Below are 57,671 nucleotides of genomic sequence, written 5' to 3'. Positions count from 1 at the left end.
ACCCTAACCAATCAAGGGTATAGAGTTTTAGCCGTATGTGAAAGCGATTTTAAAGGTGACGCCTTTCCGAAAACACAACAAGAAATCAGGTTTGTATTTAAAGGAATAGTTGCATTTTATGATCCTCCAAAGAAAAACATAAATAAAGTATTAGAGCATTTTTACCAAGCAGGAATTTCAGTAAAAATAATCACAGGCGACAATGTCGAAACAACCACTGCTATTGCTAAAGAAGTTGGTTTCAAGAATTTTGAAAAAAGTATTGCAGGTGATGACTTAATGAAGTTATCAGATAGTCAACTGCAAGAATCTGTAATGAATACAACTATTTTTTACAGAATGTTTCCCGAAGCAAAGCTAAAAATAATCAATGCTTTAAAATCAAAAAATCAAATTGTGGCGATGACTGGCGATGGCGTTAATGATGGTCCTGCATTGAAAGCAGCACACATAGGTATTGCCATGGGAAAAAAGGGAACAGAAATAGCCAAACAAGCGGCTTCTCTCATTCTGTTGGAAGACGATTTATCAAAAATGGTGGATGCCGTAGCCATGGGAAGAAAAATTTACACCAATCTTAAAAAAGCCATTCAATATATTATTTCTATTCACATACCTATTATCCTAACAGTTTTTATTCCGTTAGTATTAGGCTGGATTTATCCAAATATATTTTCTCCTGTTCATATTATTTTTTTAGAATTAATTATGGGTCCGACCTGCTCTATTATTTTTGAAAACGAGCCTATAGAGAAAAATACCATGTCTAAAAAACCAAGACCTTTTACTACTACTTTTTTTAACAGAAAAGAGTTGATAACAAGTGTTTTTCAAGGAATAGGAATTACAGCAGGAACGCTGTTTGTATATCAATATTCTGTTTACCACGGATTTGACGAAGCTCATACTAGAGCCATGGTATTCACGGTTTTAATAGTTGCCAATATTTGCTTAACCCTTGTTAATAGGTCATTTTACTATTCTGTATTTACTACACTGTTATATAAAAACAACATGATTTTACTTATCATTGCTGTTACAATTATTATTACAGGTTTACTACTTTTCATCCCAACTTTGACAAAATTCTTTGAATTCAAGACACTTAATACACCAGAGTTAATGACTTGTCTCATTATAGGTTTATTATCAGTAATCTGGTATGAGTTTGTGAAATTAAGAGCACGTTTAAAAAAATTATAAGCTAAGCCTCAAGCCACATTTTAAAATCCTTAACACGTTCTCTTGCAACAACAACCTCATCATCATTAAAAGTATTTAATTTTATTTGCAAACGTGAGTTTGTATAACTTACCATGTCTTTTATAGCAACAATATTTACAAAAAACTTACGATTTATTCTGAAAAAAGTTTTTGGTTCTAATTCATTTTCTAAAAGCTCCAAAGTGGTATCAAGCAAATAATTTCTTCCCTCTCTTGTATATAAATAGGTACCCTTATTTTCGCTATAAAAACATTCAATATCTTCTATATTAATAAGTTTTAAGTGTTGTCCAACTTTTACAGAAAAGCGTTTTTTATACTCACGGTCAATTGGATTTACCAAAAGTTTTTTAATTTCATTAAAATCTAAGGTTACTGATTGCTTTTCAGGTAATCGGTTTTGATATTTCTTTACGGCTTTAGCTAAATCTTCTTCATCAATAGGCTTCAATAAATAATCTATACTGTTAAGTTTAAAAGCTTGAAGTGCATACTCATCATAAGCTGTAGTGAAAATAACTGCACTTTCAATATCAATAGCTTCAAAAATTTCAAATGATAACCCATCACTTAATTGAATATCTAAAAAAATTAAATCTGGATGTTCATTGTTCTGAAACCAATTAATGCTTTCTTCAACAGAATGCAACATGATATTTGCTTCAATATTTTGGTTACTTAACATGCGTTGTAACCTACGCGCCGATGGTTTTTCGTCTTCTATAATGATTACTTTCATTCCCAACGTTTTTTATCTTTATCCATGAACTCTTTAATTTTACGCTGTTCCCAGTTTTTTCCAAAAAGAAAATCTGGACCAAAAACACCTAGAAAGTGAAAAAACAGACCAATACCCCAAAAAATAGCGGTGGAGAATGTTCCAAAACTCCAAAAATTGCCGTCTGCTCTTCCAATCATTAAAATCAGAAATAAATTTATAATGACATAAGATGCTAAATGCCAATAGAAACCTAGAATTTTCTTTACCTTTTTCTGAGCTCTTATATACGCCTCTTGGCGATAAATATCATTTCGAGCCGTATTTTCTTCTTTATTATCAATGCTATATTTTGTCATGATTCTATCATTTTAAATGTTATTCCCAACGTTTTTCTTCTTCCTCACGCATTAGCTCTTCAATTTTACGCTGCTCCCAGTTTTTTCCTAAAATACCATTGTTTACAAATACATGATAAGCGTGGAATGCTAAACCCATTCCCCATCCTAATATTGGAAACCAAAACCAATGAAAATCCCAATAAGTTCTGTAGTTTATAAAAATTAAAAAAGGTATTACTAAACAATAAGATATAAGATTGTAATAAAATCCTTTTAATTCTTCAACCTTTTTTCGGGCTTTAATGTATTTATCTTCCATGTTGTTATTTGATTGTGTTCTCATGTTTTTAAAAATTTATTTCCATCGAGTGTCTTCTTCTTCAGCCATATACTGTTTTAATTTACGTTCTTCCCAATTACGACCAAAAATACCATCACTAACAAATAATTTAAAAGCAGATATAGTAATACCTATGCCCATACCTATCATTGGGAACCAAAACCATTGAAAACCCCAATAAGTTTTATAATTAATAAAAATTAAGAATGGAATTACTAAAAAATAAGAGATGATACTATAATAGAATTCTTTAAGGGAATCTATATGCTTACGTGCCCTTAAATAACTATCGTCTACTTTTGAAATTACTGTTGTTTCCATATTAGATATTAGTTTGGTAAGCATTGGTATTGACACGGCAAAACTGTTTACTTGTTGATTTATGTATACTCTTTTGTTTGACAATAAATTGTATCGTTGTTTAATATTTTCTAAACCAACACCACTACTCTTCTTTACTATCTGTTTAGGTTGCAGATTATTTTCAACAACCAGATTACCTTCACTTTCATAAATTTTAATATGCAATGGTTTACTGGTAGTTACCATATTATGTTTTACTGCATTTTCCAATAACAACTGTAATGATAGAGGCACTACTTTGCTTTCTGGATTTGATGCTTTTTCTGGTATTTCAAAAATAATACTGTCTTCAAATCGCATTTTAAGTAAAGACATGTACGTTTTGGCAAATTCTAACTCTTCATCAACTGTAACCAATTCTTTGTTTTTTTGTTCCAAAACATATCTATACACTTTTGACAAAGAAGTTGTGAATTTTTGTGCGTTCTCTGGGTTTTCTTCAATTAAACTTGTTAATACATTCAAGCTATTAAAAAGGAAATGCGGATCTAATTGATTTTTTAAAGCATCAAATTTTGCGCTTGCTGTTCCTGCAATGACTTTTTGTTCTTTAATTTTATTTTGCTGATACTTGTTATAAAAATAAATAACATGAAAAATGATAATAATGGTTAAAGTAATCCATAACCCAAAACGATAATATTCAAATTTTTCATGAGTTACAAAATAAATTATTGATTTTCCGTTAAGTAATGTTTCAACAAATCCTCTAAGAAAAAATAATGCTATTAAAGTAATTAAAGTAGAGCCTCCAATTCCTATAATAATTCTTTTTATTCTTTCTTCCTTTTTCCAATTTCTATTTTCTAAATATTCAAAAAAATACATATTTGAATATCCAATAACAAAAGAGTATAACTGGTATAAAACAAAATCAATTAAAAATTCATTGAGATTTTTAAAATCGAAGCCACTTGAAAATAAGTTACCTACTGTAAAAACTAGGCATCCAATAATAAAGGTTATAATAATATTTTTATATGATTTTGTCATGATATACTTCTAAACTGAAAATTACTACTCTTTGCAAGATTCTAACAACATTTTTACTCTGTCTTCACCCCAATTTGGATGAAAAGGAGTTTCTGGTTTAAAGTTAATAAAAAGTTCTAAAGCTCTTTTCAGATCCTCACAAAATGGCTTAGTGTCTTGTCCAAAATATTTTGCTCCTCCAATACCCCACTCTGCTTTACAATATACAACACGTGGATTTTCTGGTGCTATTTGTTCTGCTTGTGCATAAATTGCAACAACTTTAGGAGACATTGTCATCCCATAAGCAGCACCATCATAAGCTACCCAAGCTGTATATAACAAGGCTTGGAGAACTAAAATTTCAGGATTATTTTTAGAAATTGCAGTGGCATCATTAATTAAATCTTGTGCTTTCTTTAATTGGGCCATTAACTTATCTTCGTCTCTTACCCCAAAGCTGTTCACAATATTTACTTGAGCGGCATAATATGGAGGCAACCAATTATCTGGTTCTGCATTAGCAATACGTTCAAACATATTGGATGCTTCTAGCGGATTATTACTTCCCCAAAGTTCAAAGGCCTTTTGCATACCTTTTTCATAATTTGACTGTGCGTTTAGCAAACTGGTAACGAATATTACTGAAATGATAACTAATTTTTGCATATCTGTTTGTTTTTAAATTATTGAACAAATATCAAATAGAACTTCAATAAGTTAAAAAGAGAATAACCGAATTGTCATATTTACACGATGAGATGTTATATTAAAAAAAACCACTTCAAAATCAAATTAAGATTTTAAAGTGGTTTATATAAACGACTAAATCTATAAATATTTAATGTCTCTGTTAATTCTTTTTTAATTTAACTTGCCATGTATTTAAATACAATAGGCACACTATAAGGTACTTTTACAGGTCTCCCTCTTTGCTTACCAGGAATCATTTTAGGGAGTAATTTTATGATACGCTCAGCTTCAGCCTCTAAAACTTTATCTGGACCTCTTGAACGGATACTAGACACATATCCTTTCGCATCAATCACAAAAATCACAAATACTTTTCCTTGAATTCCAAGATCTAAAGCTTGTTCTGGATATCTGAAGTTTTTAGCAACATGTTCTTCCATTTTGAGTTGAAAACAAGCTCTTTTTTCAGCTTTGGTTCCTTTTTCACAACCTGGAAAAACCGGCACATCTTCAATAACTGAAAAAGGGACTTCAACATCCTCTTCTACTTCTTCAACAGCAACATCGGAAACTGAAACTATTGGATCGGCTATCTTTTCGCTTTGGTTTGTTTCTGTGCTTTCAATAATTGTTTCTTCTATTTCTGTAACGTCTTCAACAATTTGAATAGATTCTTGTACAGCTATAGGTGGTGGAGGGGGTGGAGGTGTATTTACATTTACTATTGGAATTTCTTCTTCAAAAACCTCATCCATACTTACAATATCTATATCGATAACAGATTTATCATAGGTTTTATATTCCAACAACTGCCAAGAAATAAACAGCATGATTGCGAGTCCGATAGCAAAATACAAACTACTATTCCGACCTATTTCCATGTCTGGGTTTTTCTTAATTTCCATGACTATCAGATTTAAATTTGTAGTATAAATTTACTCGAAAAACCAACAAAAAAATATGATATTTGTCATATCCAAACATCATATTTATGAATTTAATAATTTGATGATAAAAATGATTATATAATTTATATTTTTATCAAAAAGTGAAGTTTTTTTTAAATAGTTTACAAATTATCCAATTGATTACTTTTTTTATCTTCACTAATTGTCCAGAAAAAACCAACAAAAAAGAATTGATCTGCCGATGGCAATAATGCCTGTCTTTCAAAAATTCCATTGGCACTTGGCGTATTTGCATATTGATAACCATTTATATTTTTAAAGCCTAGCACATTGTTCACAGAGGCATACAATATTTTTTGAGGGCTAATTAAATATGCCCAATTAAGGCTTAAATTATTATATGGTTTTGTTTTTTCATTTAGAAATCCTGTAGTATTTGGGTTGGTATAGGTTCTTCCTGTAGCAAATGCATAACTAAAACCAACCTGACTTCTCCAGTCATTAATCCAGTATTTTCCAACCAAAGAAAGGTTATGCGTATTAGCAAAATTTGGTTGCCTTTTACTTGGATAATTTCTGTAATCGCGTTTTGTGTCTAAAAAAGAATAACTCACCCAATAGTCCATGTTTTTAATGGTTTTACTATCTCTCCAAAACAAATCAATTCCTTTTGCATAACCATAGCCCTTGTTATTATAATTGCTATTGAATTCGGCAAATTCTGTATCATATTTAACCAAATTACTGTAATCTTTTATGTAAGCTTCTGCTCTAAATATCTTGCGTTCTGCATTAAATTGATAGTTAAGAATATAATGAACAGTTTTTTGAGCATTCAAATCTTGATTAAACTTCAAAATATTGCTGGATGGGTTTTGATAAAAATCGCCATAAGCTAGTGATAACTGACTTCTTTTTGAAGTTTTATAGGCCAATGAAAGTCTTGGTGACATAGTAAATTGATTAAACAATTCGCTATATTCCAACCTTAATCCTGACTTGAATGCTAAGTTTTTTGATAAGAAAATATCACCTTCGGCAAAAGCTGCAGCAATATTATTATTATAATCATATAGTATATTATTTGTATTAGTATCTGAATAATCTTCATTAAAATTTGAAACAAAATATTCTGTTCCAAAATTGAGTTTGAACCGATTGCTAAAACGCTTTTTAAATGTCACTTTTGCATGCATAGCATTTTCTGTATCATTTACAAGCATATCAGTTAACTTTAAGTCATTATTTCCATGTGTATAGCTCAATCCTCCAGATATCGTCCAAGTATCGCTTAAAACTCCATTATATGATCCGTTAAAATATAAGTTATCATTTTTCAATTTAAAATGAACACCATCAGGTTCATTAATATCCTCTTGTGTTAATTCGAAGTTGGTAGCATCAAACGCAGCATAAAGCTTTAATAAACCAGAATTGCATTTTTTTCTATAGACGGCTTCACCTGAAGCGGTTTCATATGGTTTTATCCATTCATTTCTACTAGGAAAAATCGCATTATAAGGAGCTAAATTAATGTAAGATGCATTTACACTTAATGAACTTGTTTTCCATTTTTGAGTATTTCCTAAAGTTGCACCTAAACTCATAATCCCTATATCAGTCTTTTCTTGATCGGGTTCATCAATGGTGTTTAATAATAAAACACTTGATAAAGCTTGCCCAAATTCTGCTGAGTATCCACCTGTTGAAAACGTTATGCCATCAAATAAAAATGGTGAATATCTACCTCTTGTTGGCGAATTATTTGTTGTTGGCGTGTAAGGAGTAAATACCCGGATTCCATCAATAAAAATTTGCGTTTCTTCTGCTTCGCCTCCGCGAACAAATAATCTGCCATCTTCGGCTACTGTCGCCGTTCCAGGTAGCGTTTGCAATGCTCCAATAAAATCACCCAAAGCACTCGCAGTAGTAACGACATCTAAAGGTTTTAATACACTTACTTTGCTATTATCTCCAGCTTGAAAGGTTCCTGCAGAAAGCACAACAGCATCTAAAGTGTTAATATCTTCACGAAGCTTAACAGTTAAATCTTTCATGTATGAAACATCACCAATCATTGAAAATGTTTCAAAAGAGATATATGAGACTTTTAAGGTTTGGGTTCCAGTTTCGGTTGTCTTAAAAGAAAATTTTCCATTTTCATCTGTGGTGCTTCCATCATAAGTTCCTTCTAAAAAAACATTTGCGCCAGCTAATGGAACATCATTATTATTCAAAACAATACCATTAATTGTTTGTTGAGCACTTAATTTAAACCCCATTAAAACTATAAAAATAATGATGCCTTTTTTCATGATTGATTTTGTGTTTGGTTTTGATGAGCCAAAATTGAGAAAGAAAATTTCTATTAAAAATTGTAATTAACCGAACTGTAAAATTTAGTGACTGAATTGAAATCTTAGAAAAGAAGAAGAACTCAAATGTTTTGATAACACAAAAAAAATCTTGTTAAGCAATTCATCTATTTGATTAAAAATCAATGTTTTTTTCACAAATTTTTTCTAATTATTTTTTTATATATTAGCCATATCAAGCTATAATAATATTGGATTTTATGCTGCAAAAAAGAACTATAGATTTTGCTTATAGCTTATATTTAAAAAACTAATAATCAGTGTTTAATAAAATATATTTAAACTTTTACTTTAATAATATAAATTTAATTGAAGAAACATCAAAATACTTATTTATATAAAAATTATTTCACTTTATAGGACACATAAAATTGTTTTTAAAAATTAAAATTTATACACCTTTGTAACGTTTTAAATTTTTAAGCTACTTACCTATTAACTAACACATCAAATTGGATAAAGAACTAGAACATAGTTTTGTTGAATTGCTTGAAAAGCATCAAAATATTATACATAAAGTATGTAGATTATATACAAATAATTACGATGCTCATAATGATTTATTCCAAGAAATCACTATTCAACTATGGAAAGCATATCCAAAATTTAGAGGCGATTCGAAATTCAGCACATGGATGTATCGGGTTGGATTAAACACCGCTATCACCTTGTTCAGAAAGTCAAAACGTACAATAAGTACTCAAGACTTTAATGGCGTTGAATTTAAAATGAAAGCTGAGGATTATGATGACACTGAAGAGCAACAACTAAAGACTTTGTACCTAGCAGTACATGAATTAAATGACATTGAAAAAGCTTTGGTGTTTTTATATTTAGAAGACAAAGATTATAGAGAAATAAGTGAAACAATGGGTATTAGTGAAGTTAATGCACGTGTGAAAATGAATAGAATAAAAACCAAACTTAAAACCATACTTAATCCGTAACATTATGGATGAATTAGAATTATTAAAAAAAGACTGGGGAAAACAAGATGGTCCATATAAAAAACTATCAGCTAACGACATTTACCCTATGTTACAAAAAAAGTCGTCTTCAATAGTTAAGACTCTTTTTTACATAAGTATTGGCGAACTGGTATTTTGGATTTTAATAAATACTATCCCCTATTTTTCATCTGATAGCTACAGAGAAAAATTGGATGCTGTTTACGGTAATGATTTTATATTGGCTGTGTTAACCGTAATTAGTTATGGTGTTATTTTACTGTTTATATATTTATTGTTCAAATCCCATAAAGCTATTTCTGTTACAGACAATGCCAAAAAATTAATGGAAAGTATTTTAAAAACCCGTAGAGTTATTAAATACTATGTGATTTACAATTTAGTAATGGCTTTTATTTCTATGGTTGTAGGATTATATTTTGCCATAATTCACAACCCAGAATACTCAGAAACTATTTCTCATTTAGACAAAAAACAAATTCTGCTAGCTTATGCTATGATGATAGGTTGCGTTGCTGTTTTTGTGTTTATAATATGGCTTTTTTACAAGCTTTTATATGGATTGTTATTAAAACGACTTAACAGAAATTATAGAGAATTAAAAAAATTAGAGGTTTAACTCTGTTTCAACAACATCTCCTATATTCATATTGCCAAGTTGAATTGTTCCTACACGAATTCTAACTAATCGTAATGTAGAAAAACCAACGGCTGAAGTCATTTTACGAACTTGACGAAATTTACCTTCATTAATTGTTATTGAAATCCAAGAAGTTGGTCCGTGCCTGTCATCTCTAATTTTTTTTGACCGTATTGGTAAATCGGGGATCTCATTCAATTTAAAAACCTCACAAGGCTTGGTGATGTATTTTTTGCCACTAAAACCAATTTCAATGCCAGACTTTAATTTCTCAATGGCTTCAATAGAAATATCACCATTTACTTGAGCATAATACTCTTTATCTACTTTTTGACTGTTTACAAAATCACTCATTTTACCATCAGTGGTGATAAGCAATAAGCCTTCAGATTTTTCATCAAGTCTACCAATAGACATACTTCCTTCAGGAAAATCAAACAAGCTTCCTAAAAACTTTTTAGACTGTTCTTTTTTAGCATTACTTTGAAATTGACTCAATACACCATAAGGTTTATAAATAATATAATGCTTATGTTTATTACTAGAAAGATTCATTAAGAATATTATATACGAGTTCTTTGGTTGGCTGTCTACCTTTAATTTTCAATCTTACCTCATCAAAAGATACCCTGAAATCGCAACCATTTTTATAATTTGAGCAACCATAAGCTGATTTTCCTTTAATAATAGTTCCTGTTTTACACTTAGGACAACTTAATGTATCTGAAATGTCTTTTTTTGATTTCTTTTTAGGCTCTAATACAAGCTTAAAAACATCATCAAACCTAAGCAAACCTTCTATGCTGCCTGAACCTGATTTAAAACCTTTTAAATTAACTGTAGAACCTTTTTGAAGCAATCTTAGATATTGGTTTTCTGATATCTTTTTACCTTTAAATTCAAAAGGCAAAACAAAATCGCATCCTGTTTTATATAAACTACATCCGTAAGCAGATTTTCCCTTTATAAGATGTCCTTGTTTACATTTTGGACAAGTTTCAGCTTTAATACCATTTTCCTTTTTTATCGATTCTTTAGCTTCTTTCTGTTTGGAAACTTCAGTATATGAAATATTGGCTCGATTCGTTTCACTTCTCACTTCATACACCAAATTTTCAACCATTTTTTTCATGTTAACAATGAATGTATTAACACTAAAGATGCCTTTTTCAATATCTTTTAATTGCTTTTCCCACAAACCGGTTAACTCTGCAGATTTTAATAACTCATTCTGAATGGTATCAATCAACTGAATACCTGCTTGTGTTGGCAATACTTGCTTTTTATTTCGAATGATATATTTTCGCTTAAAAAGGGTTTCAATAATGTTTGCTCTGGTTGAGGGACGACCAATACCATTTTCTTTCATGAGTTCTCGCAAATCATCGTCTTCAACCTGTTTCCCGGCTGTTTCCATAGCCCTTAACAATGAAGCTTCCGTAAACTGATTAGGTGGTTTTGTTTCCTTTTCTAAAAAAGATGGTTCGTGTGGTCCTCTTTCTCCTTTAACAAAAGTTGGCAATATATCAGGTTCCTTTTCTTTGGTTTTTTCAGTTTCAAAAACTTCACGCCACCCTTTTTTTAATATTTCTTTTCCTGTAGTTTTAAATACCACACTATCAGCTTTTCCTATAACTGTAGTGTTTGAAACCAAACAATCATCATAAAAAACAGCCATAAATCGCCTTACAATACTATCATACACCAGCTGCTGATTGTACTGCAGGTTAATTTGAATCCCTGTTGGAATAATAGCATGATGATCAGTCACTTTTTTATCATTAAAGACTTTTGGCGATTTTTTTATTTTCTTCCCTAAAAGGGATTGTGTTAATTCTTTATAATTGGTTAATTTTTGAAGAATCCCAGATACTTTTGGATAAATATCACTAGGTAAAAACGTTGTATCTACTCTTGGATAGGTAACCACTTTTTGTTCGTATAAAACCTGAGCTATTTTTAGTGTGTCTTCTGCAGAAAACCCAAATTTGGTATTGCAATACACTTGCAAACCTGTTAAATCAAATAATTTTGGAGCATATTCATTTCCTTTTTTCTTTTCAATGGAAACAATTTCAAAATCACTTTCTTTTACTTTATTTGCTAATACTTCACCATCTTCTTTCTTTAAAAAACGTCCTTCCTCATAACTAAACAAAGTATCGCGATATAAAGTTTGCAATTCCCAATAAGGTTGCGGCTTAAAATTTTCAATCTCCTTAAATCGGTTTACAACCATCGCCAATGTTGGAGTTTGTACGCGACCTATTGAAAGCACCTGTTTATAACCACCATGCTTAACAGTATACAGTCTGGTTGCATTCATACCTAAAAGCCAGTCTCCAATAGCTCTTGAAAAACCAGCATGATATAAATTGTCGTAATTTTTTGAGGGTTTTAAATTTTCAAAACCTTCTTTAATGGCTTCTGTGGTTAAGGAAGAAATCCACAAACGTTTTACTTCACCTTTATAATCAGCTTGATTCATTACCCAACGCTGAATAAGCTCTCCTTCCTGACCAGCATCACCACAGTTTATAACAACTTCAGCCTTATCAAATAGACTTTTTACAATTTTGAATTGTTTTTGAATACCAGAATTTGCAACTACTTTGGTTTGAAACTTATCTGGCAACATGGGCAAATTATTTAAATCCCAACTTTTCCAATAAGGTTTATAATCAATGGGTTCAAAAAGTGTGCACAAATGTCCGAACGTATAGGTAACCGCATAACCATTGCCTTCAAAATAACCATCGTGCTTTGTGTTAGCGCCCAAAACAGAAGCTATTTCACGGGCAACACTAGGCTTTTCTGCAATACAAACTTTCATTAATTTCTTTTGATTTATAACGTTGCAAAATAAGGATTTTGATAATTTTTTTGAAGTGGAGTTATTAGGAGTTATTAACGAGTTTAAGTTAATTGACAAGAATTGGGTTATCAATTAAGTTATGGAAATCATGTAACTCCTTGAAGATATCATATAACTCTATGGCAAATGAAGAACCTACCTTTGTAATGTGATATATTTCACACATAAATAATATAAATATATATGAGAATTAGAAAATTTTTAACGATAACAGCAGTTGTTTCAGCTATTTTATTTATTGGTTGTGACAAAAATGATGACAACAATACTCCCATTTCTACTGTTAATGAAACCTTTCCAGCAAATAACACAGCGGGAGTTTCTCGTAATGCAGTCATAACAGCTACTTTTAGCGACCCTATGGATGCTTCAACAATTACAACTTCCAGCTTTATGGTAAAACAGGGAACAAATGAAGTTTCTGGTTCAGTTAATTATTCTGGAGATAAGGCAACCTTTACACCAACAGATAATTTATCTGCAGGTAAAATTTATACAGCTACTATCACTAGAGATGTAAAAGATTTAACTGGTCAATCTATTGCATCTGATCTGGTTTGGAATTTCACAACTGGAGGTACATTAACTATTCTTAGTGCAGTAAATCTTGGCGCTTCTGCTAATTATGTGATTTTAGCGAAAACAGCAATTAACAATTCTTCAACTTCAATTATTACTGGTGATTTAGGATTAAGTCCTGCTGCAACTTCGTATATTACTGGATTAGCATTGACCAATGCCACAGGATATGCAACATCAGCACAGGTTACAGGAAAAGCATATGCAGCTGACATGGCAGATCCAACTCCAATTAATTTGACTACAGCAGTTGAAAATATGATTACTGCATATAATGATGCAGCTGATCGCCCTTCTCCTGATTTTGTTGAATTAGCAGCAGGAAACATTGGTGGAAAAACACTTACACCTGGTCTTTATAAATGGACCAATTCAGTTACTATACCATCATCAATCACCATTTCGGGTACAGCAGATGATATTTGGATATTCCAAATTGCAGGTAACCTTAACATGAGTACAGGAATTAATATGACTTTAGAAGGAGGCGCTCAAGCTAAAAATGTTTTCTGGCAGGTAGCAGGTGAAGCAACTTTTGGAACAACTTCACATTTTGAAGGTATTTTACTTTCAATGACAGGAATTACATTTCAAACTGGTGCAACCATGAATGGAAGGGCTCTTGCTCAAACTGCCGTTATTCTTGATGCAAGTTCAGTCACAGAACCACAATAAACTATAAAAAATATAATAGTTAAAGAGGTGAACCGAAAGGGTCATCTCTTTTTTTATTTAACGTATTATGAGTTTTAAGTCAAAAACAAAAATTAAGATCTGATTTTTGAATTGACTTTTTATTTATCTATTTTTAAAACGAGAAGATTACTGAAAATAGGTTACCAAAAACTAAAACAAACTTTGTCCAAAAGTAAGTAAATTATTATCTGGGTCTAGAATTGAGAACTCTTTTTGTCCCCATGGTTTATTTTCCAATGGCCCATTTGGATGTATCTCAGTTTTGTTTCTTAATAATTCCTTATAAAATTCGTCAATAGCATCCGTTCTAATATAGACTTGTCCATAATTTTCTAATGGATTCAGTTCTTTAAACTCGAAAAAATGAATCTGGATATTGTCTTTTTGCACCATTAGATAACCATCATAATCTGCGTTCCCAAATGCTTCAAACCCTAATTTATCGATATAAAATTTTCTTGTAATTAATTTATTACGCATAGGAAGTTTAGGATGTATTTGAGTAAGCATATCCCTTATTTTAATGTACTACCATTCACGTAATTTATTCAACTCTTCTAAAGCAGCTAATTCTTTTTCAGAAACAACTTTTAAAAACGAAGGATGCTGCTCAATGGCAAATTCTATTTTTTCAACAATTTGCTCTGTTGTATCGTTTTCATAATCAATTTCTAAAGGCGCCTTGATTTCCATAGACTGAAGAATATTTTTCTTCTTAATTCTCAAGCCTTTTTTATCAAATGAGCGTCTAAATCCATCAATCACAATTGGAATTACAATAGGTTTGTAACGCTTAATAATATGGGCTGTTCCTTTTCTAATAGGCTTAAAAGGCGTAGTAGTTCCTTGAGGAAATGTAATTACCCAGCCATCATCTAAAGCTTTACCAATATTAGATATATCGCTCATTTTAACCTGTCTATTCACATCTTTTCCTTCAGCTCTCCAAGTACGCTCAATACTTATTGAACCCACATATGCTAATATTTTTGGCAGCAAACCTGCTTTCATGGTTTCTTTTGCCGCCACATAATAAATGTTAAGCTTAGGATTCCATAAATAGCCAACGTTTTTTATTGAATCTACCCTACCGCTTAAACTGGCATTAAATACATGGAACATAGCAACAACATCGGCAAAATATGTTTGGTGATTTGATATGAATAACACATTAGTATCGGGTAAAGTTTTAAAAACTTCTGACCCTTCAATTTGCAGTTCATTAAAACCTCTAAAGCGACTGTGAGTAATCGCTCCTAAAATTCTAATCAACCATTTTTTTATTATGAGAATATGCCCAAAAGGATTTCGTTTAAACAACGCCATACATCACTCTTCTATTAGTTTAATTTTACAAATGTAATAAAACTATAAATTACATCAATTGTTTTAGCAGGTCTTTAATCTCGCTTAAAATCATGGCTGTTGCTCCCCAAACAATATGTTCATTTAATTTAAACGCAGGCACTTCAATCTCAACCTTATATGATGTTGGTACCATTTTTGAAACAACCACAGCATCATCAATAAAATGTTTTAAAGGTACTTCAATAATAGCTTCAACCTCAGTTTCATCTTTAACAAACATTGGAATCTCACTTGTAATCCCCAAAAAGGGCTGTACATAAAAATTACTTGGCGGAATATAAACTTGGGTTAATTGACTTAAAACTTCAATATGATTAATTGGCACACCTATCTCTTCAAAAGTTTCCCTTAATGCAGCTTCTTCAAGTGATTTATCACTCGCTTCAAGTTTTCCACCAGGAAATCCAACTTGAGCAGAATGCACGCCATTATATGTTTTTCTAAGAATTAAAACCAAGTTTGTTTGCTGACTCACATCTGGATAAAAAAGTGCCAAAACACCAGCTTTCTTAGCATATTGCATCTGTTCTTTATGCTTTTTTAAAAGCTCCACACGAAATGGTGGTGCCATTTTAAACTGAGAACTTTCGGCTGGTAGCGGTATATTTTTTATTTTTGAAATTCTTAATAAAAATTTATCAAAATCCATTTCATGAGAATTGTATATCTATTATGTCTTTTCCTTTTGCTTTTAAATTGTGAAGATAAGCATTCTAAAAAAAATGTAAAGCAAGAAACTATAGAAAACAAAGTAGAAAAAAAAGATACTATTGCAGTAGTTGAAGATGATTATGACAAAAAAGATTTTCCTGTATTAGATGGACTTATGAATGCTATGGAATTCTTTTTGGAATATGAAAAACACCATAAAGAAAACAAAGTAAGACTAACAACAGATTTTGGAACCATTGATATCTTATTATTTGAAGAAACTAAATTCCATAGAGTCAACTTTATTTATCTAACTAAAAGAGGATACTTTGATAACACCCAATTTTATAGGGTAATTAATAATTTTATGATTCAGGGTGGAAACAGCGACGATAAAAAAACTGCTAGAAAAAGAGCCGAAATTGGCAGATACTTATTGCCAACCGATACCAAAAGAGGTTTTACTCATGAACGTGGTGTTATTTCCATGCCCAGTGGAGAGATTGACAACCCTTACAAATTAGCGTCTCCTTTTGAGTTTTTTATTGTACAGCAACAAGGTGGCTCTCATTTTTTAGATGGTGATTACACCATTTTTGGAAAAGTCATTGACGGCATGGATGTGGTTGATAAAATAGCAGCCGTTAAAACTGATGATGCTGACTGGCCTCTTGTTAACATTTATATTAGAAAAGCTGAGATTATCAATTAATCTCTATAAATGGTTGGCAAACCTATTTTGAATTTTACTGCCAATAAACGGACCACGATTACAACAATTCCAGATATCGCAAAAATTAAATTACCATCTATCGGAAGCTTTCTCAACAAAAAATAAGAAATTCCTCCCAATATACATGCAGTGGCATAAATTTCCTTTCTGAAAATGACTGGAATTTCATTACATAAAATATCTCGGATCACACCTCCAAAAGAAGCCGTAATGGTTCCCAAAGCAATACAAATTATAGGATGAAGCCCAACACTCAATCCTTTTTCAATACCTACAAGAGTATACAAACCAATTCCTATGGTATCAAATAAAAACAAAGATGTTCTTAAATAGTTTATTTTGCTTCTAAATACAATTGCAAAAATTGATGAAGCCAATATAACATATGTATAAGTTATATCTTGCATCCAGCTCACGGGAGTTTGCCCTATAAGTAAGTCTCGTAACGTTCCGCCTCCAACGGCTGTAACAAAGGCTATTATTAGGATGCCAAATACATCCATTTTTTTATTAATGGCAATAAGAACCCCTGAAATAGCAAAAGCTATGGTCCCTAGTATATCTATGATATAAAACATAATGCCAAAAATAATCAAATTATAAAATATACCACTTATACTAATGAAAGTGATTCATCTTATAATTTGATTAATACTTCAGATTACTTTAAATCCTAAGAAAATAAATGATGCTTATTATTTAAATGGTTTCATTCAACCAAGCTTTCATCATCCAAACGGTTTTTTCTTGTTCTGTTATAAAATCACTCATCATAGAATTGGTTCCCTCATCATTGGCCTCTCCAGATTTATTTAGGATTGCTCGTTCAATTTTTAATAATTCAGATAAAGAATCCACTACTAAATTTACTGCTTTTTCGTCTTGAGATATATTTTTACCAATTGGAACCTGAGCATTTTCAATATAATCTTTAAATGTATGAAGCGGTGTTGCTCCTAATGTTAATACTCTTTCTGCAATTAAATCAACCTTCATATTAGCATCCGTATATAATTCTTCAAACTTAACATGCAAATCAAAAAAACGTTTGCCTTTAATATTCCAGTGAATGCCTCTTAAATTTTGATAATATGTTTGAAAATTAGCTAATAATATATTTAAATCTTTAGCTAAATCTTGAGTTTTTTCTTGGTCTAATCCTAAACTATTTAGTGTCATTTTGTACTATTTTTTTATTTACTACAAATTTAATTTATAATTAACACTCTTTACGATAAGTTTTATTGATAGTTTTTATAATTTTATAGCCTAAATTGATACCGATGACAATCACACAATTATATTATGTTTTAGCAGTTGCTGAGCATCAAAATTTCACAAAAGCCGCAGAGAAGTGTTTTGTAACCCAACCTACACTTAGCATGCAAATTCAAAAATTAGAGGACCAATTGGATATCTTAATTTTTGACCGAAGCAAAAAACCAATTGAACTTACCGATGTTGGAAAAAAAATAGTAAATCAGGCAAGAAATATTGTAAACGAATCTTACAGAATACAGGATATTGTAGATCAACAAAAAGGGTTTATAGGTGGTGCATTTAAACTAGGTATAATCCCTACAATAATGCCAACATTGCTCCCTATGTTTTTAAAAACATTTATAAAAAAACATCCTAAAGTAAAGCTTAAAATTGAAGAACTTACAACTGATGAAATCATTACCAGAATTAATGATGGACATTTAGATGCAGCTATAGTAGCAACACCTTTAGAGCTCGATACTATAAAAGAACGAGTGCTATATTATGAACCATTTGTAAGTTATATTCCAAGAAGTCACAGGTTACATCAAAATAAAAAAATTGCAGTTTCTGATTTAGACATTAACGATATGCTGCTTTTAGAAGATGGACATTGTTTTAGAGATGGTGTTATTAACCTTTGCAAAGCTTTTAAAAATAATACTGAAGATAGTTTTCAAATAGAAAGCGGAAGTATTGAAACACTAATAAAATTATCAAATGAAGGTCTTGGAATGACACTTTTACCTTACTTACATACTTTAGACATTAAAGATAATGAAAAAGACAATTTACATTATTTTAATGATCCAAGTCCTGCCAGAGAAGTAAGCATCATTTATCATAAAAGCGAATTGAAAATGCAAATTATTGAAGCCTTACAAGCCACTATTTCTGGCATTATAAGAGGCGCCATTGCATTTCAAAATGTCGAAATCATTAGTCCAAAATCAAAATAAAAAAAGCGACATGTTTGTCGCTTTTTTTTTATCTGTTTAAATAAACTAAAGATTGGTTTAATTCAGGATTCTGCTGTACCAGAGAAAGAATGAATAATTTTAATTCTTCAATCTCATAAGGCAATAATCTTTGAACTGCCTTTTGTACCTCTCTGCAGAATAATGTTACATCAAAACTAACTTTTTTAAGAATCGTTTTGGTGTATTCTAACATTGCTCTTGCCATAGTATAAATTAAGTTTTGGTTGGGTAAAATTACTAAATTGATAACTTTATAATTGGCGGATTATTTTAATTAATGGGTCTAATTTAATGAAAAAAATGCAACAATTTTAACTTTAAAGTAAAAATTAACATTTAAAATCTATTATCTCCATCTAGTAAATTTCCAATACCTCCCAGAATACTACCTTCACCTTTTTGCTTTCCTCCACCTTGAGGTGCAGAAGCTAAAACTCTACCAGCTAATCTACTAAATGGTAGCGATTGAATATACACAATTCCAGGACCTTGAAGCTTTGCAAAAAACAAACCTTCACCTCCAAAAATAGTGTTTTTAATACCTCCAATAAACTCAATATCGTAATCAACGTCTTTTGTAAAACCTACAATACAACCTGTATCGACTCTTAATGTTTCACCACGTTGAAGTACTTTTTTTGCCATAGTTCCACCCGCATGAACAAAAGCCATACCATCACCTTCTAACTTTTGCATAATAAAACCTTCACCTCCAAAAAGGCCTCGTCCTAATCGTCTGCTAAATTCAATTCCAATACTAACTCCTTTTGCAGCACATAAAAAAGCGTCTTTTTGACAAACAAATTTGCCTCCAAATTCTGTTAAATCAATTGGGATAATTTTTCCCGGATATGGAGAGGCAAAAGACACTTTTCTCTTTCCTACAACAGTATTATAGAAAGCGGTCATAAATAAGCTTTCACCTGTTAGTATTCTCTTTCCAGCCCCTAAAATGGAGCCTAAAAATCCTTGGTTTTGAGTTGAACCATCACCAAAAATGGTTTCCATTTTAATACCATCATCCATCATCATAAAACTGCCTGCTTCGGCAATTACACCTTCTTGCGGGTTGAGTTCTATTTCTACATACTGCATTTCTTCTCCATACAAATGATAATCTATCTCATGTGCTGTCATAATTATATTTTTTTTGATTTAATTATTTGTTGAACTGAAGTTGATTTTGTTACAATAAAATAAACTTTTAACTTTTATTTTTCACTTTAATACTCCATTCAAAATTAAAAGTTGATACAACGATACCTTCTTCGTTAACTCCAACAGATTGCATTAAAACTGTTTGTCCTTCTCCAGTTTCTATTGTTTTGCTAATTGCTTCATCTATTAAATGCCCATCATTACAAATAAATGTTATTTTTCCTGTTGCCTTTTTTGTGTATGTTGAATTATTAGCTGTCACCAACATAGAAATAGGGCGCCCTGAATCTTGTATTTTTCCAATCATTAATGCTCCCGTTGAAAATTCTGCTGCCATACCTTGAACTGCCCAAAACATAGATTTAAAAGGATTTTGATTAATCCATCTATGCTTTACAGTTACTACACATTTTTTATCATCTATATATTTGGTTCTAACACCACATAAAAAGGCTGACGGCAATTTAAAAATAGTGTAAACATTCAGTTTTCTAGGAGTTATTTTCATTATTAGGTTTTTAATTTTCCTCTAAATTATTGAAAATAATCCACATTAAAATTGTTAAAATTATGTTAAGTTATGGTACTATGTGTTACATAATACCTGCTTTTAGATATATATTTGTATAAGATATTATTATATACTTTGAAATCATGCTAGACAATCATCAAAAAAACATCGCAACCTTTATCCATTTATCTACATTTAGTAGATTTATTATTCCATTAGGAAATTTTATTGGTCCTATTATTCTTTGGGTAAGTAATAAAGAAAAATCTGAATTTATTGATGCTCACGGTAAACAAGCTATAAATTTTCAAATTAGTATTTTACTATATGCAATTATTTTAGGCACTATTAGTATTCCGTTTTTCATCTTTAATATCTTTAGTAATTTTGATTTTATTGATTTTAACGGCTTGCATGATTTTCATATTAATATAGGTAAACCTTCTCCTCTATTATATATAGGTGGTGCTTTAGGTGGGTTAGCTATTCTTGGTTTTATTTTAGAATTGGTTTTCATAATAAAAGCTAGTTTAAAAGCAAGAGATGGCGAATTATATCAATATCCTTTCACAATTAATTTCATCAAATAATCAATCATAAATCAATCAAAAAATGAACAGTTTCACAATACTTAAACGCTTTAGAACATGAAGATCGAAAACACAAAAGCACAAATGCGTAAAGGAGTACTAGAATACTGCATACTCTCCGTTTTAAAAGACGAGGATGCTTATGTAGCTGAAATTTTAGACACCCTAAAAGACGCCAAACTGCTTGTTGTAGAAGGAACCATTTATCCGCTACTGACAAGACTTAAAAATGCTGGTCTCCTTAATTACAGATGGGAAGAATCAACATCAGGGCCACCAAGAAAATATTACGGTTTAACAGAGACCGGAAAATTATTTCTAAATGAATTAAACACCACTTGGAGCGAATTACAAAACGCCGTTAACCTAGTAACCAGAAAAAAATCAAACAAAAATGAATAAAACAGTCAACGTAAATTTAGCAGGTATATTTTTTCACATTGATGAAGATGCGTACCTAAAATTGCAACGCTATCTTGAGGCTATAAAACGTTCATTTACAGACTCTCAAGGTCGTTCTGAAATTATTTCAGACATTGAAGCTCGTATAGCAGAACTTTTTAGCGAACGTGTAAAAAATGACAAGCAAGTTATTGGCATCAAAGAAGTAGATGAGGTTATCTCAATAATGGGACAACCAGAAGACTATTTGGTAGACGACGAAATTTTTGAAGATGAGCCACAACCAACACAAAAGAGAAAGTCTGCTCCATCTAAAAAATTGTTTAGAGACACAGACAACTCATACATTGGTGGTGTAGCTTCAGGTTTAGGCCATTATTTAGGAATTGATGCTGTTTGGATTCGTTTAATCTGGTTATTATTAGCAATAGGTTCTGGAGGAACATTTATTTTCATATATATTTTATTTTGGGTACTAGTCCCAGAAGCTGTAACAACGGCAGATAAACTTACCATGACAGGCGAACCTGTAAACATAAGCAACATAGAAAAAAAAATAAAGGATGGATTTGATACCGTTTCTGAAACTGTTTCAGATGTTGCCAAAAATGTTTCTGATTCTGTTTCTGGAGCAGCAAAAAATGTTTCAAATGCTGCCAAAAAAGTAGATTTAAAAAAACAAGGCAATAATATTAAGTCTAGTTCAAAAACATTTTTTGATACTATAGGCGATATAATTATGTTCTTTTTTACTGTTTTTGCAAAATTTATTGGAATCATTCTTATGATTACTGGTGCAGCAGCTTTAATAGCATTAATTATAGGCCTATTTTCTGTAGGAGTTACCAATGTTATACATATTCCAGGACTGGATATGATAGATATTGTAAATGCAGGCAATACCCCAATTTGGTTTGTATCACTTTTAGCCTTTTTCGCAGTTGGAATACCTTTCTTTTTCCTTTTCTATTTAGGGTTAAAGATTTTGATAAACAATTTAAAATCAATTGGAAATATAGCCAAATTTACCTTGTTAGGAGTTTGGGTTTTATCAATAATTTGTTTGATTGTTGTAGGAATTAGACAAGCCAGCGAACATGCTTTTAATGAACGAGTTATTGAAAAACAAGAGTTTTATATTGCACCAAATGACACTTTAAAAGTTAAAATGGTGAATAATGATACTTATGGAAGTCCTTACAGAAACCATCAATCATTTAAGTTTGCACATGATGAAAATGGAGAAAGAATTATTTACTCTTCAGATATTGAAATTATAGTAAAATCAACTACAGATTCATTAGCTTTTTTAAATATTGAAAAATCAGCTGATGGAAGAGATTACTCTTCAGCTATTGAACGTGCAAAAAACATAAACTATCATTTTAAAATAAAAGAAGACGAAATTCTTTTAGATAATTATTTATCTACAGATATTAAAAATAAATTTAGTGATCAGGAGATTACTGCCATCTTATATTTACCTGAAAACGTTATTGTTAATTTCAATAACAATACTAAGAACTTTTTAAATTATAGAACTTACGATGGAAATATTGTATCGTCTAGCCAAACAAATCATTTTCTTAAAATAAAAACGGACGAAGTTGAATGTTTAGACTGCCCTCTTGATGTAGATGCCGATTTACAAGATGGTGATGATGGCATTAAAATTAATGAAGAAGGTATTAAGATTAAGGTTGACAGCAGTAGCTTAAGAATTGACAAAAACGGACTGAAAGCTAACAGCTCAGATGTAAAAGTAAATATAGATAGTAACGGAATTCAAATAAAATCAGAAAACAATTAAAAACAATTCATCAATTAAAATCAACAACTCAGGTATTTTAGTTTCTAAAAAATATTAATTACTAAGATATTTGAATCATCAATCAAAAAACGAACTATTATGACAACACTTATTAAAATTTTAGTATCCACTATTTTAAGTTTATTACTATTCTCTTGTAATTTTGACATGAACTTTGGCCCTGGAGTTAAAGGAAATGGAAATGTTCAAATAGAAAATCGCACATTAAATCAATCATTCAATGCTATCAAAACAAGTCAAGGACTTGATGTTTATTTAACACAAGGAGATGAAGAAAGCATCATCATTGAGGCTGATGAAAATTTACACAATCTTATAAAAACAGAAGTAAAAGATAATGAGTTACATATTTATTTAGAGAAAAACATTGGATACGCTTCTTCAAAAAAAATAATGGTAACTTTTAAAGATATTTCAAAAATCACCTCAACAAGTGGTAGTGATGTTATTTCAACAAACACCATTAATGCAGAAAATTTAGAACTTAACAGTTCAAGTGGAAGCGATATGAAACTTGATTTAAACACTATAACATTACATTGCAATTCTAGTAGTGGAAGTGATTTAAAGCTTTCCGGAAAAACACAAAAACTAATTGCAGAAGCCTCTAGTGGAAGTGATATAAAAGCAGCCGATTTAATAGCAGAATCCAGTCAAGTAAAAGCTACAAGTGGCGCAGATATTACTGTAAATACAGCTAAAGAATTAACCGCAGATGCCAATAGTGGTGGAGATATAAAATATTACGGAAATCCACAGATAATAAATAAAACTGATAGCCATTCAGGAAGTATTACAAACCAACAATAAACACTTGTTTTCTATACCAACCAAATGAAAAAGCCGAAGTAAAACTTCGGCTTTTTTTTTATATAAAATCTCCTTTAAACAGTTTTTTATTTTCATTTTAAACAAATGCCTTTTTAATTTTTAGATTTCAAAAATTAAAAACTTGATCAATATTTTTTCTATTATTATTTACCTTGGGGCTATAACTTAATGGGATGGCAGGGATTTTACAAACCATTTCAACACAATACATATAAATTATTTGAACTTAAAACCTATTAACCAATTTGTTAACAGCTCTATAAATAGGCGAAGGTTTTTTACCTGCTCAATCAGGGCTATTTTTATTATTTAAAATCATGTAAAAGACAACTTGGAATTGCAACAAAAAAGTTAATATCTATGCTTCCTTTTTTAAATCATCAAAAATCACCTGATTTTTTTCAGATACATCTCCTTTGATTGGAAGTTTGAAACCTATCATTCTTGCTTTGTTTTTAATTATTAATCAATTTAACAATACAAAGATGTATTTAAGAAAGCTTTAACTGATAGTTATAAATTCCTAATGAGTTGGCAATAAGTTTTTTTTTAATCAAGTACCTTAAATGAAGATGGGGAAATACCTGTTTGGTTTTTAAAAAAGCGGCTAAATGCTTGAATATCATCAAAGCCTATTTCATAAGCTATTTCTTGAATTTGTTTATCGGTATATCTCAACAAGCGTTTGGCTTCTAAAGTCCTGCGTTCTTGTATATATTGCAGTGCTGTTTTTGTTCCTATTTTAGAGAAAATATTAAAAATGGTTTTAGGTGACTTGTTTAAAAGATTGGCATAGTCCGCAACACTGTGCTTAGTTTTAAAATGCTGTTCCACCAAAAAATTAAACTCTCTTACTACATCAAGTTCAATCTTTTCTATAGGATAATTGGCCTGTAATTTAAATAATCTTGTACACAAAATTAAATATCTTTTTAACATCATTTGTAACATGTCAATTTGCAAATGATCATTAGACGTCATTTCGATACTAAACATTTTCCAAAGGATTTCAAATTGCTCTAATTCATTAATAGGAATCTTAATTATTGGCAATTGAGAGGCTCCAAAGAATAATATACCTTTACAACCAACTTCGGCGTCATGGTCAAGGACACAGTAAAAGGGTCTATTAAACCTAACTACTCTGATTCTGTTTATAGTTTCTATTTTAACCTTATGAAACTCTGTTAAGAAAACAATTTCATTTTGATTGAAAACTTTTTCATTACCGTCAATTAACAATTTGTTATTATTAGATTCAAACCATAATATTGTTAAATCATTTTCATCAACCTCATTAATAATATGAACATTTTGAGATTCAATGATATCTAGAATTAGGTGTTCGTCGGTTTTGCCTACAAATTTCATACTTTTCTATTAAGAGATGCTCTCTGGGTCAAGCTCATTAATTTTTACATTTTAAAAAGAAACATTTGTGAATATTAAATAAGTGAATAAAGATTCACAATGTTTCCTTGTTATTTCTTCCTTCAATAAAACATACTAATTATTTATCTTTCTTAAAAAACATATAAATTATTAATTGTTATAAAGTATGTTAAATAAAAGTAGTAATATTCTCGATTCCCACATATCTTTTAGCTGTAAACCCTTCAGCATATTTTCGATTTATTGCTCTACCAAATATTTGATTTGTAGCTTTTATTTGATCTAGTAAAGCTATTATTCCATTTGGACTATCATTTTTTGCAGTCACAAATTGTGACTCATAGGCCTTTATGACTTCCATCTTTGTATTGAAATAATCACTTATATCCACAACAAAATTTGGTTGAATAAAATAATCTTGAATATAATGGTACACGGCCATTGGCCTCCAGTGTTCTTGATTTTTTCCTTTGTATTGTGTGGCATTCATTTTTAATCCAGAAAGAAAACAGGCATCTGAAACTAATCTTGCTGCCTTTCTATGATCAGGATGTCTATCAATAAAGGCATTTGCCAATACAATTTTTGGCCTATACTTTCTAATAATTTGTATGACTTTCTCTTGATTTTGAATACTATTTGTGATTTTACCATCCGGTAGGTTCAGTTGCTCTTTTATTTTAACACCCATAATATTTGCCGCACTATAAGCTTCTTCTTTTCGGGTTTCAATAGTTCCATAACTTCCCATTTCTCCTTTTGTAAGGTCCACCAAAATTACAGTACCTCCTTTATCAATAGTACTCAATATTACACCTGCTGCTGCACATTCTACATCATCAGGATGTGCTCCAAAAGCTAGTATATCAATTTTGAAATCCTTCATTTTTAATGAATTTTATTTTTCAGATAACATTTATGTTTAAAAGACTAAATAAAATTTAATCATTGTATTTCTTAAATACTGTTGTAGCTATATGACCTCCAAAACCAAACGTGTTGTTTAAAGCAATATTTATTTCTTTATGTTTTGATTTTCCTAATACAAAATCAAATTTATCTTTAAAACCTTCTTCTATTTCTAGAGTATTTATGGTTGCCGGAACGAGATTGTTTTTAATAGCCAGAATGCATATAATACTTTCAATTGCACCAGCTGCCCCCAACAAATGGCCTGTCATTGACTTAGTAGCGCTTATAGCCAAACTTTTTCTTGTACCAAAAGCTCTTTCTATCGCTTTCAACTCGGTCAAATCACCCATATTTGTAGATGTTGCATGTGCATTTATATAATCTATTGTGTCAGGACTTATATTAGCCTCTTCAATAGCATCCAACATTCCTAGATATGCCCCCTCACCCTCGGGATGGGTTCCGGTAAGATGGTATGCATCAGCCGCCATACCGGTACCAATTACTTCTGCTATTATTGTTGCACCCCTTTGTAATGCGGTTTCTAAACTTTCTAAAACCAATGCTCCAGCTCCTTCTCCCATAACAAAACCATCACGAGAAATATCAAATGGTCTTGATGCTGTTTCTGGGCTTTCGTTTTTTGTAGATAACGCTCTAGAAGCATTAAAGCCTCCGATAGAGCTCTCATTTATCGCTGCTTCAGAACCACCGGTAATTATGATATTAGCTTTTCCGAGCCGTATATAATTAACTGCATCTATAATGGCATTATTTGAAGAGGCACAGGCCGAAATTGTACTAAAATTCAACCCTCTTAATCCATATTTAATAGAAATTACACCAGATGGAATATCTGCAATCATTTTCGGAATAAAAAAAGGATTAAATCTAGGGGTACCATTCCCTTTTGCAAATTCAATTACCTGTTCCTGAAATGTATTGATTCCTCCATTGCCCGAGCCCCAAATAACCCCAATTTTATTTCTGTTTAATTTTTCAAAATCAAGATTTGCATTTCTGACAGCTTCTTGTGTTGCAGCCAAGGCGTATTGTGTAAATAAATCGTATTTTCTTAATTCTCCTTTTTCAAAATAGTCATATCCATTAAACTCTTTTACCTCTGCAGCAAATTTTGTTTTAAAGTTGGCAGTATCAAATTTAGTGATGGGCGCCACGCCATTTTTTTCATTTATAATGTTCTTCCAAAACTCTGGAATATTATTACCTATTGGGGATATAATACCCATCCCCGTAACAACTACACGATTTAATTCATTTATCATAGTCCTTGCTTTTTAAGTTTATGCCCTAACTCTTTTATCTCCATTTCTAATTTTTGAGAATAATTTCTCTGATAATTGAAGACATCGTTAATTTCTTCAATTGAATAGCGAGGTGTTATGTGTTGAGGACAATTCCAATCATAAGCTTCAACATCCATTATTATCATTCGTTCCGGACGGAATTTATATTCGCTTAAATCGAGAAAAGTATATAATTCTGGGTTGTCATCCAGTTCAACAATTTTTGCTTTTGCAAAAATTTTAAGTCTTGTTCTTGCAGGATAATCAACCATAATGAGTGACACATTATTATTAGTTGACAAATTACCTATAGTGATATATTGCCTGTTGCCAGTAAAATCAATAAATCCAATTTGGTTGTGATTTAGCACTTTTAAAAAACCTTTTGGACCGCCCCTATGTTGTATGTAAGGAAAGTTATTTTCACCAATACTTGCCATATAAAGGCTGTCTCTTTGAGCAATAAATTGAATTTCGTTTTCTGTTAATCCACTTGTGTAAGAATATTTCTCCATTCGGGCATAGCTTGCTCTGCTGCCCATTTTTTTCTGCATCACTTTTATTGCCGAAGTAAATGCTAATTCTGCATAGTTTTTAGCCATTTCAATCTAAGCTTTTTCGGTTGCAAAAGCGATATATGTAGTAAGTGGTAATAGGTCCAACTTTCCTTTTAGCTTAGCAATAATTTGCCCGCGATGATAGGAGGAGTGATTTATTAAATGTGTAAATAAATCTTCGATTGAAATTTTTGAGGGTTCACCCATAAATGGAAAATAGACATGTTGTTCTAATTCCTCATCTGTTTTGTTTAAAATAAAGTTCTTCCATGCTTCATGATTTTTTTGAGACAATTGAAGACAATCATTTAAAGTCAAAATATCCCACAATTTATAAGTGGGTGATTCCTCAAGAATTCTTTTTAACCAGTTATTAGATGCTATTAAAATATGTGACAATATTTCATAGACACGACCCTCAGGATCATGTGATTCAGAGATTGATTTAATAAGTATATTATTAGCCCATACTTCAAAATCCAATTGTTTTAAGTACTGTTTTTTTTTCATTTTAATTTATTTAATAAAATATTGTTTATAAAAAAATATAAGAGTTATTATTGCACCAATCACTATTACAAAATTGTGCAAGAAATTTTGATTGATTTGCCGTGTCAATTTAGCTCCATAAAACCCTCCAATTAAGGCTCCAATTATCATAACCAGAGTATATTGCCAAATTACAATTCCAGAGAAAATGTAAGTAAGCGCTGCAATTCCATTGTTAAATGACACCAATATCACTTTTATCCCATTCATTTCATTTAACTTCTTTAAACCAAGTAATGAAAATGCTGTTAATATTATCATTCCTAAACCTGCTCCAAAATAACCTCCATAAATCCCAATAAAAAACATAAAAACAATATGAAAATAATTGGGCGTAATAAAATGCAAATCGGTTAAATATGAGCTAAAATAATTTCTGATTGTCTTACTAAAAACAAAAAGTAACCAAGTAAATAATAAAAAAAATGGTACAAAAATGCTGAAAAGCGTTGAAGATGTATTGAGAAATAAATAAGCCCCTACAAAACCCCCTAAAGAAATTGACATAACAAAATATAAAATCAATTTTCTGGACAATTCTATATCTTTTCTATATGCTACAGCACTCGTAATATTTCCTGGCCATAGGGCTACAGTACTAATGCCATTCGCATTTAAATTAGGTATATTACTGAATATTAGTGATGGATAGGTTATAAAGCCACCACCACCTGCTACTGCGTTTAAAGAACTACCAAGAATTGACGCCAAAAGGAGCATTGTTAAGGTAAAAATATCCATTAAGAGATGTTTTTGATTTTAAAATAAATGAAATGGTTAAACCACATAAACCTATACAACTGTTTTTATATCTAGTAGTAATTGGTTTACGTGGTCTAGAATAAATAGTTAATCAGCTAAAAATGTTCTTATTTTATCAGATATTTCAGCGCCATTGCTTTCAAGTGCAAAGTGTCCTGCATCATACAGATTGAAATCTAAATTTTTCAAATCTTTTTTATAAGCTTCCGCACCAGCGACTGGAAAAATATAATCATTTTTACCATAAACAATTAAAGTTCTAGGTTGATGGTTTCTGAAATACTCTTGCCATTTTGGATATAATCTTACATTGGTTTGATAATCATAAAACAGAGCCAATTGGATTTCGTTATTCCCTTCCCGTAAAATGTGTCTTAAATCTAATTCCCAGTTGTCTGGAGACACTAATTCTGGTTGAGGCACACCGTGTGTGTATTGCCATTGTAAACCTTCTGGACTGTGGAAACCTTCTAATGGCATGCCATTTTCAATAGTTTTGTTATTCCAATATACTTTAATTGGATCCCAAAAAGCTTCCAAACCTTCATCATAGGCACACCCATTCTGTATAATTAGATTTTCAACTTTTTGTGGATTTTCAGAAGCTATTCTAAAACCAATTGGAGCACCATAATCCATTAAGTATAAACTGAATTTATTAATATCTAATTGTTCTAATAACCCTTCTATAATCCTTGTAAAGTTTTCGAAAGTATAATTAAAATCTGCTATTGATGGTTGCTCACTTCTTCCAAAGCCTGGATAATCTGGAGCAATTAGATAATAATCATCTGATAAACTTTGCAATAAATTGCGATACATATGAGATGATGTTGGATAGCCATGTAATAATACTAATGCAGGTTTTCCTTTTTGACCGGCTTCACGATAAAAAATATTTATACCATTGACTTTTGTAGTTAAATGCTTTACTTTACTCATTTTTTTTTTGATTTTTAATAATTAATATTTCCGTTCTTTCGATAGCATTGCGCATTGGTTATAGTTATTTACCGAACGTTCGGAAACTAAAAAGCGCAAATTTTTTTATTATTGATAGATATTTTGAATAGCTTTTATAGCAGCTTTATATGACTTTGTCGAGTTCAGCCCTTTAGATACAATCAAACTACCTTGAATGTTAACCAAGACTTGATAGGCTTTATCTAGTGCAACTGTTTCACTATATCCGCAATGCATTCCAAACGTAGCAAATCCGTTTATCCAAAGTTCCATACTTTCTTTTATTTGGTCTCCAAATATTTCAATTCCTGCATTCATGGATAGTGATCTTAAAATGCAGATAGAATCTCCATTGTTATATAGAATGTTAATATTTTTAATAACTTCATCCAATCTCTTGGGCGGTGATATTGCTTGATTAACAAGTAACAAATAAATATTTTTGTGTATCCATTCGTTTACATAATTAAGTACAGCCGAAGCTATTTCCTTTTTACCTGCTGGAAATCTATGATATAAACTTGCTTTTTGCAATCCTGAAGATTCTGCTAATTCATTTAGACTAGAACCCTCATAACCTTTAGAGCTTAACACGGACATTAATCCTATTAGCAATTCTTTGTCTTCTACCTTCTGTGGTCTCATATAGCAAATATAGAAAAATATTTCAGTTACCGAACGATTGGTAAATAAACATTTTGTCAATGCAAAGATGAAGAAAAAAAGCAGTAAGAAATAGGCATAAATTCCCAAACAGTTGGCAATATTTCCTATTTAAACTTTTTTTTTAAATGAAGAATGTAAATACTAGCTGGTTGTTAAAAAGCAAAATAAAATTGCTTTTGTAAATTAATTTAAAAATTATCTAAGTAACTATAAATTATAGGAAACTGAAGAAAAGAAACTATGTAGAGCGAACAGAAAAAATGCCGAGCCTTTTAAAATTTAATTTATAAAAATTTAATTCAATATTATAAATTTTAATAAAATTAACTATTTTTTGATATCCATTGATACCCTAAAAGTCGGGATGACAGGATTTGAACCTGCGACCACACGGCCCCCAGCCGTGTACGCTAACCGGACTGCGCCACATCCCGAATTTATACTCAAAAATAACTTTTTTAGTGAAAACAAAAAAAATTAGCCACGTTATAAAAACAGGCTAATTTTTAATTATTAAGGAACTTAATTTTCTTTAGCAGCTAAATAACGTTCGGCATCTAATGCTGCCATACAACCTGTTCCTGCAGCAGTAATAGCTTGTCTGTAAACATGATCGGCAGCATCTCCTGAAACAAAAACACCTTCTACATTAGTTTTTGAAGTACCAGCTTTGTTTATAATATAACCTGTTTCATCTAAATCAAGATAGTCTTTAAAAATATCTGTATTTGGCTTATGACCAATAGCGACAAAAAAACCAGTTACAGCGATTTCATGCTTCTCATTTGTTTTATTATTGAAAACTCTAACTCCAGTTACAACTTGTCCGTCTCCTAAAACCTCATCGGTTTCTGTGTTAAATAATATTTCGATATTTGGTGTTTTTTTAACTCTTTCAGACATTATTTTTGATGCTCTAAACTCATCTCTTCTAACAATCATGGTTACTTTTTTACAAAGTTTTGAAAGATAATGTGCCTCTTCACAAGCTGAATCTCCTGCACCAACAATGACAACTTCTTGATTTCTATAGAAAAATCCGTCGCAAACAGCACATGCTGAAACTCCACCGCCTAGGCTTAAGTATTTTTGTTCTGATTCTAACCCTAAATATTTTGCTGATGCACCAGTAGAAATGATTACAGTTTCACAATGAATTTCTTTTGTGTCATTTACCCAAACTTTATGTATCTCTTCAGAAAAATCCACTTTTGTAACCCAACCGTCACGAATATCGGCTTCAAAACGTTGTGCTTGTTTTTGTAATTCTATCATCATTTCTGGTCCTGTAATACCATCTGGATATCCGGGAAAATTTTCTACTTCGTTAGTAGTAGTTAATTGCCCACCTGGTTGCATTCCTTGGTATAAAACTGGACTCATATTAGCTCTTGCAGCATATATTGCCGCTGTATATCCAGCAGGTCCAGAACCTATAATTAAACATTTTACTTTTTCAATACTTTCAGACATAATCAAATTTATTTTAACTGCAACAAAAGTAGAATTTTTAAAGTAAAACTTACATCCAAATTATCAAAACTTATTATCAGTTTATAATAAGTCCTTATACATATAGTAATTCACTAAATTTTTGTAAATTGTATAAACTCAACTAAAAATTCAATTATTATGAAAACCGTTTTAATCCTTCTTAGTTTGAATTTTCTTGTATCCTGTAAAAACAATTCCGATTCGGATATAACTAACACAAATATGGCTGCATCAACACACGAACTAACCATGAAAGGCGCCTGGAAACTAATAAGTTACTACAATTATACAGACAATAAAATTACAGATACTATAAATGCTTCTGATACTAATAAACAAATCAAAATGTATACAGAAACAAAAGTTATGTGGAGTAGGTTTAGAGACTCCGATACTCTTGACTGGTTTGGTTATGGTGAATATTCTATAGGAGATAACTCTTTAACTGAAATATTGGATTATGGCTCAAAATCAATGAATGAAGCCATTAAAGAGCAAAAAAAGTTTACGTTTAAATTATTATTAGATGAAGATAAATTTTCTCAAATTCAACTAGATGATGAAGGGAATCCTATTTATGCTGAAAATTATATTAGAATTGAATGAAAACAAGTTATAATTAATTCACTTATAAATTATACATGAGTGATTCTTTTCCGTTTATTGCCGCATTAATTGCATCCATTTTACATGTAATAACTGGACCAGACCATTTAGCTGCTGTTATTCCTTTTGCTATTGAAACAAAAAAAAGAGCATGGAAAATAGGCTTGTTTTGGGGGATTGGTCATTTAATTGGAATGCTTGCAATTGGCGTTCTATTTTTAATTTTTAGAGAACTAATTCCTGTAGATAAAATTTCAAATTACAGTGAACAGTTAGTAGGCTTTGTGCTTTTAGCTATTGGAGCTTGGTCATTTTACAAAATTTTCAAAGAAAATATAAAACATAAGCATTTACATGTTCATAGTAACCATGCTGTTATAATTCATAAACATGAACACACACACCATCACGAATCCATGCATCAACATCCTCATAAAAGCCCTTTAAAACAAAGTGGTTTTGCATCATTATCAATTGGTTTTTTACATGGATTAGCGGGCATTTCTCATTTCTTATTGTTTATTCCTGTTGCCAGTTTTAAAAGCCAAATGGATTCTGCCTTATATTTAATTGGTTTTAGTTCTGGTATCGTTTTAGCGATGACAACTTTTGCTTTACTAATTGGCAGAATTTCGTCTTTCAGCAAAAATGAACATAACGATACACTTTTTAAAGGAATACGATTTGCAGGCGGTCTTTTTGCAATAATTATTGGTTTATACTGGTTGCTTTCTTAACAAATTCTTGGTAATTGTTCCCCAATTAAAGGAGTTACAATTCGTTTTCCTCCTATTGTGCTTTGCATAACAACTTTTGAAGGATGTTCTTGAGTAATCTCTCCTATAAAGGCTGCATTTTTTCCTTTTTTATCTTTTTTCATAAAAAGTAAAACATCATCAGAAATTGAAGCATCTACTATAACAAGAAACACGCCTTCATTAGCAACATATAAAGGATCCAATCCTAAAATTTCACACGCTGCAGCAACTTGTTTCTCCAATGGAATTTTATCCTCGTATATTACTATTCCTTTATTGATATCTTGTGATATTTCAGATAGCACACTTGCTACACCTCCTCTAGTTGGGTCTCTAAAGAGATGGATTTTATCTCCAAATTCGTTAATAAGGTCATTAACCAAGAAATTTAAATTTGTGGTATCACTTTCTATAGTAGATTCAAATTCTAACCCTTCCCTTTGGGACATAATAGCCATTCCATGTTGCGCTATATAACCATTTAGAAGAATTTTATCTCCAACTTCAATATGCTCTGCAGCTATTTTGGCTTTAGGATTTACGCCTCCAAAACCAGTTGTATTGATAAATATTTTATCGCCTTTTCCTCTTTCAACAACTTTTGTATCGCCCGTTATTATTTGAACCCCACTTTCATCTGCTGAATTTTTTATAGAATTAACAATGGTTATAAATTCATCAATCTTCAAACCTTCTTCAATTATAAAAGCTAATGTTAAATATTTTGGAATAGCCCCACACATGGCAACATCATTAACTGTTCCGTTGACTGCTAATTCACCAATATCCCCACCTTTAAAAAAAATTGGAGACACTACAAAACTATCAGTAGAAATTGCGATTTTTCCTTTAAAATCAACTATAGACCCATCATGTTTTTGATCTAAATAAGGATTACTGAATGTGTTGAAAATGATTTTATCAAGTAATTCTCTGGTCATTAAACCACCACTTCCATGACCTAATTGAATGGTTTCAAATCCAAGTTCTTCCTTACTCATTTTTTATTCTGAAATTAAATTGTTAGAAAAATGATAATATGCTGCGCAAGCACCTTCTGATGATACCATTGGAGCTCCAAGTGGACTTGAAGGTGTACAAGCTTTTCCAAACTGATTACATTGATGAGGCTTTTTAATACCTCTTAATATTTGTCCTGCAATACAATTAGGGTTTTCTGGAACTTTTATATGACTGATTCCAAACTTCGATTCGGCATCAAAATCTTTGAATTCTTTAGTCAAAACATACCCACTATTAGGTATTTCACCAATTCCTCTCCATTCTCTGGCACCTATTTCAAAAACTTGATTAATAACTTTCAAAGCCGCCAAATTACCTTCTTCTTTAACTACTCTGGAATATTGGTTTTCAACCTCATGCCTTCCTTCTTCTAGTTGTTTCACAGCCATATAAATTCCCTGAACCAAGTCCAAAGGCTCAAAGCCAGTTATTACAATAGGGATTTTATATTTCTCGGCTAGAGGATAATATTCCTTATAACCCATGATAGCACACACATGACCAGCACCTAAAAAAGCATTTATATTGCAAAATTTATCATCTAAAATGGCCTCCATAGCTGGTGGAACCAAAACATGCGATACTAAAATGGAATAATTTTTGAGCCCTTCTTTTTGCGCATGTAAAACTGACAAAGCATTTGCAGGAGCTGTAGTTTCAAAACCTACAGCAAAAAAAACCACTTCCTTATCTGGATTATTCTTTGCTATTTTAACGGCCTCTATTGGTGAATAAAGAACTCTCAAATCACCTCCATTAGATTTTGCTTCGAGTAAACTTTTTTTACTTCCGGGAACTCGAATCATATCTCCAAACGAACAAACGATAACACCCATTTCTAAAAGTTCGATAGCCTTATCTATTAAATTCAAAGGAGTTACACAAACTGGGCAACCCGGACCATGAATCATTTGAACATGATCAGGTAATAATTCAAGAATACCATTCTTAACCAACCCATGCGTTTGTCCACCACAAATTTCCATGATTTTCCATGTTTTTGTGGCCGTTTTTTTAATAAGCTCTAGATAGCTTTTTGTCGCCTCTAAATTTCTATATTCTGTTAAATACTTCATTTATTGTTACATTTTAGATAGTACATTATCTGTCCAAAAGAAATATTTTCGTCGTTAGGAGCTAAGTTAATATTAAAATACAGTTTATATTCCATTTCTCCAATTTCTTTAATCATATCTATTAAGGTTGTATTCTGAAAAACACCACCACTAAATGCAATATGCTTAAAATTATAATTCTGCGCTATTTGAAAAATAATGGTTGACAATGTGTAAAAGAAATTTACAATTACACGTTCCATAGAATTTCCTTTTTTATAATCTAAAAACAGATTCCAAATTAATTCCTTTGTTGGAATTGTTCCGTTTTTAACAACTTTACAATATGAATAACAGTCACTTAAGTTGTAATTGGTTATATAATTTTCCAATAAAATAGCTGCTTCGCCTTCATAAGTATTATAATCACAAATATCAAGTAAGGAAGCAACAGCATCAAATAATCTGCCAACAGACGATGTTTTTAATTTGTTTTTCGATTTTAGTTTTTGATAAATCAAAATTTCATGCTCCTTAAACTTATCATTAAGCGTTTTTTCCATTTCTGAACTTGATAAAGAGAATAAAGACAATTTTGGTTCTTTAGACATTTTATCACCTGCAAGCCAATCAAAATATTCAAAATGTGTAATTCTTTCAATATTATTTGAACTGTACTCAAAAAATTCGCCTCCCCAAATTTGTTTATCGTCTCCATAACCAGTTCCATCCCAAATAACTCCTAAAACAGGTTCATTGATATCAAATAAATTATGCTCTGCCAATACGGATGCGAAATGGGCTTTATGATGCTGAATTTTATGCAATTCAAAATGGTTCTCTTTTGATAGTTCATCACCATAAATAGTGCTTTGATATCCTAAATGGGAATCAACTAATAATACTTCTGGTAACTTTTCAAACACATCTATAAAATTTTGAACTACATGGGTAAAACGATTATAAACATCGTAATTATCAAGATTTCCTAAATACTGACTTAAGTAAACATAAGAATTAGGAACATAAGCAATCGTGCTTTTTAAATGTGCTCCTAAAGCCATGATTTTTTTATCTGATTTTATAGAAGTATCAAATAAATTCGGAGCAAAGCCTCTAGATCTTCTAAATAGAACCTCAACATTAAATTTATTGCTAAATTTCACAACAGAATCGTCTTGAGGATGAACAATTCTTAAATTATGGTTTAAAAAATAATCTGCTACTTTATTTAATTTCAAAAGGGCATCTTCAAACTCGCTAATAATTGGTGAACCGTGAATATTACCACTGGTTGCAACAATTGGAAACTTTAATTCATTAGCCAACAATTGTAAAATTCCTGAATACGGAAGCATTACTCCTAATTGTTTTAGTCCTGGTGTTACTTCATTTAAAGCTATGTTCCCTTTGTAATCGTTTAAGTTTATAATATTGATTGGCCTTTCAACAGATGTAAGGCTTTTTTCTTGTTCAGCATTAATTTTTAATTCACTCTTTAATGAATTTATTGATGGATATAAAACAGCAAATGGCTTATTTGGTCTCTGTTTTTTTAGTCTAAGTTTTTTAACAACATCTCCATTTTCCGCATTACAACATAATAAAAACCCACTGGTATTTTTTATTGCTATAATTTTTCCTTCAGATAGAAATTGAGCATTTTTTTTAAAGAACTCTCGCTTTTCAAGATTTAAAACCTGTCCTTGATTATCAGTTAAATTAAAATTTATACCACAAGTACTACATGTATTGGTCTGAGAATGGAAACGCCTGTTGGAAGGATTTTCATATTCCTCTTGACATTCTTCACACATCACAAAATCATCAACACTAGTATTACTTCTTTCAAAAGGGAAAGTTTCTGTTATTGCCCAACGAGGCCCACAATTAACACAGGTTGTAAAAGGATAATTAAACCGTTTGTTATTAATGTCTTTTATTTCTTGTTTGCAATCGTCACAAATTGCAAAGTCTGGAGTAAGTAATAAGTCTAGTTGAGCTACTTTCTTTGAAGGAGCAATTTTAAAAGTATCAAATTCGATATGTTGAATTTGATAAACTGAATGATTTTTAATTTTGGATACTGGCGGTGGAAACTTAATTAACTTATCACAAAAATTATTGATTGATTGTTTAGAACCTTGAACCAAAATAATCACGCCATTTTCATCATTAGAAACCGATCCTTTTAAAGAAAACTCATTTGCCAAATTATAAACATATGGACGAAAACCCACACCTTGAACCTGTCCAGAAATTAGAATTTTATAGGTCTTTAGCATTGATAATTTTAATTAAACATAAAGTTACATTTATTTAAAACGTAAACTTTTAGAATGCATTAAAATTCTATCAATCAGTTCGGGAATTGCTTCTTTTACTTTTGGGTTTAGCTCTATGGTCATTGGATTTATTTCTTCAATTGAGACGGTAAACAAATGAATATCTGGCACTTTTTCCATTAGATAAACAGCTTCAATCATATCCTTTAAACCAACATCATGAACACTTAATGCCGAAGGAAAATCTGAAGCAAACTTAGGCCGAATTAGAGAAATTGTTCCAGCTGGTTTTCCATCCATAGTGGCATCAACAAAAATGATGGTTGGATATACTTGAAAACAGCTTAATAATAAAAAACCTCCTGTTCCACCATCTAAAATATCTATATATTCAGGCAATTCTTTTTTGTACATTTCCTGAATAATATGAACACCTATTCCTTCATCTCCCATTAAATAGTTGCCAACACCCATAACAAGAATACTGTTAGATTTATCCTTTTCAAAAAAAAAGGAATCACTACTTATGGCAACCGGAGTTCTTTCTGTTATTTTCATATTTTAAATTAAAAAATAAATTCATCCAAATCCAAAATAAGTATGTATTTGAATGAATTTATTGCTAGATATTAAAAATTTATTTTGTTGCTACAATACCTTTCTCTTCTTTAATCTCAACTTCTTCTTCTTTATGAGCATGTTTAAGGCGTTCATCTGATACAAACTTATATCCTCCAAACATTGAAGATACTTCTCCTCTTCCTTCCAACCAGTCATGATAAAATACTAAATAAACATGAACCATGGCAAAGAAAATAAATAACCACATAGCTGTATGATGAATGCTTCTTACAATAAAGTCTCCACCAAAAAGCGGAATTACCCAAGTAAACATTTTTGGCAACCACCATGAGGCCATATCACCATACAATGCAAAACCTGTAGCTATTTGAACAATTGCTATAACAAACATGGCTATATAAGACAGTGTTGCAACGCTATTGTGACCGATACTGATTTTGGTAACATCCTCTTCTTTATCGTTAAAGAGCATGATATCAATTTTCATAACGTGCCAAAAATTATTCCAGTTCTTTTTAGTAAATGGCCAAAACGCTTTCCAGTTAGCAAATCTATTACCTACAAATGCCCAATAAAATCTCATTATTAAAACAAATAAGAATAGATAAGCAGCTGTAAAATGTAAAAATCTAACAATTCCAAAAGAATGTAAGTTTGTTGCTTCTGCACTAGATAGTATGGCTGGCGGATTTGCAATTATAAAACCTGTAACAACCAATACAAATAAAGCCAAAACATTTAACCAATGGAAGATCCTGACTGGTAATTCCCAGACGTAAACACGTTTAAAATTTGTTATTTTTTTCATGATCTTTTTATTTAGCTAAACTTCGCAACTTCCTGTATGCTGCACTTTTGAAATATGGTTACCATGTTCATCATACAAATGAACTGCACAAGCCAAACAAGGGTCGAATGAGTGTATGGTACGAATAATTTCCAAAGGCAATTCTGGATTGGCAACTGGAGTTCCAATTAAACAAGACTCGTAAGCTGAACGTTCGCCTTTTGGGTCTCTTGGTGAAGCATTCCATGTTGTTGGAACCACTTGTTGATAGTTAACGGTTTTTCCGTCTTTAATTTTTATCCAATGTGCAAGTGCACCCCTTGGAGCTTCCATATACCCAACTCCTTTTGCTTCAGCTGGCCAAGTAGAAGGTTCCCAATTTTCAGTATTGGCCATTCTTTCATCACCATTTTTGATATTACGAATTAAAGTATCGTAAAATTCCATGGTCCAATTTGCCACTAATTGGGTTTCTATACCTCTTGCTGCTGTTCTACCTAAAGTTGAGAAAAGTGCATCAACAGGAACATTTAAATGTGCCAAAGCAGCATTAACAGCTTCTTGAATTTCTTTATTGCCTCTACCATAACCCACTAAAAGTCTAGCTAAAGGACCTACTTCCATTGGCATTCCTTTCCATCTTGGTGTTTTAACAAAGCTGTATTTTTCTTCAACATTCAAATGCTCATATGGTGGTTTTGGACCAGAATATTTAATATTTGTTTCCCCTTCCCATGGATGTCTACCAGTATCTTTTCCCTCAGCATAATTATCATACCAAGAATTATTTACAAATTCTTCTATTTCATCTGTACTTCTATGATTTACATCTAAAACTTTGGACAAGTCTCTATTTAAAATAACACCTTGTGGGAATTTAAAATTAGATTGATCTGCATATCCATTAACTGGGAAATCACCATAGGACATGTAATTACCAAACCCTTTACCAATGGCACCCCAATCTTTGTAGAATGATGCAATTGCTAAAAGGTCTGGAATATAAACTTGTTCTATAAAACGTTTACCTTCTTCAAGAAGCGATTTTACCATAGCTAACCTTTCTGCATTGATACCTCCAGGATTTTCTGTATTAATAGCACAAGCCATTCCTCCAACTAAATAGTTTGGATGTGGATTTTTACCTCCAAAAATAGTATGAACTTTGACTATTTCTTTTTGCCATTCAAGAGCTTCCAAATAATGAGCAACGGCCAATAGGTTTACTTCAGCAGGTAATTTCATTTGTGGATGACCCCAATAGCCATTGGCAAAAATTCCTAATTGACCACTCTCAACAAATTTGGTTATTCTCTTTTTAATGTCTGAAAAATATCCAGGTGAGCTTTTAGGCCAATTAGATATGCTCTGAGCAATTTCAGAAGTTTTAACAGGATCTGCTTTTAAAGCATTTACAATATCTACCCAATCTAAAGCGTGCAAATGATAGAAATGAATCGTATGGTCATGCATATACAAAGCACCTTCCATAATATTTCTAACCATTTCTGCGTTTGGAGGAACTGCAATGCCTAAGGCATCTTCAACAGCTCTTACAGACGTTAATGCATGAACCGTTGTGCAAACACCACAGGTTCTTTGAACAAAGGCCCAAACATCTCTTGGGTCTCTACCTTTAACAATTTCTTCAATGCCTCGTACCATTGTACTTGAACTGTAGGCATCTACTATTATTCCGTCTTTAATTTCTGCTTCAATTCTTAAATGACCCTCAATTCTAGTAACAGGATCAACTACTATTCTATCTGCCATGATTACAATTTTTAAGAGTCAATATCTTTTTCGTTTGAAATACCTCTGTTAATTCTACTTGCTAATTCTTTTCTTTTAGAAATATTAGCTCCAATAGCATGAAGTGCTAAACCTCCTGCTAAAACTCCTGCTCCTATTTTTCCTATATCATCTGCAAGTCCTTCTTCATGTAATCCTGGAACTTTGGCGATTCTTTTATAGAATGGCCCATTATCCCAGAAATTCTCTTCACTACAACCAATACAACCATGTCCTGATTGAATTGGATAACTTACTCCATTATTCCATTTTATAGTACCACATGAATTGTATGTCATAGGCCCTTTGCATCCTAATTTATAAAGACAATACCCGTCTTTAGCATTTTTATCATCAAATGTCTCTGCAAATAATCCTGCATCATAATAAGGTCGTCTATAACAACTGTCATGAACACGTTTAGCATAAAATGCTTTTGGCCTGCCAAGTCTATCAAGTTCTGGCAATCTTCCAAATGTTACCATATGGATAATAACACCTGCCATTACCTCTCCAATTGGTGGGCAACCAGGAACTCTTATTATTGGTTTATTTTTAATTATTTTATGAATAGGAGTTGCATTAGTAGGATTTGGCTTAGCCGACTGAACACATCCATTTGATGCACAACTACCCCAAGCAATAATGGCTTTGGCTCCTGCTGCTGATTCAATTAATATATCTTTTGCAGATTGTCCTGCAATACAACAATAATTACCATCATCCCCCATTGGTACAGAGCCTTCAACACAAAGAATATATTCTCCTTTGTATTTTTCCATTGTAGCTTTTTTAGCCGCTTCTGCTTGATGCCCAGATGCAGCCATTAATGTTAGTGTATAATCTAATGATATTTTATCTAAAATAATATCTGCTACAATTGGATGATCGGAACGGATAAAAGATTCACTGCAACACGTACACTCTTGGAAATGCTCCCAAATTACTGGTACTCTGTAAGTAGTTTCAAGAGATTTAGCCACTTGGCCAACCATAGAGTTTTCCAATCCCATATAAGCAGCAATATAGGTGGCAAACTTCATGAAATCTCTTCTACTATAGCCTTGTTTTATTATGCTTTCATAATAAGTCTCTCTTTCTTCTTTATTTGTAGCCATAATTTAAATTAGATTATTAAAAGTTGAAATCATAAACATTACTTGTATAAAGTTTTAAATCTAAATAATCAAATCGAAAAAAAATATGACTTTTATCATGTTTTAAAATTTATTAAACATCTATTATTGTTCTTATTATCAGTATTTTAAACCCAAAAAAAATCAACTATATGCATGAATTATCAATAGCACTTGGCATAGTTGATATTGCTGAAAAGGAAACCAAAAAAGCTAAAAAAAAGAAGGTTGAGTTGATAGAACTAGAAATAGGTACTTTAGCTGGAATAGAATTTGATTCCTTAGATTTTATATGGCCTTCAGCCGTAAAAAATACGGTTTTAGAAGGAGCTGAAAGAAGAATTAACATTATTGAAGCTTTAGCAAAATGTGGGGATTGTAATCATACTTTTAAAATAAAAAATGTATATGATTCATGTCCAAAATGTAATAGTTATCTTAAAAGTATTCTTAAAGGGAAAGAATTATTGATAAAAAGTTTGGAAGTTTCATAAAAATCCGAAATTAGTTTTGTTTTTTCAACAATTCAATTAACAGTCTTCTACTTTTCTAGTTATTTAATGATTTTACTGTAATTCGTAAATACCTAACAGTTGTCATTTTATTTTTTTTACTTCAGCCTTATATTAGTTACAAATCATTCTTCCTCATTATGGTAACTAAAGAAACAGCAGCAAAAAGAACCACTTTAATGAATGTTCTATGGGATATTCAAAGAAAAAGAAGATTCATCAGCAGAGATGATATGAAAAAAATTTCAAGTGAGTTTAATATCTCTATGATTGAATTAGAAGGCGTTATATCTTTTTATCATTTCTTTCATCTTTCTGATGCAGGGAAATACACAATTTATCTAAACTGTTCCACAATTTCTCAACACAAAGATTATCAGGATGTAAAAAAAGCTTTTCAAGACGAATTAGGTATTCTAATTGGTAATGTAACTCCGGACAAATTATTTGGTTTTTTTAAAACCTCATGTATTGGCCTAAGCGATCAAGAATCATCAGCACTAATAAATTTTTACCCTTTTACTAATCTTACACCAAGTAAGGTAAAAAACATAATCTCTAAATTAAAACAAGGACATTCATTAGAATCATTGAGTGACTTTCCAAAAGACAATATACAATACACCCCAAAAGAAGATGGAAAAACCATTTTCTTTAAAAAATATAATAAAGGAGAAGGACTAAAAAAGTTAATTGCTCTTAATCAAGTTGAAGTTATAGATTTAGTAAAAAAATCTAAACTTTCTGGAAGAGGTGGCGCATTTTTTCCAACAGGAATGAAATGGCAGTTTTGTAAAGATAATGAATCCGACCAAAAATATATTATTTGCAATGCAGATGAAGGCGAACCTGGAACTTTTAAAGATAGGGTTTTACTAAACCAATATCCAGGATTACTCCTCGAAGGCATGACCATTGCAGGTTATGCCGTAGGCGCAACCGAAGGAACAATTTATCTGCGTGCAGAATATTTGTTTTTAAAAAATAAAATTGAAAAAACAATAAAGGAATTTAACAAAGATGGATTACTTGGTAAAAACATCCTTGGCATAGAAGGATTCAATTTTGAAGTTACTATTCATATGGGTGCTGGAGCTTATGTTTGTGGAGAAGAAACTGCCCTTATTGCTTCAATGGAAGGCAAACGAGGTGAACCAACTACCAAAGAATATTTTCCTGTTGAAAAAGGATATTTGGGTAAACCAACGGTTGTTAATAATGTAGAAACATTATGTGCTGTTCCAAGAATTCTGGAAATGGGATTAGATAACTACCTAAAAACAGGCACAAGTGCGACACCTGGAACTAAATTATTAAGTGTTTCTGGCGATTGTGACAAACCTGGAGTTTACGAAATTGAATGGGGAATGAAATTGAAAGATTTTTTAAACCTTACTGGAGCTAAAGACACACAGATGGTATTGTTTAATGGTTTTTCAGGAGAATTTTTATCAGAAGTTGATTTTGATAGAGAAATATCTGGTGAAAATCTATTAGCTGAGCACATTCAATTTACATTCGAGGATCCAATTGAATATTCCCAAAAAATGAGTGGTGTTGGTTTAAGAAGTGGTGGCTCATTTATGATTTTCAACAAAGAACGTGACCTGATTTCAATTCTTAAAAACATTACAAAATTTTTTGTTGCCGAATCATGTGGTATTTGTGTACCATGCAGAACCGGTAACTTTTTGTTGAATAAGAAAATTAATAAAATAATGCTTTGTCATGCAGATAAAGATGACCTTCATGAAATTAAAGAATGGAGTACTATAATTAAACAATCCAGCAGATGTGGATTAGGTAAAACATCAACAAATTGTTTATTGACTGCCATGTTAAAATTTCCTGGAGAATTCCAAAAATGTCTTCTTGCAGAGAGCGATATTAACCAATCATTTGATTTAGAAAAGTCCACTGAAATTTATGATAGTATAATCCACGAAATAGAAAGCTCTTATGAATAATCTAATAAACATAACTATTGACGGAAAAAAGTTTCAAGTTCATGAAGGCAAGAATTTAGTAGATGCTGCGAAAGAAAATGGAGTTTACATTCCTACTTTATGTCATTTTCATGAAGTAAACCCTCCTTTAGGCACCTGCAGAATTTGCACTGTAATTGTTAATGGTAAAACAACAACCAGCTGTACAACAAAAGTATACGAAGGTATGGAAGTTGAAATTAACACACCAGAGCTTTTAAATACCAGAAAAGCAATTATAGAAATGTTGTTTGCTGAAGGAAATCATTTTTGTCCATCATGTGAAAAAAGCGGGCATTGCGATATGCAAAATCTTAGTTACGATATGGGAATCACAAATACAAGATTTTCCCATGTTTACAGTAATAAGGTTGTTGACTTTACTTCTGATAGAATGATTATGGAATCCAACAGATGCATTCTTTGTAAACGTTGTGTTGAGGAAATTAAAACAAACGACGGTAAAAATGTGTTTTCATTTGTAAGTCGTGGTGTTAAAACACGAGTTCGTATTGATTACAATGAAGAAGCTAAATTAACAGACTCGCAAGCAATGCATGCCATGAACCTATGTCCTGTTGGCGCAATTCTTATTAAAGGAATGATTTACGAACAACCCTTTGGAAATAGAAAATACGACATTGTTGGCAAAGATAAAGATGTGCATATTATAGATCGTTTCAAAAAAAGACAGGATGAAAACAAATTTATAGTTGCCACAACATCATTAGCTGGTTGTTTTGGCTGCCATATGTCGTTGTTAGATATTGATACTGAAATTTTAGACGTTTTAGAAATTGTTGAATTCAACAAATCACCATTAACAGATATCAAAAAATTTAGTAAACGCTGTGATGTTGGCCTAATTGAAGGCGGTTGCGCAAATTCAGAGAATATAGAAGTGCTTAAAGAATTCAGAAAAAAATGTGATATCCTAATTGGTTTTGGCGAATGTGCAATCATGGGAGGAATTCCTGCCATGAGAAACTTTGTTCCATTAAAAGAATGCTTAGAAGAAGCTTACATAAATGGTCTTACCAGTGAAATAGGAGCCAATATCATACCTAACCACGAGGATATTCCTAAACTTTTAAACAATGTATATCCTTGTAATGAAATAGTAAAAATTGACTATTTCATTCCCGGTTGTCCTCCAAGCGCAAAGCATATTTGGAAAGTTATAAAAAATATTCTCTTAAATGAAGAGTACTCAATCGCTCACGAAGAATTTAAATACGATTAAAAATGCAAAAAATAATTATTGACCCAGTAACTAGAGTTGAAGGACATGGAAAAGTTACCATTCATTTAGATGAACATAACAAAGTCAAAGATTCATTTTTTCATATTGTAGAATTTCGTGGTTTTGAACGTTTCATTCAGGGGCATCCTTATTGGGAAGCACCAGTTTTAGTACAACGTCTGTGCGGTATTTGTCCTGTAAGTCACCATTTGGCTGCGGCTAAAGCCATAGATCAAATTGTAGGATTAGAACCAGAAGACCTCTCTTTGCCTGCTCAAAAAATAAGAAAGCTGTTGCACTTTGGACAAGTTTTTCAATCGCATGCTTTACATTTCTTCTATTTAGCTTCTCCAGACCTATTATTTGGTGTAGATGCAGATCCAGCAAAACGTAATATTGCCGAGGTAGCAATCAAACATACCGATCTTGCTAAAAAAGGAATTTTAATGCGAAAATTTGGTCAGGAAATTATTAAAACTATCGCTGGAAAACGTATTCACGGTATTTCGGCAGTTCCTGGAGGTGTTCATAAAAAAATCACTTTAAAAGATAGAGATTATTTCTTAAATAGCAAGGAGATTCCATCTATAGACGCCATGATAAATTGGTCTAGGGAAATAATTCAATTTTTAAAAGGATATCATGAAATCAACAGAAAATGGCTGGATGAATTTGCCGAATATCCTTCTGGTCATCTAGGATTAGTTAATAAAGAAAATGGATTTTTAGAGCTCTATAATGGTAACTTGAGAGCACTTGATGCTAATGGTAAAGTTACTTTAAATGATGTACCAAACAATGATTACATTCATTATTTTAATGAAGGAGTTGAAAAATGGTCATATTTAAAATTTCCATATTTAAAAGAATTGGGTAAAGATAAAGGTTGGAACAGAGTTGGCCCATTGGCTAGAATTAATATTTGTAACGGAATAGAAACTCCTTTTGCTGAAGAAGAACGCATCATATTTAAATTATCAACAAACAACAAGATTAATAATAAGACGATGTATTCTCATTGGGCAAGATTAATAGAGATGTTATACTGTGCAGAAATGATGAAGAAATTATTAAATGATGAAGATATATTAAGTAACGATTTAGTTAGAAAAGGAAAAAGACGTAATGAAGGTATTGGTATAATTGAAGCTCCTAGAGGAACATTAATCCATCATTATGAAGTAGATGATAAAGATAGAATTACACGCTGCAACCTAATTGTTTCAACTACTCACAATAATGAACCCATGAATCAAGCAGTTAAGTGGGTTGCCAATAATGTAATTAGTGGAAAGCCAGAAATTACCGAAAGCATGCTTAATCAGGTTGAAGTTGTTATACGAGCCTACGATCCTTGCTTGAGCTGTGCTACTCATGCTCTAGGACAAATGCCACTAGAAATTTCATTGTTTGACAATAATGGTAAATTAATTGATGAAAAAAGAAGATAGTAAAAATATTATCATTTTTGGAATAGGGAATTCTGGTAGACAAGATGATGGCTTAGGTTGGCTATTCTTAAATTTTCTTGAAGAGCAAAATACAAATATTGATTTGGAGTACAGATATCAGCTACAAATTGAAGATGCAGAGCTAATCTCAAATTACGATAAAGTCATTTTTGTTGATGCCAGTAAGGAAGAAATTAAAGAAGGTTATTATTTAAATACCTGCTATCCATCTGAAAAATACAGTTTCAGCACACATGCGTTGGAGCCAGAAACCATATTGTATCTATCTAACAAATTATACAATCATATTCCAGAAGCCTCCGTTTTTGGCATTCAAGGTTATGATTGGGAATTAAATATTGGTTTAAGCGAAAAAGGAAGTTTAAATCTAGACAAAGCAATAAAATTTTTTAAAGATAACGTACTTATTGACTATCTTTGAGTATATCATAAATTTCAAAACTATGTGTGGAACTTGCGGTTGTGGATCTGAAGAAAATGGTGTGACCATTCAAAATCCTAAAGAAATAAGAGAACATGAACACCACCACCATCATCATGATGGACATGAACACACACATAATCATGATCACTCACATGATCATCATCACCATGATCATGACCATTCCCACGAGCATTCTCACAACCATGATCATCATCATAAAACTGTTATAGATTTAGAGAAAGATATTCTGCATCATAATGAAGTTATGGCAGCCAGAAATAAAGGCTATTTTGAAGCTAAAGGAATCTTTGTTTTGAATATGGTTAGCTCTCCAGGTTCTGGAAAAACCTCTATTTTAGAAAGAACATTAAGTGATTTAAAGGATGAGAAAATGTTTTACGTTATTGAAGGTGACCAACAAACATTAAACGATGCCAATAGAATTGATGTTTTAAACATTCCTGTTATTCAAATTAATACTGGAAAAGGTTGCCACTTGGAAAGTGATATGGTTTTTGAAGCAGTTAAAAAATTAGATATTAAAGACAACTCCATCTTACTAATTGAAAATGTAGGCAATCTAGTTTGCCCTTCAATGTTTAACTTAGGTGAAAATAAGCGGATTGTAATAATTAGCACTACTGAAGGAGAAGATAAACCTATTAAATACCCTGATATGTTTCACACATCAGATATTTGCATCATAAACAAAATAGACCTTTTGCCATATGTGAACATTAATATTGACAAGCTTAAAGAATATGCTTTACAAGTAAATCCCAATCTACAATTCTTTGAAGTTTCTGCTACAACGGGAGAAGGAATGACAAAATGGTATGATTGGTTAAAAACCCAAAATTAATAAATTATGTGTCTTTCAATTCCAGGAAAATTAATAGAAATAACTGCTCAGCTAGATGAAACATTTAGAACTGGTAAAGTATCGTTTGACGGGGTAATTAAAGAAATTAGCCTAACACTTGTTCCAGAAGCTAAAGTTAATGATTATGTTATGGTACATGTTGGAGCTGCTATTAGTGTTGTTGATGAAATTGAAGCAAAAAAAACTTTTGACTTGCTAAAACAATTGAATGAGCTTCAGGATTTAGATTTTCCAGAATCAAATTAATTATTTAAACATTAAACATATTTCATGACAATTGTCATGAAATATGTTTATAAAAAGCATTAACATTGCTCCGTTCATCAAAAGAAACTTTTTAATAGCAGCAAGAGTCTGGGAAATTCAAATCTTCCAGACTCTTCTATTTTATAACATTAAATTCTTAATTTCAAGTATTTTAAGCAAATCTTAAGTCTATAATAGTGCCTTTTTGAAATTAAAGAGTAAATTTTGCAACATGAAATTATTAATTGTTGAAGACGAAACCGGAATATCTAACTTTTTAAAACAAGGATTAGAGGAAGAATTGTATTTAGTAGATGTTGCTGAAGAAGGTAAAACCGGTTTGGAGTTAGCCTTAACCGGTAATTACGATTTATTGCTTTTAGACTGGATGCTTCCTGGTTTAAGTGGGATTGAAATTTGTAAACAATTCAGATTAAAATATAAAAAAACACCTGTAATTTTTTTAACTGCTAAAGATACTGTAGACGAAACTATTTTCGGACTTCAGTCTGGTGCCAATGATTATATAAAAAAACCTTTTCATTTTAATGAACTTTTAGAACGCATAAAAGTACAGTTAAGACCAAAACTTGAAGAAGACTCTATATTCACTCTAGGAAACATCACCTTAAACAACAAATCACATAAAGTATTTAAAGGAGATGAAGAAATTAATTTAACCCAAAAAGAATTTGGTCTTCTGGAGTATTTAATGAAAAACAAAGGGGATATCTGCAAAAGAACCTGTATCATTAAGAAGGTTTGGGATATACACTTTGATTATAATACTGGCGTTATTGATGTTTATATAAATGCATTGAGAAAAAAATTAAAACTAAATGCTAACGAAGATTATATTCAAACTGTACGGGGCATAGGATATATTGCTAAAGAATTATGAATTTAAGTTTTAAAAATAGAATTGCTTTACATTATATGATAGCTACAGCTATAATAATGGCTGTTATATTTAGCGCTGTGTTTTTCGTGGTGCAAGAAACCATGTATCAAAACATTGATAATGATTTAACTTTTGAAGCCTCAAAGCATTCTGGTGAAATACAAATTATAGACAATGCCATTCACTTTATCAATAAAAAAGAATGGGAAGAAATGGAACATCGAGAAATTCAAATCAACCCTGTATTCATTCAAATAATTGACACATTAGGAAAGGTAATGGATAAATCCCCAAACCTTAAAAGTGATGTTTTACCGTTTAAAAATTCAGAAAAATATTCAACCCATTTTAACACCTATTTAAAAGACAAAGCTATTAGGCAAATTCAAAAACCCATACAAAGTAATGGAGAAACAAAAGGATATTTGCTGGCCGCCATGTCATTAGAACCATCAATGATGGTATTGATTAAATTAAGAAATGTGTTAATTATTTCATTTTCACTAATGCTTTCAGTTCTTTATTTTATATCAAGATACTTAGCTGGCAGAAGCATAATTCCTGTAAAAAACATTACAGAAACCACCAATCATATCACAAAAAACAACCTAAACGAACGAGTGGAATTGCCTTTTTATAAAGATGAACTTTATGATTTATCGTTTGGCATTAACAAACTACTTAAGCGAATTGAAGACGCTATTGAGAGGGAAAGACAATTTACATCTGATGCCTCTCATGAATTAAGAACACCTCTTTCATCATTGCGAGGTACATTGGAAGTTTTAATCAGAAAACCAAGAACACAAGAAGAGTATGAAAGTAAAATAAAATATGGTCTTTCTGAAATTGATAGAATGTCACAAACTCTAGAGCAATTATTATTATTAGCCAGATTAAACTCGACAAGTAAAATAATAAACAATAACGAAGACATATCACTTCCAATACTTATTGAAGAAATTTTATCAAGAAACAACAACGAAATTCTTTCAAAGAATTTATCAGTAGAGTTAAAATCTGAAACCTCTGAAAACGTAGTTGTTCCAAAATACCATGCAAATCTTATTTTAGATAATATTATAAACAATGCGATAAAATATTCAAAAAAAAACACCCAAATTCACATAAGCATCACTAATCCCAAAAACAATATTATTTGTATTATTAAAGACGAAGGAATTGGCATTAAAAATGATGATATTCCCTATCTTTTTAATCATTTTTTTAGATCAGATGCCTTAGAACATAAACATATTTATGGTAATGGTTTAGGCCTATCTATAGCCCAAAAATCTGCAGAAGCAATAAATGCTAAAATCTATGTAGAAAGCTCAATAAATTCGGGGTCAATTTTCACTATAAAATTTTAAGCAAATTTTAAGGAACCATATTATAAAGATTAATAAAAAAAAATCTTAAATTTGTCATGTATTTAAGAAATAATTAATTCTTAATTAATATATTTTCTTAAACGGTTGGTTAGGTTCGGGGTGGTTCCCGAACCTTTTTTTTTGCACTAATTCCAAAAATTTTAAGCAACTCTTAAGAAAACTTATGGCTTTATTTTAAAAACATAATCTTTCTTTGTTTTTTGTTAATAAATAATGGTTTTTTAATGTTTTAGGTTAGACTATAAAGACTCAGAATATTTCTGAGCCTTTTGTTTTTCAACAACTTAAACTAAAATCTTGTTTCTAATTTTAAGCAAATCTTAAGGCATTATCCAGATAAATCTTAGTTCTGCATTTTAAATTTGTATTGCAATTAAATACATCAAAAAAATGTTAGAAAAAATTATCCAGTATAGCATTCACCATAAACTTATTGTTCTACTTTTTACTGCAGGTATTATTGGTTTTGGATTTTATTCTTTATCAAACATTCCTATAGGAGCTGTTCCAGATGTTACAAATAATCAGGTACAAGTAATTACCACTTCAAGAAATTTAGCTACTGAAGATGTTGAGAAGTTTTTAACCTATCCAGTTGAGTTAGAAATGGCCAACTTACCTGGCGTAAAAGAAATTCGCTCCGTTTCTAAATTTGGATTGTCTGTTGTTACTGTTGTGTTTGAAGATAAAATAGGAACCTATTTACCAAGACAACTAATTGCTGAAAAAATAAAAAGTGCGGAAGAAAAAATTCCTGCTGGATTTGGAACGCCTTTTATGGGACCTGTATCAACCGGCCTTGGAGAAATTTATCAATATGTAATAAATGTTGACCCTAAATATAAAGACAAGTATTCATTAACTGATGTTCGTACTATTCAAGACTGGATTGTAAAACGACAACTTTCAGGAATTCCCGGAGTGGTTGAAGTAAATACTTGGGGAGGCCATTTAAAACAATACGAAGTAGCCTTAAATCCGGAACGATTAAGAGCAATGCATGTGTCTATTTTTGAAGCTTTTGATGCTCTAGAAAAAAACAACAGTATTGCTGGTGGTGGTTATATAGAAAAACTTAATGAAAGCTATTTTATTCGTGGTGAAGGTTTAGTCAATTCTTTAGAAGATATCGAAAATATTGTAGTTACTACAAGAGAAAATGTACCTGTTTACATAAAAGATATTGCAAAAGTCGGTTTTGGATATGCCAATCGTTTTGGTGCCATTACTGGGAATGGTGAAGGAGAAAAAGTACTTGGTCAGGTAATGATGTTAAAAGACGCCAATTCAAATGCCGTTATAAATGCTGTTAAAGATCGCGTTACTGAAATTCAATCTTCATTACCTCCAGGAATAAGTATCAATCCATTTTTAGAACGAAGTGAGCTTATTGCAAAAACAACTACAACCATTGCAGAAAACTTAATACTAGGTTGTTTAATCGTCATATTTGTTGTGGTTTTACTTTTAGGAAACATACGTTCTGGTTTGGTTGTAGCATCGGTGATTCCTTTATGCTTACTTTTTGCATTATCGCTCATGTACATTTTTGGTGTTGATGCAAACCTTATGAGTTTAGGCGCCATTGACTTTGGTATTATCATAGATGGTGCGGTAATTATTGTAGAATTCATAGCCTTTAAAATAACAAGTCAAAGTGCTAAACTTTTATCTATTCCAGCAAATGAAAGACAAGGATTAATTGATAAAATCACCTTTCAAGGTGCAACCAAAATGATGAAATCGGCAGTTTTTGGTCAGTTAATTATCATCATCGTTTTTATACCAATATTATCACTCGTTAATGTTGAAGGAAAAATGTTTAGACCCATGGCTTTGGTATTTTGTTTTGCACTAATTGGTGCTATGGTTTTATGCTTTACCTATATTCCTGTAATGGCTTCCTTATTTATAAAGCCTTCAAACGTTGAAAAAAGAACAATCTCTTCAAGACTGATAGCTTTTCTTGAAGACAAATACCAACCTACCATTTCATGGGCACTTCGTCAAAAAAGATTAGTATTAACACTCTCAGTTGTATTATTATTAGTAACCGCATTTTTGTATTCGAGAATGGGTGGTGAATTTGTTCCAACGTTAGATGAAGGTGATTTCGTGATTCAGCCAATCCTTAAAACAGGAACTTCTTTAACCAAAACTGTTGAAGCCACAACCAGAATGGAAAAAATACTGTTAAAATTCCCAGAAGTAGAACAAGTTGTAAGTCGTATTGGAGCTGCCGAAGTCCCAACAGACCCCATGTCTATGGAAGAAAGTGATGTCATAATCAAATTAAAACCAAAGAGCGAATGGGTTTCTGCTAAAAGCAAAGATGAATTGGCCGATAAATTTAAAGAAGCTCTTTCTGAAATTCCAGGAGTTGATTATGAATTTACACAACCTATTGAAATGCGTTTCAATGAACTTATCACAGGTGTTCGTGCAGACTTGGCAATCAAAATTTTTGGCGAAGATTTAGATATTCTTTACAAAAAAGCCATCGAAGTGGAAAAAGCTATTAAAAATGTTGAAGGTGCTGCCGATATATCTGTTGAAAAAACAGCTGGATTACCACAAATGATTGTTAAGTATAAAAGAAACAACATTGCTAAATACGGTCTAAATATTCAAGATTTAAACAAAATAATTACAATGGGTTTTGCCGGAATGCCAACCGGAACTGTTTTTGAGGGCGAAAAACAATTTGATTTAGTGTTGAGATATGATGAAAAACACAGAAAAGACATTCAAAATATTGAAACTGCATCAGTACTACTTCCAAATGGTTATAGCTTGCCTTTAAGTGAATTTGCAGAAATAAGCTACACTAAAGGTCCGGCAAAAATTTCAAGAGATAATACAAAACGTCGAATAGTCGTTGGTGTCAATGTTAGAAATCGTGATTTAGAATCTGTGGTGAAAGACGTACAAAGTATTATTAATGAAAAAGTAAAAATTCCTGTTGGTTATACAGTAAGTTATGGCGGGCAATTTGAAAACCTTAAAACGGCTTCAGCCAGATTAAAAGTAGCCGTACCTATTGCTCTTATTTTAATATTTGTGCTCTTATATTTCGCATTTGATTCTGTAAAAGAAGCATTGATTATCTATAGTGCCATCCCATTATCGGCTATTGGCGGTGTGCTTCTACTCTATTTCAGAGATTTGCCATTCAGTATTTCTGCCGGTGTTGGTTTTATTGCTCTTTTTGGTATTGCCGTTTTAAATGGTATTGTATTAATCGAGGAGTTTAAAGAGCTAAAAGCACATGGCATTACTAATATTAACAAACGTATTCTTATGGGAACAAATAACAGATTAAGACCCGTTTTACTTACTGCCGCCGCTGCCGCACTAGGTTTTCTGCCAATGGCAATTTCAACCTCAGCAGGAGCAGAAGTTCAGCGTCCATTAGCAACCGTAGTTGTAGGTGGACTTATAAGCGCTACTGCATTGACTCTTGTTGTTTTACCTGTTTTGTACGCAATGTTTGATAGAAAAGGTCATTTACCAAAAATAAAAAACAAGAGATTGCCTTTATTTGTCTTTTTATTGTTACCCATTTTAAGTTTCTCTCAAACTAAGGAAATTACAGCAGACCAAGCTGTTGAAATAGCTTTAGAAAACAATAATATGTTGAAAGCTTCAGCTAATAAAGTAAATCAATCAAAGCAATTAATTGGAAGTGCTTTTAATATTGACAAAACCCAGATTTACTATCATTACGACGAAAACAATATTGCAGAAAACGGAGAACCATTAAAAGTTTTCGGCATAAGTCAATCCATTCAATTCCCAACCATTTATGGAACACAAAGAAAGGCTGAAAAACAAAAAACAAAATTATCGTTTCAGGAATACAATATTAACGAGCGATTACTAAAAAAAGAAGTTTATAAAGCTTACTACCATGTAGTTTACACAACCAATGTCGTTGAACAATATAAATTCTTAGACAGTCTTTACAATCAATTTTCAAAAGCTGCAACAAGGCGTTATGAAGTTGGTGAAACCAATTTACTTGAAAAACTAACAGCAGAAACGAAACAAAAAGAAATCTCGTTATTGCTTTTACAAAGTGAAGAAAACGTCACTAAAGCTTATACAACATTACACGAATGGCTTCAATCTGATTCCACTTATGTCATTTCAAAACAAATGTCCCCTTTGCTAGAATTAACTTCTTGGAACAGTTCAGAACATCCCGGTTTATTGTATTATGAAACAGCAAAACAATTGTCTGAAACGTCGCTTTCATTGGAAAGACAACACCTTTTACCAGATTTGAATTTTTCTGTTTTCCAAGGAACTAATAACGGATTAAATGCAAAAAACTATTCGGGTTTTCAGGCAGGAGTTTCCATTCCTTTATGGTTTGGATCCAATAAATCAAAAATAAATGCCGCTAAAACCCAAACCATGATTATTGAAAATGAATATGAAAATTATAAAATTCAACTAGATTCAAAATATAAAAGCTTGCATTCAGATTTAAACAAATATGAAGAAGCACTAAATTATTATAGCTCAACTGGAGAAAATTTATCTAATGAATTAACATTAAATGCTTCAAAGGCCTTTCAAAATGGTGAAATTGATTTTCTTCAATATGTCCAACTTTTGGAGAGTGCCACAAAAATCAAAATAAATTATTTACAAAATCTATTCGACTATAATTCAACCATTTTAGAATTAAACTATTTAACTTTTTAATCATGACAATCATGTTCAACAACTTTAAAAATATATTGGCTGTGAAAGGATTATTTATAATAGCTATAGCTAGCTTAATTTCTTGTAATTCGAAAACCAAGGAAGATGTTATTACTATTGAAGCTACAGAAACTACAGAAAAGGATAACATTACAATTACTGATGCTCAATTTGTTTCATCGAACCTGGAACTAGGAAAAATTACCAAACAAGAATTTATTACTTCTGTAAAAGCCAATGGTATGTTTGATGTTCCACCAGAAAACAAAGCAACTGTAAGCGCCTATTTTGCAGGTTATGTTAAGAATATTTCTTTATTACCTGGCGATCGTGTAAAAAAAGGACAAGTTTTATTTACACTGGAAAATCCTGAATATGTTCAAATTCAGCAAGATTTTTTAGAAGCCAAATCCAAATTGAATTATTTAAAAGCTGATTATGAAAGACAAAAAACTTTATACAAAGATAATGTAACATCACAAAAGAATTATCTAAAAGCAGAATCAGACTATAAAGTAACTCTAGCTCAATTTCAATCTTTACAAAAGAAATTAAGCATGATGAATATTAACTCAAATGCTTTAACCGGTGAATCTATTAACTCAGTGATAAGTGTAACTTCACCCATTTCTGGCATTGCTACTTCTATAGAAGTTTCAAAAGGTATGTTTTTAAATCCATCAGATGTAGCCATGACCATAACTAACACAGACCTCTTACATTTGGAATTAAAGATTTTCGAAAATGATCTTCCGTTAATTAAAGAAGAGCAGCCTATTAAAATACATCTTCAAAATAATTCTAATCAAGTCTATGAAGGAATAGTGCATTTAATCAATAGAGCCATAAACCCAACTGAAAGAACCATTGATATTCATGGTGATTTAGTGAATGAAGAGGATGCTAAACTATTTGCTCCAGGCATGTATTTAGAAGCGGATATTATAACTTCAAGTGACGTATTAGACGCTTTACCAAATGAAGCCGTTATTAATATTGAAAGCAATAATTATGCAATAATAAAACAAGGTATTGCTTCTTATAAAAAAGTTCCTGTGCAAATTGGGAAGTCTTCAAATGGATATATTCAAATTTTAAATGCAGCAGATTTTAATCCGGGTTCTGAATTTTTAACAAAAGGAGCTTTTAATTTAATTGTCGAATAATAAAGCAACTTTAATTATATCATAAAAAAATCCAACCACATTTGTAGTTGGATTTTTTTTGTCGGGATGGCAGGAAGCCTCTTCCTATACACAATAT

At 31.4% G+C, this 57,671-nt stretch carries 56 protein-coding genes and 1 tRNA gene (1 of these 57 cut by a window edge); 23 read left to right on the top strand and 34 right to left on the bottom strand.

Annotated elements, in window-relative coordinates; translation table 11 throughout:
- On the top strand, positions 1–1,203 hold the 3' portion of the coding sequence (locus V8G69_RS03745; protein WP_394880469.1) for a cation-translocating P-type ATPase. It extends 1,299 nt beyond the left edge of the window; the window shows 1,203 of its 2,502 coding nt (coding positions 1,300–2,502); its start codon lies beyond the left edge, outside the window; the stop codon is at positions 1,201–1,203.
- A gap of 1 nt (position 1,204) precedes the next feature.
- Here the strand turns inward: V8G69_RS03745 and V8G69_RS03740 are convergent, their stop codons facing one another.
- From V8G69_RS03740 to V8G69_RS03710, 7 genes are all read right to left on the bottom strand, one after another.
- Positions 1,205–1,963 (bottom strand): LytR/AlgR family response regulator transcription factor, encoded by a 759-nt coding sequence (locus V8G69_RS03740; protein ID WP_394880468.1) that lies wholly within the window; start codon positions 1,961–1,963, stop codon positions 1,205–1,207.
- Entirely contained in the window at positions 1,960–2,301 is a 342-nt protein-coding gene (locus V8G69_RS03735; RefSeq protein WP_394880467.1) for a 2TM domain-containing protein, read from the bottom strand. The genes V8G69_RS03740 and V8G69_RS03735 overlap by 4 nt, the downstream gene beginning before the upstream one ends.
- Positions 2,302–2,320: 19 nt before the next feature.
- The gene (locus V8G69_RS03730) at positions 2,321–2,626 is read right to left on the bottom strand and encodes a 2TM domain-containing protein (protein ID WP_394880466.1); all 306 of its coding nucleotides are present in this window, start codon (positions 2,624–2,626) and stop codon (positions 2,321–2,323) included.
- A gap of 12 nt (positions 2,627–2,638) precedes the next feature.
- Complete coding sequence (locus tag V8G69_RS03725) at positions 2,639–3,979, bottom strand: histidine kinase (RefSeq protein WP_394880465.1); 1,341 nt, start codon at positions 3,977–3,979, stop codon at positions 2,639–2,641.
- Between the two features lie 24 nt (positions 3,980–4,003).
- Positions 4,004–4,627 carry a hypothetical protein gene (locus tag V8G69_RS03720; protein ID WP_394880464.1) on the bottom strand — a complete coding sequence of 208 codons (624 nt, stop codon included), beginning with the start codon at positions 4,625–4,627 and terminating at the stop codon, positions 4,004–4,006.
- Between the two features lie 200 nt (positions 4,628–4,827).
- Complete coding sequence (locus V8G69_RS03715) at positions 4,828–5,556, bottom strand: energy transducer TonB (RefSeq protein ID WP_394880463.1); 729 nt, start codon at positions 5,554–5,556, stop codon at positions 4,828–4,830.
- Positions 5,557–5,720: 164 nt separating this feature from the next.
- Positions 5,721–7,874 carry a carboxypeptidase-like regulatory domain-containing protein gene (locus V8G69_RS03710; protein WP_394880462.1) on the bottom strand — a complete coding sequence of 718 codons (2,154 nt, stop codon included), beginning with the start codon at positions 7,872–7,874 and terminating at the stop codon, positions 5,721–5,723.
- Between the two features lie 512 nt (positions 7,875–8,386).
- On the opposite strand from V8G69_RS03710, the gene V8G69_RS03705 reads away from it, so the two are divergent.
- Positions 8,387–8,881 (top strand): RNA polymerase sigma factor, encoded by a 495-nt coding sequence (locus V8G69_RS03705; protein ID WP_394880461.1) that lies wholly within the window; start codon positions 8,387–8,389, stop codon positions 8,879–8,881.
- A 4-nt stretch (positions 8,882–8,885) separates the two neighbouring features.
- Positions 8,886–9,521 carry a hypothetical protein gene (locus tag V8G69_RS03700; RefSeq protein WP_394880460.1) on the top strand — a complete coding sequence of 212 codons (636 nt, stop codon included), beginning with the start codon at positions 8,886–8,888 and terminating at the stop codon, positions 9,519–9,521.
- Here V8G69_RS03700 and V8G69_RS03695 read toward each other — a convergent pair.
- The gene (locus V8G69_RS03695) at positions 9,510–10,097 is read right to left on the bottom strand and encodes a pseudouridine synthase (RefSeq protein ID WP_394880459.1); all 588 of its coding nucleotides are present in this window, start codon (positions 10,095–10,097) and stop codon (positions 9,510–9,512) included. The two genes, V8G69_RS03700 and V8G69_RS03695, sit on opposite strands and share 12 nt — an antisense overlap.
- A complete protein-coding gene (locus V8G69_RS03690; protein WP_394880458.1) occupies positions 10,084–12,375 on the bottom strand; it encodes a DNA topoisomerase 3 in 2,292 nt (763 codons plus the stop codon). Before V8G69_RS03690 ends, V8G69_RS03695 begins: the two co-directional genes overlap by 14 nt.
- 225 nt (positions 12,376–12,600) lie before the next feature.
- Between V8G69_RS03690 and V8G69_RS03685 the strand changes: the two genes are divergently transcribed.
- The gene (locus V8G69_RS03685) at positions 12,601–13,671 is read left to right on the top strand and encodes an ice-binding family protein (protein WP_394880457.1); all 1,071 of its coding nucleotides are present in this window, start codon (positions 12,601–12,603) and stop codon (positions 13,669–13,671) included.
- 171 nt (positions 13,672–13,842) lie between these two features.
- Here V8G69_RS03685 and V8G69_RS03680 read toward each other — a convergent pair whose 3' ends face one another.
- From V8G69_RS03680 to V8G69_RS03670, 3 genes are read right to left on the bottom strand one after another with little or no spacing between them, the layout of a single operon-like run.
- On the bottom strand, positions 13,843–14,202 hold the full coding sequence (locus tag V8G69_RS03680) for a bleomycin resistance protein (protein WP_394880456.1): 360 nt from the start codon (positions 14,200–14,202) through the stop codon (positions 13,843–13,845).
- 18 nt (positions 14,203–14,220) lie between these two features.
- Positions 14,221–15,018 carry a lysophospholipid acyltransferase family protein gene (locus tag V8G69_RS03675; protein ID WP_394880455.1) on the bottom strand — a complete coding sequence of 266 codons (798 nt, stop codon included), beginning with the start codon at positions 15,016–15,018 and terminating at the stop codon, positions 14,221–14,223.
- 49 nt (positions 15,019–15,067) lie between these two features.
- Positions 15,068–15,709 carry an NUDIX hydrolase gene (locus V8G69_RS03670; RefSeq protein WP_394880454.1) on the bottom strand — a complete coding sequence of 214 codons (642 nt, stop codon included), beginning with the start codon at positions 15,707–15,709 and terminating at the stop codon, positions 15,068–15,070.
- Between the two features lie 3 nt (positions 15,710–15,712).
- On the opposite strand from V8G69_RS03670, the gene V8G69_RS03665 reads away from it, so the two are divergent.
- Positions 15,713–16,423 carry a peptidylprolyl isomerase gene (locus tag V8G69_RS03665; protein WP_394880453.1) on the top strand — a complete coding sequence of 237 codons (711 nt, stop codon included), beginning with the start codon at positions 15,713–15,715 and terminating at the stop codon, positions 16,421–16,423.
- Here the strand turns inward: V8G69_RS03665 and V8G69_RS03660 are convergent.
- Both V8G69_RS03660 and V8G69_RS03655 read right to left on the bottom strand, forming a co-directional pair.
- On the bottom strand, positions 16,420–17,022 hold the full coding sequence (locus V8G69_RS03660; RefSeq protein WP_394880452.1) for a trimeric intracellular cation channel family protein: 603 nt from the start codon (positions 17,020–17,022) through the stop codon (positions 16,420–16,422). The genes V8G69_RS03665 and V8G69_RS03660 overlap by 4 nt on opposite strands.
- 121 nt (positions 17,023–17,143) lie before the next feature.
- Positions 17,144–17,623, bottom strand: coding sequence for a Dps family protein (locus V8G69_RS03655; protein ID WP_394880451.1), 480 nt, complete (start codon positions 17,621–17,623; stop codon positions 17,144–17,146).
- A gap of 104 nt (positions 17,624–17,727) precedes the next feature.
- On the opposite strand from V8G69_RS03655, the gene V8G69_RS03650 reads away from it, so the two are divergent.
- The gene (locus V8G69_RS03650; RefSeq protein ID WP_394880450.1) at positions 17,728–18,666 is read left to right on the top strand and encodes a LysR substrate-binding domain-containing protein; all 939 of its coding nucleotides are present in this window, start codon (positions 17,728–17,730) and stop codon (positions 18,664–18,666) included.
- A gap of 28 nt (positions 18,667–18,694) precedes the next feature.
- Here the strand turns inward: V8G69_RS03650 and V8G69_RS03645 are convergent, their stop codons facing one another.
- The 3 genes from V8G69_RS03645 to V8G69_RS03635 form a co-directional block, all read right to left on the bottom strand.
- The gene (locus tag V8G69_RS03645) at positions 18,695–18,892 is read right to left on the bottom strand and encodes a hypothetical protein (RefSeq protein ID WP_394880449.1); all 198 of its coding nucleotides are present in this window, start codon (positions 18,890–18,892) and stop codon (positions 18,695–18,697) included.
- A 131-nt stretch (positions 18,893–19,023) separates the two neighbouring features.
- Entirely contained in the window at positions 19,024–19,824 is an 801-nt protein-coding gene (locus V8G69_RS03640; RefSeq protein ID WP_394880448.1) for a TIGR00266 family protein, read from the bottom strand.
- A 67-nt stretch (positions 19,825–19,891) separates the two neighbouring features.
- On the bottom strand, positions 19,892–20,353 hold the full coding sequence (locus tag V8G69_RS03635) for a DUF4442 domain-containing protein (protein WP_394880447.1): 462 nt from the start codon (positions 20,351–20,353) through the stop codon (positions 19,892–19,894).
- Positions 20,354–20,499: 146 nt separating this feature from the next.
- On the opposite strand from V8G69_RS03635, the gene V8G69_RS03630 reads away from it, so the two are divergent.
- From V8G69_RS03630 to V8G69_RS03615, 4 genes are all read left to right on the top strand, one after another.
- On the top strand, positions 20,500–20,946 hold the full coding sequence (locus tag V8G69_RS03630; protein ID WP_394880446.1) for a DUF4870 domain-containing protein: 447 nt from the start codon (positions 20,500–20,502) through the stop codon (positions 20,944–20,946).
- 57 nt (positions 20,947–21,003) lie between these two features.
- The gene (locus V8G69_RS03625) at positions 21,004–21,348 is read left to right on the top strand and encodes a PadR family transcriptional regulator (RefSeq protein WP_394880445.1); all 345 of its coding nucleotides are present in this window, start codon (positions 21,004–21,006) and stop codon (positions 21,346–21,348) included.
- Entirely contained in the window at positions 21,341–23,158 is a 1,818-nt protein-coding gene (locus V8G69_RS03620) for a PspC domain-containing protein (RefSeq protein WP_394880444.1), read from the top strand. The genes V8G69_RS03625 and V8G69_RS03620 overlap by 8 nt, the downstream gene beginning before the upstream one ends.
- Positions 23,159–23,257: 99 nt before the next feature.
- Positions 23,258–23,989, top strand: coding sequence for a head GIN domain-containing protein (locus V8G69_RS03615; protein ID WP_394880443.1), 732 nt, complete (start codon positions 23,258–23,260; stop codon positions 23,987–23,989).
- Between the two features lie 570 nt (positions 23,990–24,559).
- On the opposite strand, the gene V8G69_RS03610 is transcribed toward V8G69_RS03615, so the two are convergent.
- The 10 genes from V8G69_RS03610 to trxB form a co-directional block, all read right to left on the bottom strand.
- Complete coding sequence (locus V8G69_RS03610; RefSeq protein WP_394880442.1) at positions 24,560–25,381, bottom strand: helix-turn-helix transcriptional regulator; 822 nt, start codon at positions 25,379–25,381, stop codon at positions 24,560–24,562.
- Positions 25,382–25,571: 190 nt separating this feature from the next.
- Entirely contained in the window at positions 25,572–26,288 is a 717-nt protein-coding gene (bshB1, locus tag V8G69_RS03605) for a bacillithiol biosynthesis deacetylase BshB1 (protein WP_394880441.1), read from the bottom strand.
- A gap of 55 nt (positions 26,289–26,343) precedes the next feature.
- Entirely contained in the window at positions 26,344–27,600 is a 1,257-nt protein-coding gene (fabF, locus tag V8G69_RS03600) for a beta-ketoacyl-ACP synthase II (RefSeq protein ID WP_394880440.1), read from the bottom strand.
- Entirely contained in the window at positions 27,597–28,223 is a 627-nt protein-coding gene (locus tag V8G69_RS03595; protein WP_394880439.1) for a pyridoxamine 5'-phosphate oxidase family protein, read from the bottom strand. Before V8G69_RS03595 ends, fabF begins: the two co-directional genes overlap by 4 nt.
- 6 nt (positions 28,224–28,229) lie before the next feature.
- Positions 28,230–28,688: a DinB family protein gene (locus V8G69_RS03590; RefSeq protein ID WP_394880438.1), complete on the bottom strand. Its 459-nt coding sequence runs from the start codon at positions 28,686–28,688 to the stop codon at positions 28,230–28,232.
- Positions 28,689–28,694: 6 nt separating this feature from the next.
- A complete protein-coding gene (locus V8G69_RS03585; protein WP_394880437.1) occupies positions 28,695–29,468 on the bottom strand; it encodes a sulfite exporter TauE/SafE family protein in 774 nt (257 codons plus the stop codon).
- 108 nt (positions 29,469–29,576) lie between these two features.
- The gene (locus V8G69_RS03580; protein ID WP_394880436.1) at positions 29,577–30,431 is read right to left on the bottom strand and encodes an alpha/beta fold hydrolase; all 855 of its coding nucleotides are present in this window, start codon (positions 30,429–30,431) and stop codon (positions 29,577–29,579) included.
- Between the two features lie 108 nt (positions 30,432–30,539).
- Positions 30,540–31,097 carry a TetR/AcrR family transcriptional regulator gene (locus tag V8G69_RS03575; RefSeq protein WP_394880435.1) on the bottom strand — a complete coding sequence of 186 codons (558 nt, stop codon included), beginning with the start codon at positions 31,095–31,097 and terminating at the stop codon, positions 30,540–30,542.
- A gap of 380 nt (positions 31,098–31,477) precedes the next feature.
- Positions 31,478–31,552 (bottom strand) — tRNA-Pro (locus V8G69_RS03570).
- 88 nt (positions 31,553–31,640) lie between these two features.
- Positions 31,641–32,591 carry a thioredoxin-disulfide reductase gene (trxB, locus tag V8G69_RS03565; protein ID WP_394880434.1) on the bottom strand — a complete coding sequence of 317 codons (951 nt, stop codon included), beginning with the start codon at positions 32,589–32,591 and terminating at the stop codon, positions 31,641–31,643.
- 159 nt (positions 32,592–32,750) lie between these two features.
- Between trxB and V8G69_RS03560 the strand changes: the two genes are divergently transcribed.
- Positions 32,751–33,218: a hypothetical protein gene (locus V8G69_RS03560; protein ID WP_394880433.1), complete on the top strand. Its 468-nt coding sequence runs from the start codon at positions 32,751–32,753 to the stop codon at positions 33,216–33,218.
- A 35-nt stretch (positions 33,219–33,253) separates the two neighbouring features.
- A complete protein-coding gene (locus V8G69_RS03555) occupies positions 33,254–33,955 on the top strand; it encodes a hypothetical protein (protein ID WP_394880432.1) in 702 nt (233 codons plus the stop codon).
- Here V8G69_RS03555 and hypE read toward each other — a convergent pair.
- The 7 genes from hypE to V8G69_RS03520 form a co-directional block, all read right to left on the bottom strand.
- Complete coding sequence (hypE, locus tag V8G69_RS03550) at positions 33,952–34,977, bottom strand: hydrogenase expression/formation protein HypE (RefSeq protein ID WP_394880431.1); 1,026 nt, start codon at positions 34,975–34,977, stop codon at positions 33,952–33,954. The genes V8G69_RS03555 and hypE overlap by 4 nt on opposite strands.
- A gap of 3 nt (positions 34,978–34,980) precedes the next feature.
- The gene (gene hypD / locus V8G69_RS03545; RefSeq protein WP_394880430.1) at positions 34,981–36,075 is read right to left on the bottom strand and encodes a hydrogenase formation protein HypD; all 1,095 of its coding nucleotides are present in this window, start codon (positions 36,073–36,075) and stop codon (positions 34,981–34,983) included.
- Positions 36,072–38,339, bottom strand: coding sequence for a carbamoyltransferase HypF (hypF, locus tag V8G69_RS03540; protein WP_394880429.1), 2,268 nt, complete (start codon positions 38,337–38,339; stop codon positions 36,072–36,074). Before hypF ends, hypD begins: the two co-directional genes overlap by 4 nt.
- 30 nt (positions 38,340–38,369) lie before the next feature.
- Positions 38,370–38,897: a hydrogenase maturation protease gene (locus tag V8G69_RS03535; protein ID WP_394880428.1), complete on the bottom strand. Its 528-nt coding sequence runs from the start codon at positions 38,895–38,897 to the stop codon at positions 38,370–38,372.
- Positions 38,898–38,976: 79 nt separating this feature from the next.
- Positions 38,977–39,729 carry a Ni/Fe-hydrogenase, b-type cytochrome subunit gene (gene cybH, locus V8G69_RS03530; protein WP_394880427.1) on the bottom strand — a complete coding sequence of 251 codons (753 nt, stop codon included), beginning with the start codon at positions 39,727–39,729 and terminating at the stop codon, positions 38,977–38,979.
- Between the two features lie 15 nt (positions 39,730–39,744).
- Positions 39,745–41,481, bottom strand: coding sequence for a nickel-dependent hydrogenase large subunit (locus tag V8G69_RS03525; protein ID WP_394880426.1), 1,737 nt, complete (start codon positions 41,479–41,481; stop codon positions 39,745–39,747).
- Positions 41,482–41,492: 11 nt separating this feature from the next.
- On the bottom strand, positions 41,493–42,617 hold the full coding sequence (locus tag V8G69_RS03520) for a hydrogenase small subunit (protein WP_394880425.1): 1,125 nt from the start codon (positions 42,615–42,617) through the stop codon (positions 41,493–41,495).
- 170 nt (positions 42,618–42,787) lie between these two features.
- Between V8G69_RS03520 and hypA the strand changes: the two genes are divergently transcribed.
- From hypA to V8G69_RS03465, 11 genes are all read left to right on the top strand, one after another.
- Positions 42,788–43,129: a hydrogenase maturation nickel metallochaperone HypA gene (gene hypA / locus V8G69_RS03515; protein ID WP_394880424.1), complete on the top strand. Its 342-nt coding sequence runs from the start codon at positions 42,788–42,790 to the stop codon at positions 43,127–43,129.
- Positions 43,130–43,287: 158 nt separating this feature from the next.
- The gene (locus V8G69_RS03510; protein ID WP_394880423.1) at positions 43,288–45,114 is read left to right on the top strand and encodes an NAD(P)H-dependent oxidoreductase subunit E; all 1,827 of its coding nucleotides are present in this window, start codon (positions 43,288–43,290) and stop codon (positions 45,112–45,114) included.
- Positions 45,107–46,375 (top strand): 2Fe-2S iron-sulfur cluster-binding protein, encoded by a 1,269-nt coding sequence (locus V8G69_RS03505; RefSeq protein WP_394880422.1) that lies wholly within the window; start codon positions 45,107–45,109, stop codon positions 46,373–46,375. Before V8G69_RS03510 ends, V8G69_RS03505 begins: the two co-directional genes overlap by 8 nt.
- A gap of 2 nt (positions 46,376–46,377) precedes the next feature.
- Positions 46,378–47,826: a Ni/Fe hydrogenase subunit alpha gene (locus V8G69_RS03500; RefSeq protein WP_394880421.1), complete on the top strand. Its 1,449-nt coding sequence runs from the start codon at positions 46,378–46,380 to the stop codon at positions 47,824–47,826.
- Positions 47,810–48,268: a hydrogenase maturation protease gene (locus tag V8G69_RS03495; protein WP_394880420.1), complete on the top strand. Its 459-nt coding sequence runs from the start codon at positions 47,810–47,812 to the stop codon at positions 48,266–48,268. Before V8G69_RS03500 ends, V8G69_RS03495 begins: the two co-directional genes overlap by 17 nt.
- 22 nt (positions 48,269–48,290) lie before the next feature.
- Positions 48,291–49,133, top strand: coding sequence for a hydrogenase nickel incorporation protein HypB (gene hypB / locus V8G69_RS03490; protein ID WP_394880419.1), 843 nt, complete (start codon positions 48,291–48,293; stop codon positions 49,131–49,133).
- A gap of 6 nt (positions 49,134–49,139) precedes the next feature.
- Complete coding sequence (locus V8G69_RS03485; protein WP_394880418.1) at positions 49,140–49,400, top strand: HypC/HybG/HupF family hydrogenase formation chaperone; 261 nt, start codon at positions 49,140–49,142, stop codon at positions 49,398–49,400.
- Between the two features lie 232 nt (positions 49,401–49,632).
- Positions 49,633–50,301: a response regulator transcription factor gene (locus tag V8G69_RS03480; protein WP_394880417.1), complete on the top strand. Its 669-nt coding sequence runs from the start codon at positions 49,633–49,635 to the stop codon at positions 50,299–50,301.
- Complete coding sequence (locus V8G69_RS03475) at positions 50,298–51,674, top strand: ATP-binding protein (RefSeq protein WP_394880416.1); 1,377 nt, start codon at positions 50,298–50,300, stop codon at positions 51,672–51,674. The genes V8G69_RS03480 and V8G69_RS03475 overlap by 4 nt, the downstream gene beginning before the upstream one ends.
- A gap of 411 nt (positions 51,675–52,085) precedes the next feature.
- A complete protein-coding gene (locus tag V8G69_RS03470; protein WP_394880415.1) occupies positions 52,086–56,408 on the top strand; it encodes a CusA/CzcA family heavy metal efflux RND transporter in 4,323 nt (1,440 codons plus the stop codon).
- 41 nt (positions 56,409–56,449) lie between these two features.
- Positions 56,450–57,574, top strand: a complete 1,125-nt coding sequence (locus V8G69_RS03465) for an efflux RND transporter periplasmic adaptor subunit (RefSeq protein WP_394880414.1) — start codon at positions 56,450–56,452, stop codon at positions 57,572–57,574.
- Positions 57,575–57,671: the final 97 nt, after the last annotated feature.

The sequence above is a fragment of the Gaetbulibacter sp. M235 genome (assembly GCF_043876835.1).
Taxonomy (GTDB): domain Bacteria; phylum Bacteroidota; class Bacteroidia; order Flavobacteriales; family Flavobacteriaceae; genus Yeosuana.
This window is presented reverse-complemented; position numbering and strand designations above follow the sequence as displayed.

Coding starts and splice junctions, on each gene's coding strand:
- V8G69_RS03740 (WP_394880468.1), bottom strand. CDS start 1,963: ATGAAAGTAATCATTATAGAAGACGAAAAACCATCGGCGCGTAGGTTA.
- V8G69_RS03735 (WP_394880467.1), bottom strand. CDS start 2,301: ATGACAAAATATAGCATTGATAATAAAGAAGAAAATACGGCTCGAAAT.
- V8G69_RS03730 (WP_394880466.1), bottom strand. CDS start 2,626: ATGAGAACACAATCAAATAACAACATGGAAGATAAATACATTAAAGCC.
- V8G69_RS03725 (WP_394880465.1), bottom strand. CDS start 3,979: ATGACAAAATCATATAAAAATATTATTATAACCTTTATTATTGGATGC.
- V8G69_RS03720 (WP_394880464.1), bottom strand. CDS start 4,627: ATGCAAAAATTAGTTATCATTTCAGTAATATTCGTTACCAGTTTGCTA.
- V8G69_RS03715 (WP_394880463.1), bottom strand. CDS start 5,556: ATGGAAATTAAGAAAAACCCAGACATGGAAATAGGTCGGAATAGTAGT.
- V8G69_RS03710 (WP_394880462.1), bottom strand. CDS start 7,874: ATGAAAAAAGGCATCATTATTTTTATAGTTTTAATGGGGTTTAAATTA.
- V8G69_RS03700 (WP_394880460.1), top strand. CDS start 8,886: ATGGATGAATTAGAATTATTAAAAAAAGACTGGGGAAAACAAGATGGT.
- V8G69_RS03695 (WP_394880459.1), bottom strand. CDS start 10,097: ATGAATCTTTCTAGTAATAAACATAAGCATTATATTATTTATAAACCT.
- V8G69_RS03690 (WP_394880458.1), bottom strand. CDS start 12,375: ATGAAAGTTTGTATTGCAGAAAAGCCTAGTGTTGCCCGTGAAATAGCT.
- V8G69_RS03685 (WP_394880457.1), top strand. CDS start 12,601: ATGAGAATTAGAAAATTTTTAACGATAACAGCAGTTGTTTCAGCTATT.
- V8G69_RS03680 (WP_394880456.1), bottom strand. CDS start 14,202: ATGCTTACTCAAATACATCCTAAACTTCCTATGCGTAATAAATTAATT.
- V8G69_RS03675 (WP_394880455.1), bottom strand. CDS start 15,018: ATGGCGTTGTTTAAACGAAATCCTTTTGGGCATATTCTCATAATAAAA.
- V8G69_RS03670 (WP_394880454.1), bottom strand. CDS start 15,709: ATGGATTTTGATAAATTTTTATTAAGAATTTCAAAAATAAAAAATATA.
- V8G69_RS03665 (WP_394880453.1), top strand. CDS start 15,713: ATGAGAATTGTATATCTATTATGTCTTTTCCTTTTGCTTTTAAATTGT.
- V8G69_RS03660 (WP_394880452.1), bottom strand. CDS start 17,022: ATGTTTTATATCATAGATATACTAGGGACCATAGCTTTTGCTATTTCA.
- V8G69_RS03655 (WP_394880451.1), bottom strand. CDS start 17,623: ATGACACTAAATAGTTTAGGATTAGACCAAGAAAAAACTCAAGATTTA.
- V8G69_RS03650 (WP_394880450.1), top strand. CDS start 17,728: ATGACAATCACACAATTATATTATGTTTTAGCAGTTGCTGAGCATCAA.
- V8G69_RS03645 (WP_394880449.1), bottom strand. CDS start 18,892: ATGGCAAGAGCAATGTTAGAATACACCAAAACGATTCTTAAAAAAGTT.
- V8G69_RS03640 (WP_394880448.1), bottom strand. CDS start 19,824: ATGACAGCACATGAGATAGATTATCATTTGTATGGAGAAGAAATGCAG.
- V8G69_RS03635 (WP_394880447.1), bottom strand. CDS start 20,353: ATGAAAATAACTCCTAGAAAACTGAATGTTTACACTATTTTTAAATTG.
- V8G69_RS03630 (WP_394880446.1), top strand. CDS start 20,500: ATGCTAGACAATCATCAAAAAAACATCGCAACCTTTATCCATTTATCT.
- V8G69_RS03625 (WP_394880445.1), top strand. CDS start 21,004: ATGAAGATCGAAAACACAAAAGCACAAATGCGTAAAGGAGTACTAGAA.
- V8G69_RS03620 (WP_394880444.1), top strand. CDS start 21,341: ATGAATAAAACAGTCAACGTAAATTTAGCAGGTATATTTTTTCACATT.
- V8G69_RS03615 (WP_394880443.1), top strand. CDS start 23,258: ATGACAACACTTATTAAAATTTTAGTATCCACTATTTTAAGTTTATTA.
- V8G69_RS03610 (WP_394880442.1), bottom strand. CDS start 25,381: ATGAAATTTGTAGGCAAAACCGACGAACACCTAATTCTAGATATCATT.
- bshB1 (WP_394880441.1), bottom strand. CDS start 26,288: ATGAAGGATTTCAAAATTGATATACTAGCTTTTGGAGCACATCCTGAT.
- fabF (WP_394880440.1), bottom strand. CDS start 27,600: ATGATAAATGAATTAAATCGTGTAGTTGTTACGGGGATGGGTATTATA.
- V8G69_RS03595 (WP_394880439.1), bottom strand. CDS start 28,223: ATGGCTAAAAACTATGCAGAATTAGCATTTACTTCGGCAATAAAAGTG.
- V8G69_RS03590 (WP_394880438.1), bottom strand. CDS start 28,688: ATGAAAAAAAAACAGTACTTAAAACAATTGGATTTTGAAGTATGGGCT.
- V8G69_RS03585 (WP_394880437.1), bottom strand. CDS start 29,468: ATGGATATTTTTACCTTAACAATGCTCCTTTTGGCGTCAATTCTTGGT.
- V8G69_RS03580 (WP_394880436.1), bottom strand. CDS start 30,431: ATGAGTAAAGTAAAGCATTTAACTACAAAAGTCAATGGTATAAATATT.
- V8G69_RS03575 (WP_394880435.1), bottom strand. CDS start 31,097: ATGAGACCACAGAAGGTAGAAGACAAAGAATTGCTAATAGGATTAATG.
- trxB (WP_394880434.1), bottom strand. CDS start 32,591: ATGTCTGAAAGTATTGAAAAAGTAAAATGTTTAATTATAGGTTCTGGA.
- V8G69_RS03560 (WP_394880433.1), top strand. CDS start 32,751: ATGAAAACCGTTTTAATCCTTCTTAGTTTGAATTTTCTTGTATCCTGT.
- V8G69_RS03555 (WP_394880432.1), top strand. CDS start 33,254: ATGAGTGATTCTTTTCCGTTTATTGCCGCATTAATTGCATCCATTTTA.
- hypE (WP_394880431.1), bottom strand. CDS start 34,977: ATGAGTAAGGAAGAACTTGGATTTGAAACCATTCAATTAGGTCATGGA.
- hypD (WP_394880430.1), bottom strand. CDS start 36,075: ATGAAGTATTTAACAGAATATAGAAATTTAGAGGCGACAAAAAGCTAT.
- hypF (WP_394880429.1), bottom strand. CDS start 38,339: ATGCTAAAGACCTATAAAATTCTAATTTCTGGACAGGTTCAAGGTGTG.
- V8G69_RS03535 (WP_394880428.1), bottom strand. CDS start 38,897: ATGAAAATAACAGAAAGAACTCCGGTTGCCATAAGTAGTGATTCCTTT.
- cybH (WP_394880427.1), bottom strand. CDS start 39,729: ATGAAAAAAATAACAAATTTTAAACGTGTTTACGTCTGGGAATTACCA.
- V8G69_RS03525 (WP_394880426.1), bottom strand. CDS start 41,481: ATGGCAGATAGAATAGTAGTTGATCCTGTTACTAGAATTGAGGGTCAT.
- V8G69_RS03520 (WP_394880425.1), bottom strand. CDS start 42,617: ATGGCTACAAATAAAGAAGAAAGAGAGACTTATTATGAAAGCATAATA.
- hypA (WP_394880424.1), top strand. CDS start 42,788: ATGCATGAATTATCAATAGCACTTGGCATAGTTGATATTGCTGAAAAG.
- V8G69_RS03510 (WP_394880423.1), top strand. CDS start 43,288: ATGGTAACTAAAGAAACAGCAGCAAAAAGAACCACTTTAATGAATGTT.
- V8G69_RS03505 (WP_394880422.1), top strand. CDS start 45,107: ATGAATAATCTAATAAACATAACTATTGACGGAAAAAAGTTTCAAGTT.
- V8G69_RS03500 (WP_394880421.1), top strand. CDS start 46,378: ATGCAAAAAATAATTATTGACCCAGTAACTAGAGTTGAAGGACATGGA.
- V8G69_RS03495 (WP_394880420.1), top strand. CDS start 47,810: ATGAAAAAAGAAGATAGTAAAAATATTATCATTTTTGGAATAGGGAAT.
- hypB (WP_394880419.1), top strand. CDS start 48,291: ATGTGTGGAACTTGCGGTTGTGGATCTGAAGAAAATGGTGTGACCATT.
- V8G69_RS03485 (WP_394880418.1), top strand. CDS start 49,140: ATGTGTCTTTCAATTCCAGGAAAATTAATAGAAATAACTGCTCAGCTA.
- V8G69_RS03480 (WP_394880417.1), top strand. CDS start 49,633: ATGAAATTATTAATTGTTGAAGACGAAACCGGAATATCTAACTTTTTA.
- V8G69_RS03475 (WP_394880416.1), top strand. CDS start 50,298: ATGAATTTAAGTTTTAAAAATAGAATTGCTTTACATTATATGATAGCT.
- V8G69_RS03470 (WP_394880415.1), top strand. CDS start 52,086: ATGTTAGAAAAAATTATCCAGTATAGCATTCACCATAAACTTATTGTT.